The organism is Burkholderia sp. FW306-1C-G01B (assembly GCF_058781685.1).
Map to the genome: position 1 here is coordinate 283,590 of NZ_JBYSWZ010000004.1, position 55,089 is coordinate 338,678.

General features: G+C 68.8%; 52 protein-coding genes (2 of these 52 running past the window's edge). 37 read left to right on the top strand and 15 right to left on the bottom strand.

Going from position 1 to position 55,089, the window contains the following annotated elements; all coding sequences use genetic code 11:
* Positions 1 to 787: the 3' portion of a cellulose biosynthesis protein BcsG gene (gene bcsG / locus AC3WLY_RS10830; protein WP_492309421.1), read on the top strand. Its footprint begins 779 nt before the window's first position; 787 of the gene's 1,566 nt are visible here — the last part of the coding sequence; the start codon falls outside the window, past its left edge; the stop codon is at positions 785 to 787.
* Entirely contained in the window at positions 769 to 966 is a 198-nt protein-coding gene (locus AC3WLY_RS10835; protein WP_492309422.1) for a hypothetical protein, read from the top strand. The genes bcsG and AC3WLY_RS10835 overlap by 19 nt, the downstream gene beginning before the upstream one ends.
* Before the next feature lie 54 nt (positions 967 to 1,020).
* Here AC3WLY_RS10835 and AC3WLY_RS10840 read toward each other — a convergent pair whose 3' ends face one another.
* Genes AC3WLY_RS10840 through AC3WLY_RS10855 form a run of 4 tightly spaced genes read right to left on the bottom strand, consistent with a single transcriptional unit; the run spans position 1,021 to position 4,252 of the window.
* Positions 1,021 to 1,914 carry a pirin family protein gene (locus tag AC3WLY_RS10840; protein ID WP_492309423.1) on the bottom strand — a complete coding sequence of 298 codons (894 nt, stop codon included), beginning with the start codon at positions 1,912 to 1,914 and terminating at the stop codon, positions 1,021 to 1,023.
* A 32-nt stretch (positions 1,915 to 1,946) separates the two neighbouring features.
* On the bottom strand, positions 1,947 to 2,339 hold the full coding sequence (locus tag AC3WLY_RS10845) for an OsmC family protein (protein ID WP_310134714.1): 393 nt from the start codon (positions 2,337 to 2,339) through the stop codon (positions 1,947 to 1,949).
* Between the two features lie 46 nt (positions 2,340 to 2,385).
* Positions 2,386 to 3,966: a cation:proton antiporter gene (locus AC3WLY_RS10850; protein WP_034183343.1), complete on the bottom strand. Its 1,581-nt coding sequence runs from the start codon at positions 3,964 to 3,966 to the stop codon at positions 2,386 to 2,388.
* A 25-nt stretch (positions 3,967 to 3,991) separates the two neighbouring features.
* Positions 3,992 to 4,252, bottom strand: coding sequence for a XapX domain-containing protein (locus AC3WLY_RS10855; RefSeq protein ID WP_492309424.1), 261 nt, complete (start codon positions 4,250 to 4,252; stop codon positions 3,992 to 3,994).
* A 282-nt stretch (positions 4,253 to 4,534) separates the two neighbouring features.
* On the opposite strand from AC3WLY_RS10855, the gene AC3WLY_RS10860 reads away from it, so the two are divergent.
* Positions 4,535 to 5,221: a hydrolase gene (locus AC3WLY_RS10860; protein ID WP_047901195.1), complete on the top strand. Its 687-nt coding sequence runs from the start codon at positions 4,535 to 4,537 to the stop codon at positions 5,219 to 5,221.
* A gap of 22 nt (positions 5,222 to 5,243) precedes the next feature.
* Here the strand turns inward: AC3WLY_RS10860 and AC3WLY_RS10865 are convergent, their stop codons facing one another.
* On the bottom strand, positions 5,244 to 6,167 hold the full coding sequence (locus AC3WLY_RS10865; protein ID WP_175963850.1) for a LysR family transcriptional regulator: 924 nt from the start codon (positions 6,165 to 6,167) through the stop codon (positions 5,244 to 5,246).
* A gap of 103 nt (positions 6,168 to 6,270) precedes the next feature.
* Between AC3WLY_RS10865 and AC3WLY_RS10870 the strand changes: the two genes are divergently transcribed.
* From AC3WLY_RS10870 to AC3WLY_RS10895, 6 genes are all read left to right on the top strand, one after another.
* Complete coding sequence (locus AC3WLY_RS10870; RefSeq protein ID WP_204426193.1) at positions 6,271 to 6,438, top strand: DUF1427 family protein; 168 nt, start codon at positions 6,271 to 6,273, stop codon at positions 6,436 to 6,438.
* 18 nt (positions 6,439 to 6,456) lie between these two features.
* Positions 6,457 to 8,346, top strand: coding sequence for an amidohydrolase (locus AC3WLY_RS10875; RefSeq protein ID WP_492309425.1), 1,890 nt, complete (start codon positions 6,457 to 6,459; stop codon positions 8,344 to 8,346).
* 1 nt (position 8,347) lies between these two features.
* Positions 8,348 to 8,809, top strand: a complete 462-nt coding sequence (locus AC3WLY_RS10880) for a DoxX family protein (protein ID WP_492309426.1) — start codon at positions 8,348 to 8,350, stop codon at positions 8,807 to 8,809.
* A 26-nt stretch (positions 8,810 to 8,835) separates the two neighbouring features.
* On the top strand, positions 8,836 to 9,750 hold the full coding sequence (locus tag AC3WLY_RS10885; protein ID WP_425132366.1) for a VOC family protein: 915 nt from the start codon (positions 8,836 to 8,838) through the stop codon (positions 9,748 to 9,750).
* On the top strand, positions 9,747 to 10,442 hold the full coding sequence (locus AC3WLY_RS10890) for a YoaK family protein (RefSeq protein WP_347066027.1): 696 nt from the start codon (positions 9,747 to 9,749) through the stop codon (positions 10,440 to 10,442). Before AC3WLY_RS10885 ends, AC3WLY_RS10890 begins: the two co-directional genes overlap by 4 nt.
* Positions 10,443 to 10,516: 74 nt before the next feature.
* Positions 10,517 to 11,995: an alginate export family protein gene (locus tag AC3WLY_RS10895; RefSeq protein ID WP_492309427.1), complete on the top strand. Its 1,479-nt coding sequence runs from the start codon at positions 10,517 to 10,519 to the stop codon at positions 11,993 to 11,995.
* Between the two features lie 101 nt (positions 11,996 to 12,096).
* On the opposite strand, the gene AC3WLY_RS10900 is transcribed toward AC3WLY_RS10895, so the two are convergent.
* Positions 12,097 to 13,683 carry an acid phosphatase gene (locus AC3WLY_RS10900; RefSeq protein ID WP_175961644.1) on the bottom strand — a complete coding sequence of 529 codons (1,587 nt, stop codon included), beginning with the start codon at positions 13,681 to 13,683 and terminating at the stop codon, positions 12,097 to 12,099.
* A 222-nt stretch (positions 13,684 to 13,905) separates the two neighbouring features.
* On the opposite strand from AC3WLY_RS10900, the gene AC3WLY_RS10905 reads away from it, so the two are divergent.
* The 3 genes from AC3WLY_RS10905 to AC3WLY_RS10915 all read left to right on the top strand — a co-directional run bounded on the left by AC3WLY_RS10905 (position 13,906) and on the right by AC3WLY_RS10915 (position 16,251).
* Complete coding sequence (locus AC3WLY_RS10905; RefSeq protein WP_492309428.1) at positions 13,906 to 15,246, top strand: cytochrome-c peroxidase; 1,341 nt, start codon at positions 13,906 to 13,908, stop codon at positions 15,244 to 15,246.
* Positions 15,247 to 15,382: 136 nt separating this feature from the next.
* Positions 15,383 to 15,769 carry an RT0821/Lpp0805 family surface protein gene (locus tag AC3WLY_RS10910; RefSeq protein WP_072444405.1) on the top strand — a complete coding sequence of 129 codons (387 nt, stop codon included), beginning with the start codon at positions 15,383 to 15,385 and terminating at the stop codon, positions 15,767 to 15,769.
* 8 nt (positions 15,770 to 15,777) lie between these two features.
* The gene (locus AC3WLY_RS10915) at positions 15,778 to 16,251 is read left to right on the top strand and encodes an NUDIX hydrolase (RefSeq protein ID WP_175961851.1); all 474 of its coding nucleotides are present in this window, start codon (positions 15,778 to 15,780) and stop codon (positions 16,249 to 16,251) included.
* Between the two features lie 137 nt (positions 16,252 to 16,388).
* Here the strand turns inward: AC3WLY_RS10915 and AC3WLY_RS10920 are convergent, their stop codons facing one another.
* A complete protein-coding gene (locus AC3WLY_RS10920; RefSeq protein WP_310134689.1) occupies positions 16,389 to 18,098 on the bottom strand; it encodes a glutamine--tRNA ligase/YqeY domain fusion protein in 1,710 nt (569 codons plus the stop codon).
* A 252-nt stretch (positions 18,099 to 18,350) separates the two neighbouring features.
* On the opposite strand from AC3WLY_RS10920, the gene AC3WLY_RS10925 reads away from it, so the two are divergent.
* Positions 18,351 to 18,560, top strand: coding sequence for an ornithine acetyltransferase (locus AC3WLY_RS10925; RefSeq protein WP_175961641.1), 210 nt, complete (start codon positions 18,351 to 18,353; stop codon positions 18,558 to 18,560).
* 166 nt (positions 18,561 to 18,726) lie between these two features.
* On the top strand, positions 18,727 to 19,275 hold the full coding sequence (locus AC3WLY_RS10930) for an RBBP9/YdeN family alpha/beta hydrolase (RefSeq protein WP_492309429.1): 549 nt from the start codon (positions 18,727 to 18,729) through the stop codon (positions 19,273 to 19,275).
* A gap of 49 nt (positions 19,276 to 19,324) precedes the next feature.
* On the opposite strand, the gene AC3WLY_RS10935 is transcribed toward AC3WLY_RS10930, so the two are convergent.
* A complete protein-coding gene (locus tag AC3WLY_RS10935; protein WP_492309450.1) occupies positions 19,325 to 20,545 on the bottom strand; it encodes a CaiB/BaiF CoA transferase family protein in 1,221 nt (406 codons plus the stop codon).
* Between the two features lie 254 nt (positions 20,546 to 20,799).
* Between AC3WLY_RS10935 and alaS the strand changes: the two genes are divergently transcribed.
* Complete coding sequence (gene alaS / locus AC3WLY_RS10940) at positions 20,800 to 23,424, top strand: alanine--tRNA ligase (protein WP_492309430.1); 2,625 nt, start codon at positions 20,800 to 20,802, stop codon at positions 23,422 to 23,424.
* A 236-nt stretch (positions 23,425 to 23,660) separates the two neighbouring features.
* Here alaS and AC3WLY_RS10945 read toward each other — a convergent pair whose 3' ends face one another.
* The gene (locus AC3WLY_RS10945; RefSeq protein ID WP_492309431.1) at positions 23,661 to 24,575 is read right to left on the bottom strand and encodes a LysR substrate-binding domain-containing protein; all 915 of its coding nucleotides are present in this window, start codon (positions 24,573 to 24,575) and stop codon (positions 23,661 to 23,663) included.
* Between the two features lie 123 nt (positions 24,576 to 24,698).
* On the opposite strand from AC3WLY_RS10945, the gene AC3WLY_RS10950 reads away from it, so the two are divergent.
* The 8 genes from AC3WLY_RS10950 (at position 24,699) to AC3WLY_RS10985 (ending at position 31,725) form a co-directional block, all read left to right on the top strand.
* Positions 24,699 to 25,961, top strand: a complete 1,263-nt coding sequence (locus tag AC3WLY_RS10950) for a YbfB/YjiJ family MFS transporter (protein ID WP_492309432.1) — start codon at positions 24,699 to 24,701, stop codon at positions 25,959 to 25,961.
* A gap of 122 nt (positions 25,962 to 26,083) precedes the next feature.
* Entirely contained in the window at positions 26,084 to 26,620 is a 537-nt protein-coding gene (locus tag AC3WLY_RS10955) for an NUDIX domain-containing protein (protein ID WP_072444388.1), read from the top strand.
* Between the two features lie 139 nt (positions 26,621 to 26,759).
* Complete coding sequence (locus AC3WLY_RS10960; protein WP_175961635.1) at positions 26,760 to 27,197, top strand: acyl-CoA thioesterase; 438 nt, start codon at positions 26,760 to 26,762, stop codon at positions 27,195 to 27,197.
* A gap of 9 nt (positions 27,198 to 27,206) precedes the next feature.
* Positions 27,207 to 28,142, top strand: a complete 936-nt coding sequence (locus tag AC3WLY_RS10965) for a branched-chain amino acid ABC transporter permease (RefSeq protein ID WP_425132357.1) — start codon at positions 27,207 to 27,209, stop codon at positions 28,140 to 28,142.
* Positions 28,135 to 29,364: a branched-chain amino acid ABC transporter permease gene (locus AC3WLY_RS10970; RefSeq protein ID WP_492309433.1), complete on the top strand. Its 1,230-nt coding sequence runs from the start codon at positions 28,135 to 28,137 to the stop codon at positions 29,362 to 29,364. The genes AC3WLY_RS10965 and AC3WLY_RS10970 overlap by 8 nt, the downstream gene beginning before the upstream one ends.
* On the top strand, positions 29,361 to 30,113 hold the full coding sequence (locus tag AC3WLY_RS10975; RefSeq protein ID WP_492309434.1) for an ABC transporter ATP-binding protein: 753 nt from the start codon (positions 29,361 to 29,363) through the stop codon (positions 30,111 to 30,113). The genes AC3WLY_RS10970 and AC3WLY_RS10975 overlap by 4 nt, the downstream gene beginning before the upstream one ends.
* The gene (locus AC3WLY_RS10980) at positions 30,110 to 30,817 is read left to right on the top strand and encodes an ABC transporter ATP-binding protein (protein ID WP_175961631.1); all 708 of its coding nucleotides are present in this window, start codon (positions 30,110 to 30,112) and stop codon (positions 30,815 to 30,817) included. Before AC3WLY_RS10975 ends, AC3WLY_RS10980 begins: the two co-directional genes overlap by 4 nt.
* A gap of 161 nt (positions 30,818 to 30,978) precedes the next feature.
* A complete protein-coding gene (locus AC3WLY_RS10985; protein ID WP_175961630.1) occupies positions 30,979 to 31,725 on the top strand; it encodes an SDR family NAD(P)-dependent oxidoreductase in 747 nt (248 codons plus the stop codon).
* A gap of 61 nt (positions 31,726 to 31,786) precedes the next feature.
* Here the strand turns inward: AC3WLY_RS10985 and AC3WLY_RS10990 are convergent, their stop codons facing one another.
* The 5 genes from AC3WLY_RS10990 to AC3WLY_RS11010 form a co-directional block, all read right to left on the bottom strand.
* Positions 31,787 to 32,266: a heme-degrading domain-containing protein gene (locus tag AC3WLY_RS10990; protein ID WP_492309435.1), complete on the bottom strand. Its 480-nt coding sequence runs from the start codon at positions 32,264 to 32,266 to the stop codon at positions 31,787 to 31,789.
* A 79-nt stretch (positions 32,267 to 32,345) separates the two neighbouring features.
* The gene (gene iolB / locus AC3WLY_RS10995) at positions 32,346 to 33,164 is read right to left on the bottom strand and encodes a 5-deoxy-glucuronate isomerase (RefSeq protein WP_492309436.1); all 819 of its coding nucleotides are present in this window, start codon (positions 33,162 to 33,164) and stop codon (positions 32,346 to 32,348) included.
* A 52-nt stretch (positions 33,165 to 33,216) separates the two neighbouring features.
* Positions 33,217 to 34,146, bottom strand: coding sequence for a myo-inosose-2 dehydratase (gene iolE / locus AC3WLY_RS11000; RefSeq protein ID WP_492309437.1), 930 nt, complete (start codon positions 34,144 to 34,146; stop codon positions 33,217 to 33,219).
* A 61-nt stretch (positions 34,147 to 34,207) separates the two neighbouring features.
* The gene (gene iolD, locus AC3WLY_RS11005; protein WP_492309438.1) at positions 34,208 to 36,091 is read right to left on the bottom strand and encodes a 3D-(3,5/4)-trihydroxycyclohexane-1,2-dione acylhydrolase (decyclizing); all 1,884 of its coding nucleotides are present in this window, start codon (positions 36,089 to 36,091) and stop codon (positions 34,208 to 34,210) included.
* A 47-nt stretch (positions 36,092 to 36,138) separates the two neighbouring features.
* Positions 36,139 to 38,094, bottom strand: coding sequence for a bifunctional 5-dehydro-2-deoxygluconokinase/5-dehydro-2-deoxyphosphogluconate aldolase (locus tag AC3WLY_RS11010; RefSeq protein WP_175961625.1), 1,956 nt, complete (start codon positions 38,092 to 38,094; stop codon positions 36,139 to 36,141).
* 306 nt (positions 38,095 to 38,400) lie between these two features.
* On the opposite strand from AC3WLY_RS11010, the gene AC3WLY_RS11015 reads away from it, so the two are divergent.
* The 8 genes from AC3WLY_RS11015 to AC3WLY_RS11050 all read left to right on the top strand — a co-directional run bounded on the left by AC3WLY_RS11015 (position 38,401) and on the right by AC3WLY_RS11050 (position 47,460).
* Positions 38,401 to 39,327 carry a sugar ABC transporter substrate-binding protein gene (locus tag AC3WLY_RS11015; RefSeq protein ID WP_175961624.1) on the top strand — a complete coding sequence of 309 codons (927 nt, stop codon included), beginning with the start codon at positions 38,401 to 38,403 and terminating at the stop codon, positions 39,325 to 39,327.
* 67 nt (positions 39,328 to 39,394) lie between these two features.
* Positions 39,395 to 40,990 (top strand): sugar ABC transporter ATP-binding protein, encoded by a 1,596-nt coding sequence (locus AC3WLY_RS11020; RefSeq protein WP_492309439.1) that lies wholly within the window; start codon positions 39,395 to 39,397, stop codon positions 40,988 to 40,990.
* 27 nt (positions 40,991 to 41,017) lie between these two features.
* Positions 41,018 to 42,043, top strand: a complete 1,026-nt coding sequence (locus tag AC3WLY_RS11025; RefSeq protein ID WP_310134626.1) for an ABC transporter permease — start codon at positions 41,018 to 41,020, stop codon at positions 42,041 to 42,043.
* A 42-nt stretch (positions 42,044 to 42,085) separates the two neighbouring features.
* A complete protein-coding gene (locus AC3WLY_RS11030; RefSeq protein ID WP_492309440.1) occupies positions 42,086 to 42,997 on the top strand; it encodes a sugar phosphate isomerase/epimerase family protein in 912 nt (303 codons plus the stop codon).
* A 59-nt stretch (positions 42,998 to 43,056) separates the two neighbouring features.
* Positions 43,057 to 44,070 (top strand): bifunctional inositol 2-dehydrogenase/D-chiro-inositol 1-dehydrogenase, encoded by a 1,014-nt coding sequence (gene iolG / locus AC3WLY_RS11035; RefSeq protein WP_492309441.1) that lies wholly within the window; start codon positions 43,057 to 43,059, stop codon positions 44,068 to 44,070.
* Positions 44,071 to 44,138: 68 nt separating this feature from the next.
* Positions 44,139 to 45,065 (top strand): TIM barrel protein, encoded by a 927-nt coding sequence (locus tag AC3WLY_RS11040; RefSeq protein ID WP_492309451.1) that lies wholly within the window; start codon positions 44,139 to 44,141, stop codon positions 45,063 to 45,065.
* A 45-nt stretch (positions 45,066 to 45,110) separates the two neighbouring features.
* Positions 45,111 to 46,283 carry a Gfo/Idh/MocA family protein gene (locus AC3WLY_RS11045; protein WP_492309442.1) on the top strand — a complete coding sequence of 391 codons (1,173 nt, stop codon included), beginning with the start codon at positions 45,111 to 45,113 and terminating at the stop codon, positions 46,281 to 46,283.
* Between the two features lie 292 nt (positions 46,284 to 46,575).
* Positions 46,576 to 47,460 (top strand): MurR/RpiR family transcriptional regulator, encoded by an 885-nt coding sequence (locus AC3WLY_RS11050; protein WP_072444351.1) that lies wholly within the window; start codon positions 46,576 to 46,578, stop codon positions 47,458 to 47,460.
* Positions 47,461 to 47,520: 60 nt separating this feature from the next.
* On the opposite strand, the gene AC3WLY_RS11055 is transcribed toward AC3WLY_RS11050, so the two are convergent.
* Positions 47,521 to 49,041 carry a CoA-acylating methylmalonate-semialdehyde dehydrogenase gene (locus AC3WLY_RS11055; protein WP_175961617.1) on the bottom strand — a complete coding sequence of 507 codons (1,521 nt, stop codon included), beginning with the start codon at positions 49,039 to 49,041 and terminating at the stop codon, positions 47,521 to 47,523.
* 109 nt (positions 49,042 to 49,150) lie between these two features.
* On the opposite strand from AC3WLY_RS11055, the gene AC3WLY_RS11060 reads away from it, so the two are divergent.
* From AC3WLY_RS11060 to AC3WLY_RS11085, 6 genes are all read left to right on the top strand, one after another.
* Complete coding sequence (locus AC3WLY_RS11060; protein WP_175961616.1) at positions 49,151 to 50,086, top strand: LysR family transcriptional regulator; 936 nt, start codon at positions 49,151 to 49,153, stop codon at positions 50,084 to 50,086.
* A 116-nt stretch (positions 50,087 to 50,202) separates the two neighbouring features.
* A complete protein-coding gene (locus AC3WLY_RS11065) occupies positions 50,203 to 50,430 on the top strand; it encodes a sulfurtransferase TusA family protein (protein ID WP_006402122.1) in 228 nt (75 codons plus the stop codon).
* A gap of 230 nt (positions 50,431 to 50,660) precedes the next feature.
* The gene (locus AC3WLY_RS11070) at positions 50,661 to 51,095 is read left to right on the top strand and encodes a peptidase (RefSeq protein ID WP_175961615.1); all 435 of its coding nucleotides are present in this window, start codon (positions 50,661 to 50,663) and stop codon (positions 51,093 to 51,095) included.
* Positions 51,096 to 51,361: 266 nt separating this feature from the next.
* Positions 51,362 to 52,066, top strand: coding sequence for a response regulator transcription factor (locus AC3WLY_RS11075; protein ID WP_034183383.1), 705 nt, complete (start codon positions 51,362 to 51,364; stop codon positions 52,064 to 52,066).
* On the top strand, positions 52,063 to 53,424 hold the full coding sequence (locus tag AC3WLY_RS11080) for a FecR family protein (protein ID WP_175961614.1): 1,362 nt from the start codon (positions 52,063 to 52,065) through the stop codon (positions 53,422 to 53,424). The genes AC3WLY_RS11075 and AC3WLY_RS11080 overlap by 4 nt, the downstream gene beginning before the upstream one ends.
* Before the next feature lie 10 nt (positions 53,425 to 53,434).
* Positions 53,435 to 55,089 carry the 5' portion of a CHASE2 domain-containing protein gene (locus tag AC3WLY_RS11085; RefSeq protein WP_175961613.1) on the top strand. 733 nt of this gene lie beyond the right edge of the window, so 1,655 of the gene's 2,388 nt are visible here — the first part of the coding sequence; the start codon lies at positions 53,435 to 53,437; its stop codon lies off the right edge, out of view.

Consider the following 55,089-nt stretch of genomic DNA (forward strand, 5'->3'; position numbering starts at 1 on the left):
CCTGTACAAGCCCGCGCCGCAGCAGTGCCAGCTGTTCGCGCAACTCGCGGGCGCCGGTTACACGGTGCAGTCGCTGCTGAACCACGACGGCCACTTCGACAACTTCCTGCAGGTGATCCACGACAACATCGGCGCGGCCGACGCGCCGATGGTCTCGAACGCGGCCGCGCCCGTCGCGATGCACGCGTTCGACGGCTCGGCGATCAAGGACGACTACGGAACGCTCGCGAACTGGTATGCGCAGCGCGGGGCGGTGCAGGGGCCTGTCGCGCTGTACTACAACACGATCAGCCTGCACGACGGCAACCGCGTGGTCGGCAGTTCGCTGACGAGCATCGACTCGTATCCGCAGCGTGCGACGAAGTTGATGAGCGACTTCGACCGTCTCGCCGACCTGATCGCGCAATCGGGCCGCCGCGCGGTGATCGTGTTCGTGCCCGAGCACGGCGCCGCGCTGCGCGGCGACAAGAACCAGGTCGCGGGCCTGCGCGAGATCCCGACGCCGCGCATCGTGCACGGGCCGGTCGGCGTGCGGCTCGTCGGCTTTGCCGGCAACCACGGCGCGACCACCGTGATCGAGCAGCCGACCAGCTTCCTCGCGCTCGCGCAGCTGCTGTCGAACCTCGTGTCGAACAGCCCGTTCAAGCCGGGCGCGACGCTCGCGCAATATGCGGCGGACCTGCCGCGCACGCGGATGGTCGGCGAGAACGAGGGCACGGTATCGATGCAGACGGCCGCGGGTTACGCGGTGAAAACTCCGGACGGCGTATGGATCGACGAACAATAATCCTTCCCGGCGACGGCGACGACGATCGCCTGTCGCAGCCGAACGACGTGCTCGGCCTCGCGCGGCATCTGCCCGCGCTCGACCCTGAGCGCTATGTCGACGAGCAGGCGCGCCGCGCGTTCGTCGAGTCGCTCGAGCGTTGGCCGACGCTCGCGAAACTGATGGGATTGAAACGGTAAATGAACGACGGCCGGCATGCTTGCCGGCCGTCGCCAGCTTGCGGGCGAACCTGCCTATTCTGCCGGTCGCGCCTTGCGTTCCGGCTGACGCGTCCATTCGTCTTCCTCGCCCGGCACCTTGCCGAAAGTCTGCGCGGCCCATGCCGCGCGCGCCGCTTCGATCTTCGCGCGCTCGCTCGACACGAAATTCCATTCGATGAAACGCTCGCCCGGCAGGTGTGCGCCGCCGAGCAGCATCACGCGCGCGCCGTTCGCGCTGGCGAGCGCAACGGTCGCGCCCGGTTCGAGCACGGCCATCGTCGCGGGGGCGAGCGGCGTGCCGTCGATGGTGAGGTCGCCGTCGACGAGATACACGCCGCGTTCGTCGTGCTCCGCATCGAGCGCGAGCTGGCCGCCCGCCGCGAATTCCGCATACGCATAGAGCGTCGGCGAGAACACGGCGACCGGCGACGTAAGCCCGAACGCGGTGCCCGCGATCACGCGCACGCTCGCGCCGTCGCGCGCGAACGACGGCAGCGTGTCGGCCGGATGATGGACAAATGCGGGCGCGGTGTCCTCGTGCTCGACCGGCAGCGCGACCCAGGTCTGGATCCCGTGGACCGGCTGCTCGCGCGGGCGGTCCTCGTCGGGCGAACGCTCCGAATGCACGATGCCGCGGCCGGCCGTCATCCAGTTCACGTCGCCCGGCACGATCTTCTGCCGGAAGCCGAGGCTGTCGTGATGCATCAGCGAACCGTCGAACAGGTAGGTGACGGTCGCGAGCCCGATGTGCGGATGCGGCAGCACGTCGATGCCGCGGCCGGCCGGCAGCACGGCCGGGCCCATCTCGTCGAAGAAGATGAACGGGCCGACGAGGCGCGCGGCGCGAGCGGGCAGCACGCGGCGCACGACGAGGTTGCCGATGTCGCTTTCGCGCGGCGTGAGCAGGGTCTTGATCGATGCGGACATGGTGGGGATCTCGAGTTCGGTGCGGTGGGCGATCAGGCGATCGCCGTGTCGATCGTGATCGGATGCGTGAGGATCTTGTGTACCGGGCACGCGTTCGCGATCTGCAGCAGGCGCTCGCGCTGTTCGCCGGACAGGTCGCCTTCGAGCGTGATGCGGCGCACGATCGTGCTGCCCGCGCTGCCCGATTCGTGCGCGAGCTTCACGTGCACTTCGGCGAGCGGCCAGCCCTTGCGCTGCGCATACATCTTCAGCGTGATCGCGGTGCAGGCGCCGAGGCTCGACAGCAGCAGCGCGACGGGCGTCGGCGCCGCATCGCCGCCGCCGAGCGGCGCCGGTTCATCGGCACGCCACTGGTGGGCGCCATCGCTGAAGTGGACGAGATAATCGACCGAGCCGATGCTCGCTTCGACGGACAGTTCGCTCATTGCAGTTCCATGGGGAAAGGGGGAGGGCCGGCGGCCTGGCCGGACGTTACGGTTCGAGCAGCCGCTGCAGCCGCAGTTCCTCGAAATCGAGCTCCGATTCGATCCGGTGCAGCACCGTGTCGTCGACCTTGCCGTCGCGATGCAGGTCGAGCAGCGCCTGGCGCGACACACCGACGAGTTCGAGCTCGACGCGCAGCATCCGTGCTCGCATGTCGGCCGGCTCGGCACCATGCCGATGCGCGCGTTCGTTGAACATGACGCGGTTGCGGTATTCGGCGAGCAGGCGGTCGAGCGAAGGGCGCTCGAGGTTCGACCCGCGCTGCTCCAGCGCGTCGAGTTCGGCGAGCGCCGCGCCGAACGTATGCGCGCGTACCGCATGCTCGGACATTGTATGCCGCGCGACGGGCCGCAGCTTCAGCACGCGGATCAGCGGCGCGAGCGTGCCGCCCTGCACGACGAGCGTCGCGATGATCAGCAGGAACGTGCTGAACAGGATCAGGTCGCGGCCGGGAAAGTTGCTCGGCAGCGCGATCGCGGCCGCGAGGCTCACGACGCCGCGCATGCCCGACCAGCCGAGCACGACAGCCTCGCGCCACGACCACCGCGCGTGGCCCGCACGCGGTGCGCGCAGGCGGTCCGGCAGCCACATCGCGACGAACACCCACACGACGCGCGCACCGATCGCGGCGGCGGTGGCGGGCAGCGCGACGCGCAGGCCGGCCATCAGCACCGCGCCTTCGTGGTTCACGCGCGCGAGGATCGCATGCAGCGCGAGACCGATCAGGATGAACACGAGCGCATCGAGCACGAACACGATCGCTTCCCACGTCGCCTTCGCCTTGATCCGCAGGTCGGCGTCGAACACGCGATGCTGGCGCACGCCGAGCACGAGGCCGCAGGTCACCACCGACAGCACGCCCGAGCCGTCGACGGCTTCCGCGATCCCGTAGCTGCCCCACGCCATTGCGAAAGTCACGACGATGCCGAGCATCGGGTCGCGCAGGCGCGGCAGCACCCAGCACATCGCATGGCCGCACGCGAGGCCGACCGCGATGCCGATCAGCGTCAGCGAGAAGAACAGGCCGGTGGCGCTCGCGGCCGTGATCGACACGGCGAGCGCGGCCGATACGGCCATCTGGTACAGCAGCAGGCCCGACGCATCGTTGACGAGGCTTTCGCCTTCGAGCACCGCGACGAGCCGCGCGGGCAGCGGGTAGCGCTGCAGGATCGCCTTCGCGGCGACCGCGTCGGGCGGCGACACGATCGCGCCGAGCGTGAAGCACGCGGCCCACGGCAGCGCCGGGTTCGCGGCACGCACGGCCACGGCGACTGCGACGGTCGTGAACGCCACCGCACCGAGCGCGAGCGACGCGATCGATGCGAGCTCCTGCCTGAATTCCTTCCATGCGGTGTAGAACCCGCTCGACATCAGCAGCGGCGGCAGCACGGCCGCGAGCAGCAGCGCCGGGTCCATGTCGGGCACGCGCTTGCCGGCGATCGCCACCGCGCAGCCGCCGAGCAGCAGCACGACGGCCGGCGGAATCGAGATGCGTTCGGCGAGCCACGTGAGCGCGCCCGCGCCGCAGATCAACAGCAGCAGGTAGTGGAACAGCTCGACGTTGGTCATGCGCGGCCTGCGGCGACGGCGTGCATCACGACGGCTTGCGGTCGTTCGCGGCGCCACCCGGCAGCGCGCCGAACATGTGCTGGCTGCATTGCGCTTCGCGCCATGCGGTATTCAGCCGGTGTCCGGAAAGCATCCGGCGCGCGACGGGCAGGATCTGTTCGCCGGCCAGCATGCCGAGCAGCCCGGTGAGCGCGATGACGGGCGGCGCCGGCGAATTCACGCCGAGCGCGCCGTAGATGACGCCGGCGAGAATGCCGGCGAGCAGCGACAGGAAATACGGTTTCATGATGAAAACCTCTCGTGATAGGCTGGTCGGGGGCGAAGGGCGCGCCTTCAATGTGCTGGAAGCGTATCGGGTTTACGTGTGGAAAAAAAGGGCGGATTGCCCTTGAGAGACCCCTCTTTCGGAATTCGATCGATTCCGTTTCTTGGATGTTCGAGCTGCGACTTTTCCGATTAAATGGCTGCAACCGGAAGACGCAAATCCGGGGCAACGCACAGTCGGCTCCTCGTACTTTCCGATCGAGGCAAGCCTTAAACGTTTCCTGTCCAAAGGATGATTCGCGCCATGAGCAACCCCAAGCTTGAAGTCCTCACTCCCCAGAACAGCCAGTTGATCTTCATCGACCAGCAGCCGCAGATGGCATTCGGCGTGCAGTCGATCGATCGCCAGACGCTGAAGAACAACGTCGTCGGGCTCGCGAAGGCAGCGAAGGCATTCAACATTCCGACCACGATCACGACGGTGGAATCGGAGAGCTTCTCCGGTTACACCTATCCCGAACTGCTCGACGTGTTTCCGAACCAGAAGACGCTTGAACGCACGTCGATGAACTCGTGGGACGACCAGAAGGTGCGCGACGCGCTGGCCGCGAACGGCCGCAAGAAGGTGATCGTGTCGGGCCTGTGGACCGAAGTCTGCAATACGACGTTCGCGCTCTGCGCGATGCTCGAAGGCGACTACGAGATCTACATGGTGGCCGATGCATCGGGCGGCACGTCGAAGGACGCGCACGACTTCGCGATGCAACGGATGATCCAGGCCGGCGTGGTGCCCGTCACGTGGCAGCAGGTCGCGCTCGAGTGGCAGCGCGACTGGGCACGCCGCGACACCTACAACGCCGTGATGGCGATCGCGAAGGAGCACTCGGGCGCGTACGGGATGGGCGTCGACTACGCGTACACGATGGTCCACAAGGCCGAACAGCGCACCGCGACGCCGCACGAGTCGCTCGCGCCGGTGCCGGCGAAGTAACGGGCTCCGTGCCGCCGCGCGTTCAAACGGGCGGCAGTGCCCACGGCGCGCCTGTCAAATGCTCGACGAGAAAGTCGAGCAGGGCCGTCACACGCGCCGCACGCAGCATGCCGGGCGGCGTGACGAGGTTGACGTTGATGTCGGGGATTTTCCAGTCGTGCATCACTTCCTCGAGCTCGCCGCTTTGCAGCGCATCCCACACCAGGAACGCCGGCTGCAGCGCGAGGCCGTGGCCGGCGATCAGCGCGGGGCAGAGAACGTCGGCGTTGTTGGCGCGAATGCGCCCGCGCACCGGCACGCCGAATTCGTCGCCCGACGCCGTGTGGCGAAAGCGCCAGTATTCGGGTGTCGGTATGTTCGTGTAGGTCAGGCACACGTGCTGGTCGAGTTCGCTCGGATGGGTCGGCCGGCCGCGCCGGTCGAGATACGCGGGCGATGCGACGAGCGGCCGGCGCACGGCGCAGAGGCGGCGCGCGCGCAGCGACGAATCGTTCAGTTCGGCGATCCGGATGGCGACGTCGAAGCCGCCGGACACGATGTCGACGAAGTTGTCGGTGAGCACGAGGTCGACGTCGACGCGCGGGTAGCGCTCGAGAAACGCGGGCAACAGCGGCGCGAGATTGCACAGGCCGTAGGACATCGGCGCGTTCACGCGCAGCAGGCCGTGCGGTTCGAGCGCGTGCGCGGACGCCTCGCCTTCGATCAGCTCGGCGTCGGCGAGCAGCCGGATCGCGCGATCGCGCAGCAGTTCGCCGGTCGGCGTGAGCGACAGCTTGCGCGACGTGCGGTACAGCAGCATCGAGCCCAGGCGTTTTTCGAGGCGCGCGATCGCTTTCGACACTGTCGGTTGCGATATGCCGAGCAGGTCGGCGGCCTTGGCGAACGAACCGGTTTCCGCGACGCGCGCGAAGATGGCCCAGGCTTCGAGATCGGGAAGATGTTGCATGGCTGGAAGGCGTGGCAGGGAAGCGAAGCGGATTCGGCGGCAGCGGATCGCGCCGATGGCGCGCGGCAATGCGGGTCATTCTAATCCAGTCGGGAGGGAGCATATGGAATCGTATGTAGTTTCACTGGGCGCCGGCGTGCTGATCGGCGTCGTATACAGCGTGATCAAGGTGCGCTCGCCGGCACCGCCGCTGATCGCGCTGGTCGGCCTCGCCGGCATGCTGATCGGCGCAGCGGGCATCGCGCCGGTCCGTCACTGGCTCGGCTTCTGACCGCATCGAGGACATTTCATGAGCGCAACCGACACTCAACCCGATCTCATCCTGCACAACGGGCGCATCACGACGCTCGATCGTGCGAACCCCGTCGCCACCGCCGTCGCGATCAAGGACGGCCGCTTCGTCGCGGTCGGCGGCAGTGCGGAGATCGTGCCGCTCGCGGGCCGCGCGACGAAGGTCGTCGATCTCGACGGCCGCGCCGTGCTGCCGGGCCTGATCGACAACCATACGCACGTGATTCGCGGCGGTTTGAACTACAACATGGAGCTGCGCTGGGACGGCGTGCGTTCGCTCGCGGTCGCGATGGAGATGCTCAGGCGGCAGGTCGCGATCACGCCCGCGCCGCAATGGGTGCGCGTGGTCGGCGGCTTCACCGAGCACCAGTTCGCCGAGAAGCGCCTGCCGACGATCGAGGAGCTCAACGCCGCCGCGCCCGATACGCCGGTGTTCATCCTGCACCTGTACGACCGTGCGCTGCTGAACGCGGCCGCGCTGCGCGTGGTCGGCTACACGAAGGACACGCCCGAGCCGCCGGGCGGCACGATCCTGCGCGACGCCGCGGGCAACCCGACCGGGCTGCTGCTCGCGAACCCGAACGCGACGATCCTCTACGCGACGCTCGCGAAGGGGCCGAAGCTGCCGTTCGAATACCAGTACAACTCGACGCGCCACTTCATGCGCGAACTGAACCGTCTCGGCGTGACGGGCGTGATCGACGCGGGCGGCGGTTCGCAGAATTATCCCGACGATTACGAAGTGATCCGCAAGCTGCACGACGCGGGCGAGATGACGATCCGGATCGCGTACAACCTGTTCACGCAGAAGCCGAACGCGGAGAAGGAAGATTTCGTGAACTGGACCAAGAGCGTCAAGTATCACGACGGCACCGACTATTTCCGCAACAACGGCGCCGGCGAGATGCTGGTGTTCTCGGCGGCCGACTTCGAGGATTTCCGCGTCGCGCGCCCGGACCTGCCGGCGCAGATGGAAGACGATCTCGAAGGCGTCGTGCGCGTGCTCGCGCAGAACCGCTGGCCATGGCGCATGCATGCGACCTACGACGAAACGATCGACCGCGCGCTCGACGTGTTCGAAAAGGTGAACCGCGAAATTCCGCTCGACGGGTTGAACTGGTTCTTCGATCATGCGGAAACGATCTCCGAAAAATCGATGGACCGTATTGCAGCGCTGGGCGGCGGCATCGCGGTGCAGCACCGGATGGCGTACCAGGGCGAATACTTCGTCGAGCGCTACGGTGCACAGGCGGCCGAGGCGACGCCGCCCGTCGCGAAGATGCTCGACAAGGGGCTCAAGGTGTCGGCCGGCACCGACGCGACGCGCGTCGCGTCGTACAACCCGTGGGTGTCGCTCGCGTGGCTCGTGACGGGCAAGACGGTCGGCGGGCTGCGCATGTACCCGCAGCGCAACCTGCTCGATCGCGAGACCGCGCTGCGGATGTGGACCGAATACGTGACGTGGTTCTCGAACGAAGAGGGGAAGAAAGGGCGCATCGCGGTCGGGCAGCTTGCCGACCTGATGGTCCCGGATCGCGATTTCTTCACATGTGCGGAGGACGATATCGTGGATACGACCGCATTGTTGACGGTGGTCGGCGGCAAGATCGTATGGGGCGCGGGGCCGTTCGCATCGCACGACGCGCCGATTCCGCCCGCGATGCCGGACTGGTCGCCGGTGCGCGAGTATGGCGGCTACGGCGGCTGGGGCGCGACGCAGCGCAACGGCGCACCGCTGCAGCGTGCGGCGGCCGCCGCGATGTGCGGCTGCGCGAGTGCATGCAACGTGCACGCCCATGCGCATGCGAGCGCGTGGGGCAGTGCATTGCCGACGTCGGACGCGAAGGGCTTCTGGGGCGCGTTCGGTTGTTCGTGCTGGGCGGTCTGACATGGCGGCCCCGATCAACTCCGGCGGCTTCGGCAACCCGGCGTGGGTCCGCGCGCTGCTGGCGCAGCCGTGGGTCCCGCCGCTCGTGCGCCTCGCGCTGGTGTCCGCCTACCTGATCGGCGGCGTCGCGAAGGCGCTGGATTTCGACGGCGCGGTCGCCGAGCAGGCGCATTTCGGCCTGCATCCGGCCGCGCTCTGGGCGGCGCTCGCGATCGCGGTCGAGATCGCCGGCTCGCTGTGCGTGGTGTTGAACCGCTTCACGTGGCTCGGCGCCGGCAGCCTCGGCATGCTGACGCTCGTCGCGATGCTGGTGGCGAACGATTTCTGGAACCGCACGGGCGCCGATCATTTCATGGCGCTCAACAGCTTTTTCGAGCATCTCGGGCTGATCGCCGCACTCGTGCTCGCGACGCTGCTCGCCGATGCGAAGCACACGGCCGGCGACGGCCGTACCACTCGATGACGATGAAACAACAAGGAAATCCTGTGATGAAAACGATTCGTTCCGCCTTGCTCGCGCTTGCGATCGCCGCCGGCCTCGTCGCGGCGCCGGCGTCGTACGCGAAGCCGCCCGTGCCGCCGGCGGCCACGCCGACGCTTGCCGTCGGGCCGCAATACGACACGACACACGTATACGTCGCCCCCGAGGATTTCGATCGCTTCACCGACAGCTTCGTCGCGACGTTCGGCGGCAGCAAGTCGAAGCAGGGCGTGTTCCAGGTCACGCCGACCCCGAGCCAGACGATGTCGCAACTCGTTTTCACGCCGGCGGGCACGATCTCCGTGTTCGGCTTCAAGACGCCCGTGCCCTGGCCGTTCGGCGCGGAGCGCACGGGTTACCTCGTCACCGACATGGACGCGGCGATGAAGGTGGCGCGCGAGCATGGCGCGGAAGTGATCGTCGACACGTTCCCCGATCCGATCGGCCGCGATGCGGTGATCGCGTGGACGGGCGGCGTGAAGATGCAGCTGTACTGGCACACGCAGGCGCCGAACTACGCGGCGCTGCAGACGATCCCCGAGAACCGCGTGTATGTGTCGCCGCAGAGCGTGCGCAAGTTCGTCCATGATTTCGTCAAGTTCTCGAACGGCAAGGTGGTGTCCGACAACCTCAAGGCGCCCGGCATCGAGATCGGCCGGCCGAACGACACCTATCGCCGCATTCGCATCACGTCGGGCTTCGGCAAGATGACCGTGCTCGTGACGGACGGCCAACTGCCTTACCCGTACGGCCGCGAGATGACCGGCTACGAAGTGCCGGATCTGGCCGCGACGCTGAAGCAGGCGCGGGCCGCGGGCGTGAACGTGCTCGTGCCGTCGTATACGGCGGACGGGCGCGATGCGGCGCTCGTGCAGTTCCCCGGCGGCTACGTCGCCGAGATCCACGCGAGCGCGGCGCGATGAAGCACGAAGACACGATCCTTTCCGCGGTGGCCGGCTTCGTCGATACGCTGAGCTTCGTCGCGCTGTTCGGGCTGTTCACCGCGCACGTGACGGGCAACTTCGTGCTGATCGGCGCGGGCGTCGCGGGGTTCGGGCAGGGCGTCCTGCTGAAGCTCAGCGTGTTTCCTGCGTTCGTGTGCGGCGTCGTCGCGAGCAGCCTGATTGCGCGCGCGCTTTCCGCGCGACCCGCATGGCAGGGCGCGCGAGCCCTGCATACGGTGCAGGCGGTACTGCTGCTCGGCTTCTGCGCGGCCGGCGTTTGGGCGACGCCCGTGACGCAATCCGACAGCCTGCCGGTGCTGGTGGCCGGTTTCGTCGGCACGTTCGCGATGGGCGTGCAGAACGCGCATCCGCGCGTGATCGCGCGCGCCGGCGTGCCGAACACGGTGATGACCGGCAACGTCACGCAGGCGATCCTCGATGTCGTCGACCTACTGTCCGCCGGCACGGCCGACAGCGTGCGCGCGACGGCACGCGCGCGCTTCGCGAAGATGCTGCCGGCGATCGTCGCGTTCGCGCTCGGCGCGGTATGCGGCGCGCTGGGTTTTCGCCATATCGGGTTCTGGGCGCTGCTTGTGCCCGCCGGCACGCTCGCGGTGCTGGCGGCATGTACGGGGGTGTCCGCCCGTACCGGCACGCAGGAGCATGCATGATCGTGCAGCGTGGAGGGACGCGTCGCGACCGCGGCGGGCGAGCGGGCCGGACCGATGCACGCGGTCGCGAACGGATGGCCGCGACAAGCGGGCAGCGTGCCGCGACGACCCGAGGCAGCCGCTTCGACCGGGTTGCCCGCGCGTCGGTTGTCGCGGGGCTGCTGCTCGCGGGTGCCGATGCGGCGTTCGCGGACACGGCGACTGCACCGGCGGCGGACAGCGCGCCCGCATCGACGTGCACGGCCAAGCGGCCGACCGTGCTGTTCAACCGCTGGCAGGAAGACTGGTCGGTGCTCGCGAATCCATGCGTGCCGCGCGCGCCGCTCGACGGGTTGAAATACATCCCGCTCGGCAACGATCCGTCATCCTATCTTTCGCTCGGCGTGAACCTGCGCGAGCGTCTGGAAACCAACGACGCGCCGCTGTTCGGGATCGGCTCCGCGCAATCGGACACGTACCTGATCCAGCGCGTCGAAGTGCATGCCGATGCGCATCTCGGCCAACACTGGCAGTTCTTCGTGCAGTTGCAGGACGACCGCGCGTTCGGCAAGAACACGATCTCGCCGGTCGACAAGAACCCGCTCGATCTCGAACAGGCATTCGCGACCTACACGGGTGCGCTCGGCGGCGGCACGTTCAAGTTGCGCGTCGGCCGGCAGGAGATGGCGTTCGACCTGCAGCGTTTCATCGCCGCGCGCGATGGCCCGAACGTGCGGCAGGCGTTCGATGCGGTGTGGGCCGACTACGAATATCAAAAGTGGCGCTTTATCGCGTATGCGACGCAGCCCGTGCAGAACCGCACCGTGTCCGCGTTCGACGACGTGTCGAACCGCAACCTCACGTTCAGCGGCGTGCGCTTCGAGCGGCAGTCAGTCGGGCCCGGCGACCTGTCGGGCTACTGGTCGCGCTACAACCGCAGCAACGCACGCTTTCTCGACGCGAGCGGCGCCGAGCGCCGCGACGTGTGGGACATGCGCTACACGGGCACGCAGGGGCGCTTCGACTGGGATCTCGAAACGATGCTGCAGACGGGGACGGTCGGCGGCAGCTCGATCCGCGCGTGGGCGCTCGGCTCGATCGCAGGCTACCGGCTCGATGCGCCGTGGTCGCCGCGCGTCGCGCTGCAGGTCGACGCGGCGTCGGGCGACCGGCATCCGCACGACGGCCGCATCGGCACCTTCAATCCGCTGTTTCCGAACGGCTATTACTTCACGCTCGCGGGCTTCACCGGTTACTCGAACCTGATCCACGTGAAGCCGTCGGTGACGCTGAAGCCGTCGCCGAACCTGGCGCTGCTCGGCGCGCTCGGTTTCCAGTGGCGCGAGACGACCGGCGACGCGGTCTACCAGCAGGGCAACGCCGTGGTGCCGGGCACGGCCGGCAAGGGCGGGTTGTGGACGGGGATGTATGTGCAGCTGCGTGCGGACTGGACGATCGCCGCGAACCTGATCGGCGCGGTCGAGGCCGTGCATTTCCAGGTCGGCGACGCGATTCGGCAGGCGGGCGGGCACAACGCCGACTATGTCGGCGTCGAGCTCAAGTACGGCTGGTGACGAACGGGCACGACGACGCGTACCCATGAAAAAGGGCGGCCGGGAGGCCGCCCTTCGTTCGTCCGGGCCGGCAGCGCTGCCGGCCAGTCCTCGTGATGCCGTTACAGGTTCGGCGACAGCGTGAGCGCGTTCGTCAGGTCGCCCATCGGCTGCGCGCCGTTGGCCTTCAGCGCGTCGTCGCGCTGTTGCAGGCCCGCGAGGCGCGGCAGCGAGTAGCGGCGCGTGATGAAGCGCAGGATCGAGCCCGTGTCGTACTGCGTGTGGTCGACGAAGCCCTTCTTCGCATACGGCGACACGATCAGCGCCGGAATGCGCGTGCCCGGACCCCAGCGGTCGGCGGTCGGCGGCGCGGCGTGATCCCAGAAGCCGCCGTTTTCGTCGTACGTGACGACCACGACCATGTTCTTCCACTGCGGGCTCGCCTGCAGGTGCGCGATCACGTCGGCGATGTGCTGGTCGCCCGACGTGACGTCCGTGTAGCCCGGGTGCTCGTTCAGGTTGCCCTGCGGCTTGTAGAACGTCACCGCCGGCAGCGTGCCCGCGTCGATCGCCTTGATGAACTCGGCGCCGTTCGCGCCGCCGTCGAGCAGGTGCTGCGCGCGGTTCGCGGTGCCCGGCGCCTGGTTCGCGAAGTAGTTGAACGGCTGGTGGTGCGGCTGGAAGTTCGGCGTCGACAGGTCGGCGCCGTAGATCACGTTCGACGTGCCGTTCTGGCTCGCCTGCAGCGCCTGGCCCCACGCGCCGCCATACCAGGCCCACGACACGTTCGCATTGGTCAGCAGGTCGCCGATGTTGGTGGCCGTCTGCGGCGGCATCGTCGACGCGTTGGCCGGATCGGCGAGCAGCGGGTCGCCGCCCGTGGCCGCCTTGTTGCCGCTCGGCTGATACGGCGGCTGCATCGTGTTGACCGCGAAGAAGTCGGGCGTGATCGCGCCGTCGTTGACGAACTTCGGCGGGCCGCTCAGCGCGGAGGCGGGCGAATTCGCGGCGACCTTCAGCGACTTGCCGTCCGCGTTCAGGACGGCGATCTTGCCGGCCGCGGGGCTCGTGTTCGCGTTCGCGTAGAACGGCGCGCACGCGCAGATCAGGTACTGGTGGTTCAGGAACGAGCCGCCGAACGCGCCCATGAAGAAGTTGTCGGCGAGCACGTACTGCTGCGCGATCTTCCACAGCGGCAGCTTCGACGGGTCCGGCGTGTAGTGGCCCATCGTCAGGCCGCCGGCATCGGTCCACGCGGCGTACATGTCGTTCTTGCCGCCGTTGATCTGCATCTGGTCCTGGTAGAAGCGGTGCACGATGTCGCGCGTCGCGATGCTCATCGGCTGGTTGAAGCCTTTCGGATCGTCGATCGCGAACGGCGCGTTCGGCAGGTTCGCCGTCATCGCCTCGGTGACTGCCGGCGTGATGCCGGTCGCGGTCAGGCCGCCCCAGACCTTCGGCAGCGTCGCCATCGTCGAGCCGTCGCGATCCTTCTGCACCGAGTTCGCGGCCGTCGCGTTCTGCAGGCCGTTCGCGCCCGGGAAGTTGCCGTACAGGTTGTCGAAGCTGCGGTTTTCCGCATAGATCACGACAACGTTCTTGACGGCCGACAGGCCCTGTTGCGTGACGTCGTCGCCGCCGCAGGCGGTCAGGCTGAGCGCGGCCGCGAGGGCGATCGGCGTATAGCGAATCCAGGCGTGCTTCTTCATGCGATGTTCTCTCTTTCGTCGTGGGTCGCGTGTGGGAACCGGGTTGGCGCAGGGGCCGGCGCGACAGGCGCTGGGCGCCGACCGGCTGCGCGCATTATCTGGAACCCGTTTGACAGGCGGGTGTAGGGGCGCTTTCAATTGACTGTCGGCGGAACGTCACGCGACGGACACGGAACTGACATAAGCTCCGGCCGATTGCCCACCGCTACCCATAGAACGACGATGCCCACCACCCCGAAATCCTTTGCGTCCGCGCGATCGTTGATCCATGCCGCGGCGGCCCTGGCGCTGGCTGCCGGGCTCGCGGCGCTCGCCGGTTGCGATGCGCGGCCCGGCGCGAATTCGCCGGCCGCGTCCGTCGTGCCGGCCGCCCAGGCCGCGCCGGCGGTCGCACCGGCCAGCCAGCCGCAGACGCGTGCGCAGGTGTTCGAGGGCGTGAAGCAGATGACGGCGCTCGGCAAGCAACTGTTCTCCGATCCGTCGCTGTCGGGCTCCGGCAAGCTCGCGTGCGCGTCGTGCCACAGCGCCGAACATGCGTTCGGGCCGCCGAACGCGCTGTCGGTGCAGCTCGGCGGCGACGACATGCATCGCATCGGGTTCCGTGCGGCGCCGTCGCTGAAGTACTTGCGCGGCATCCCGCCGTTCAGCGAGCATTTCCACGATTCGCCCGACGAGGGCGACGAAAGCATCGACGCGGGCCCGACCGGCGGGCTGACCTGGGACGGCCGCGTCGACACGCGCGACGCGCAGGCGCGCATTCCGCTGCTGTCGCCGTTCGAGATGAGCAGCTCGCCGGCGCGGGTCGCGCAGGCGGTGCGCGCGGCGCCGTATGCGGACGCGTTCCGCAAGGCATTCGGCGAGCGGGTGCTCGGCGACGATCAGGCCGCCTTCGACGCGGTGTTGCGTGCGCTCGATGCGTTCCAGCAGCAGCCTGCGCTGTTCGATCCGTACACGAGCAAGTACGACGCGTACCTGGCCGGCCGCGCGCAGCTTACGCCCGCCGAGTTGCACGGGCTGCAACTGTTCAACGACGAGAAGAAGGGCAATTGCGCGAGCTGCCACATCAGCCAGCGCACGCTCGAAGGCGGCCCGCCGCAGTTCAGCGATTTCGGGCTGATCGCGATCGCGGTGCCGCGCAACCGCGCGCTGCCTGTGAACCGCGACCCGCGCTTCCACGATCTCGGCGCGTGCGGCCCCGAGCGCACCGACCTGAAGGGCCGCGACGAATTCTGCGGGCTGTTCCGCACGCCGTCGCTGCGCAACGTCGCGCTGCGCAAGACGTTCTTCCACAACGGCGTATATCACTCGCTCGAGGACGTGATGCGCTTCTATGTCGAGCGCGACATTCATCCGGAGAAGTTCTATCCGGTCGTGCACGGCAAGGTGCAGATCTACGACGACCTGCCGAAGCGCTACTGGCCGAACATCAACCGCGAACCGCCGTTCGACCGCAAGCGCGGCGAGCAGCCGGCGCTGAACGCGGCCGAGATCAAGGACGTGATCGCGTTCCTGGGCACGCTGACTGACGGATATCAACCCGGGTCGACGCAGGCGGCCCGCTAGGGCCCGTTATTAGCGGGAACAGGCCCGAAAGCGTCGCACGCGGCACGCATGCTATGCTCGCTCGCTGACGGGCGTGGCGCGTGCCGGTTCGCCGGCATGCACCGCGCCGTTCGATCGAACATCCAAGGAGAACAACATGTCGATGCGTGCATCCCTTTCCGTCGTCACGCGCGTGCTGGCCGGCGCCGCGTGCGTTGCCGCGATGCTGCCCGCCCATGCGCAGAACAACCTGAACTTCCTGAACGACACGCCGCTCAGCTATTTCAGCAAGGCCGACACCGCGTCGCTGTCGAAGGCCGCCGCGAAGGTGCGCGACGAAGGCAAGGACGGCGAGACGACGACGTGGCAGAACAGCGGCAGCCGCACGCAGATCGAAGCGAAGCTCACGCCGACCACGACCGAGACGGACGGCAAGACCTGCCGCGAAATCACCACCGACATCACCGCGAAGGGCCAGACGATGACGCTCAAGCCCGTCTACTGCAAGACGGCCGCGGGCAAGTGGCAGTTGCAGAAGCGCTGAGCACGAGCGTGACGAAGCGGGGCGACACGCCGCGCGCGGTGTCGTGCGGCGTCGTGATCCTCGATGCGGCCGGCCGCGTGTTCCTCGCGCACGCGACGGACACCACGCACTGGGATATCCCGAAGGGGCAGGGCGAGCCCGGCGAGACGCCGGCCGACGCAGCGCTGCGAGAGCTGCTCGAGGAAACCGGCATCGAATTCGCGCCGGCGCGGCTGCTCGATCTCGGCCGCTTCGCGTACCGGCACGACAAGGACCTGCACCTGTTCGCGGTGCAGGTGGCGGACGGCGAGATCGATCCCGCGCTGTGCACGTGCACGTCGCTGTTCCCGAGCCGTCGCGACGGTTCGATGATTCCCGAGATGGATGCGTATCGCTGGACCGCGCCGGGCGATATCGACGCGTATGCGAGCCGCAGCCTCGCGCGGCTGTTTCGCACGAAGCTGTCGCTGGCGGAACTGCATCGGCGGCTGTCGGGCGCGTGAATGAACGCGGTGGCTTCCGCCGCCGCATTGCCTGGCTTCGCTTCGATGCATGCAATAAAAAAACCGGCCCTCGCGCCGGTTTTTTCATGGTCGCGCGACGTCGGCCCGAGGCCGCGCGCCGCACGCGGAGCAGGCCGTCAGGCCGGCTTGCCCCAGCTGTCGCGCAGCCCGACGATCCGGTTGAACACGGGCTTGCCCGGCTTCGAATCGACACGGTCGGCAACGAAGTAGCCGTGCCGCTCGAACTGCAGGCGCGTTTCCGGCGCGATGTCGCTGTTGCCCGGCTCGACGTACGCCTGCACGATCTTCTTCGAATCGGGATTCAGTGCCTCGAGGAAGTTCGCGCCGCCCGCGTCCGGATGCGGCTCCTTGAACAGGCGGTCGTAGATCCGCACTTCGGCCGGCTGCGCATGCTTCGCGCTGACCCAGTGGATGTTGCCCTTGACCTTGTACGTGTTCGCGCCTTCGGTGCCCGACTTGCTGTCCGGGAAGTAGTTGCAGTGCACGGCCGTCACGTTGCCGTCGGCATCCTTGTCGAAGCCCGTGCACTCGATCACGTAGCCGTAGCGCAGGCGCACCTTGTTGCCCGGGAACAGGCGGAAATAGCCCTTCGGCGGGTTCTCGACGAAATCCTCGCGCTCGATCCACAGCTCGCGCGAGATCGGGAATGTGCGCACGCCGCGCTCCGGATGGTGCGGATGCACGGGCGCCGTGCACGCTTCCTCGAGGTCTTCCGGATAGTTGTCGATCACGAGCTTCAGCGGATCGAGCACCGCGACCGTGCGCGCGGCCTTGTCGTCGAGGTCGTCGCGCAGCGCGCCTTCGAAGATGCTCATGTCGATCCACGAATCGATCTTCGTCACGCCGATCCGCTCGCAGAACAGCTGGATGCTCTCCGGCGTGAAGCCGCGGCGGCGCACGCCGACGATCGTCGGCATCCGCGGGTCGTCCCAGCCGTCGACGTGGCCTTCGGTGACGAGCTGCAGCAGCTTGCGCTTGCTGGTGATCGCGTACGTGAGGTTCAGCCGCGAGAATTCGATTTGCTGCGGCAGCGGGCGCGTGAACACGCCGGCTTCCGCGAGTTCGTTCAGCACCCAGTCGTACAGCGGGCGGTGATCCTCGAATTCGAGCGTGCACAGCGAATGCGTGATGCCTTCGAGCGCATCCGAGATGCAGTGCGTGTAGTCGTACATCGGATACACGCACCATGTATCGCCGGTGCGGTAGTGGTGCGCGTAGCGGATCCGGTAGATCACCGGGTCGCGCATGTTCATGTTCGGCGAAGCCATGTCGATCTTCGCGCGCAGCACGTGCTCGCCTTCCTTGAACTCGCCGGCCTTCATGCGGCGGAACAGGTCGAGGTTTTCGTCGGGCGTGCGCTCGCGGAACGGCGACGGCTTGCCGCCTTCCGTCAGCGAGCCGCGGTTCGCGCGCATTTCGTCGGCGCTCTGGCTGTCGACATATGCCTTGCCGCGCTTGATCAGCAGCTCGGCGAATTCGTACAGCTTGTCGTAGTAGTCGCTCGCGAAATACTGGTGGTCGACCGCGTCCTTGCGCCAGTCGAAACCGAGCCAGCGCACGGCGTCGACGATCGAGTCGACGTACTCGACGCTTTCCTTTTCCGGGTTCGTGTCGTCGAAGCGCAGGTGGCACACGCCGCCGTAGTCGCGCGCGACGCTGAAGTTCAGGCAGATGCTCTTCGCGTGGCCGATGTGCAGATAACCGTTCGGCTCGGGCGGGAAGCGCGTTTCGACGCGGCCGCCCCATTTGCCGGTGCGGTTGTCGTCGTCGATGATGTTACGAATGAAGTTGGAAGCCGCGGGGGCGTCGTTGCGTTCGGTGCTCATGCGGTTGGCGTCAGGTTGTGTCGGCGCGTCGCGCCGGTTTAATCCTGTAATTCTACCTGACCGGGGTCCGTCCCGCGCGGCTTGCGGGTGAGGGCCGGTGCATTCGCGATGCGTGCCGCAATATCTCGATAGTGTGTCGGCTGTAACACGACGTAAATCGGATTGCTCGCGCCGTTCGGGTTTTCCTATGATGGCTTCACCGATTCAATGCCGCCATTCGCGTAATTGCGTGGCGGGAGGAAGCCAATAACCATGACGAAGAAGACCACTTTTCTCGTTCGTACCGCGGTGATCGTCGCGGCGCTGTCGCAACTCGGCGCATGCGCGATGACGCATACGCAACGCAATGCCGGTATCGGCGCGGCCGCGGGCGGCGCGCTCGGCTACCTGATCACGGGCGGCCCGGTCGGCACGGTTGCCGGCGCGGCGGCAGGCGGCCTGGTCGGCGCCGGCGTACGCTGATCGGAGCCGGCGCGCCTGAGCGCCGGCCGGTCGTGACATCGTCCTGAACGCGTCACGGCCCTAGCGCACATCCTTCCGTTTTTTTGACAGGCAGCATCAGGGAGAGGAGGGTGTGCGACACTTCGTCGACATCACATTACGACACCATTCGTCGACGAATCCTTTCATGAGCGACCCCCTCGTTTTCGTCCTGCCGGGCTACGCCAATTCGGGCCCGCTTCACTGGCAAAGCCGCTGGGAGCGCGCCGATGCGCGCTTCTCGCGCGTCGCGATGCCCGACTGGGATCGTGCGTTCCGCAACGGCTGGTGTCTCGCGCTCGATCGCGCGGTCGAAGCCGCGCGCGGGTCGGTACTGATCGCCGGCCACAGCCTCGGCACGCTGACCGCTGCGTGGTGGGCGACGCGTTATGCGCGCCCGGCCGCGCTCGCGAAAGTGCGCGGCGCGCTGCTCGTCGCGCTGCCCGATCCCGCCGGGCCGGCGTTTCCGGCCGACGCGCACGGCTTCGGGCCCGTGCCGCACGAGCGGCTGCCGTTTCCGACCTGCGTGGTCGCGAGCAGCGACGATCCGTACGGCTCGCTCGCGTTCGCGCGCGGCTGCGCGCAGGCGTGGGGCAGTGAATTCCGCGACATCGGCCGGCGCGGCCACATCAACGCGGACAGCGGGCTCGGCGACTGGCCGGCCGCGCGCGGCTGGCTGGACGCGCTCGCGCGGTAGACGCCGATCGGGTAGCCGTCGCCGCGCGAGCCGTTGAAGCGGCCGTTCGTCAGATCGCCTGCTTCGCCTTCAACGCCGCAATCCGTGCGTCGTCGTAACCGAGCATGTCGCGCAGCACGTCGTCGGTCTGCGCGCCGAGCAGCGGCGGGGCCGTGCGCGCGTCGGGCGGCGTCGCGCTCATCCGGATCGGGTTGCGCACGAGCTGCACGTCCGCGCCGCACGGGTGCGGCAGCGACACCTGCATCCCGCGCGCGACGACTTGCTCGTTGTCGAACACCTCCTCCAGATCGTTGATCGGCCCGCACGGCACGCCGGCCGCTTCGAGCACGCCGATCCAGTCGGCCTTGCCGCGCGCCTTCACCATCTCCGCGAGGATCGGCACCAGCGTGTCGCGGTGGCGCACGCGCGACGGGTTCGTCGCGAAGCGCTCGTCGTCGGCCAGTTCGGGCCGGCCGCCGGCCTCGACGAACTTGCGGAACTGCCCGTCGTTGCCGACCGCGACGATGATCCACCCGTCGCTCGTCTGGAACGTCTGGTACGGCACGATGTTCGGATGCGCGTTGCCCCAGCGCACCGGCGGCTTGCCGCTCGCGAGGAAGTTGGTGTTCATGTTCGCGAGCAGCGCGACCTGCACGTCGAGCAGCGCCATGTCGATGTACTGGCCTTCGCCCGTGCGGTCGCGGTGCGCGAGCGCGGCGAGCACGGCGATCGTCGAGTAGAGGCCGGTCGCGAGATCGGCGATCGCGACGCCGGCCTTCTGCGGGCCGCCGCCCGGCTCGCCGTCGCGCTCGCCGGTGATGCTCATGAAGCCGCCGATTCCCTGCACGATGAAGTCGTAGCCCGCGCGATGCGCATACGGGCCGGTCTGGCCGAAGCCGGTGACCGAGCAGTAGACGAGATCGGGCTTCACCGCGCGCAGCGATTCGTAGTCGAGCCCGTATTTCTTCAACTGGCCGACCTTGTAGTTCTCGAGCACGACGTCGCATTGCGCGGCGAGTTCGCGCACGATCTGCTGGCCTTCGGGCGTCGCGATGTCGATCGTCACCGAGCGCTTGTTGCGGTTCGCCGCGAGGTAGTACGCGGCCTCGGCGGTATCCGCGCCGTCCGCGTCCTTCAGGTACGGCGGCCCCCAGTGGCGCGTGTCGTCGCCGGCGCCCGGGCGCTCGACCTTGATCACGTCCGCGCCGAAATCGGCGAGGGTCTGCGCGCACCACGGGCCCGCGAGCACGCGGGTGAGGTCCAGCACGCGGATATGGCTCAGGGCACCCATCGTCGAATCGTCTCCTTTCATGGCTGGCCTCCGTTGCTCGGCAAGGCCGATTGGCATGCCGAGCATCTTAAGGCGAATCGGCCATCCGGGTGGCCCGGCCGGGCCGGCCGGATGGCCGGGCCGCTTTGCCGGTGCTTTGCCCGGAAGCCGGCCCCGATCCCGTATAATCGATCGTTTCCGAATCCATGCCGCCGCGCGCCCCGCCTGGGGCGCCGGCGTTTGAAGCCGTCTTTGCCAGACTGTCCCCGCACGCCATGAAAGCTGCCGAAATCCGCGAGAAATTCCTCAAATTCTTCGAATCGAAGGGCCACACGATCGTTCGCTCGTCGAGCCTCGTGCCCGGTAACGACCCCACGCTGATGTTCACGAACTCGGGCATGGTCCAGTTCAAGGACGTCTTCCTCGGCACGGACCAGCGCCCGTATTCGCGCGCCACGACGGCGCAGCGCAGCGTGCGCGCGGGCGGCAAGCACAACGACCTCGAGAACGTCGGCTACACGGCGCGCCACCACACGTTCTTCGAGATGCTCGGCAACTTCTCGTTCGGCGACTACTTCAAGCACGACGCGATCCGCTTCGCGTGGGAGCTGCTGACCACGGTCTACCAGCTGCCGAAGGAAAAGCTGTGGGTCACCGTCTACCAGGAAGACGACGAGGCGTACGACATCTGGGCGAAGGAAGTCGGCGTGCCGGCCGAGCGCATCATCCGGATCGGCGACAACAAGGGCGCGCGCTACGCGTCCGACAACTTCTGGACGATGGGCGATACGGGCCCGTGCGGCCCGTGCACGGAAATCTTCTACGACCACGGCCCGGACGTGTGGGGCGGCCCGCCGGGGTCGGCCGAGGAAGACGGCGACCGCTACATCGAGATCTGGAACCTCGTGTTCATGCAGTTCAACCGCGACGCGCAGGGCAACATGACGCGCCTGCCGAAGCAGTCCGTCGACACCGGCATGGGCCTCGAGCGCCTCGCCGCGGTGCTGCAGCACGTGCACAGCAATTACGAGATCGACCTGTTCCAGAACCTGATCAAGGCCGCCGCGCGCGTGACCGAGATCAGCGACCTGAACAACAACTCGCTGAAGGTGATCGCCGATCACATCCGCGCGTGCTCGTTCCTGATCGTCGACGGCGTGATCCCCGGCAACGAAGGCCGCGGCTACGTGCTGCGCCGGATCGTGCGCCGTGCGATCCGCCACGGCTACAAGCTCGGCCGCAAGGGTTCGTTCTTCCACAAGCTGGTGGCCGACCTCGTCGCCGAGATGGGCGGCGCGTATCCGGAGCTGAAGGAAGCCGAACAGCGCGTGACCGACGTGCTGCGCCAGGAAGAAGAGCGCTTCTTCGAAACGATCGAGCACGGGATGTCGATCCTCGAGGGCGCGCTGGCCGACGTCGAAGCGAAGGGCGGCAAGGTGCTGGACGGCGAACTCGCGTTCAAGCTGCACGATACCTACGGCTTCCCGCTCGACCTCACGGCCGACGTGTGCCGCGAGCGCGGCATGACGGTCGACGAGCCGGCATTCGACGACGCGATGGCGCGCCAGCGCGAGCAGGCGCGCGCGGCCGGCAAGTTCAAGGCCACGCAGGGCCTCGAATACACGGGCGCGAAGACCACCTTCCACGGCTACGAGGAAATCGCGTTCGACGACGCGAAGGTCGTCGCGCTGTACATCGACGGCTCGTCGGTCAGCGAAGTGAAGACCGGCCAGGATGCGGTCGTCGTGCTCGACCACACGCCGTTCTACGCGGAATCGGGCGGCCAGGTCGGCGACCAGGGCGTGCTCGCGAATGCGTCGACGCGCTTCGCGGTGGCCGATACGCTGAAGGTGCAGGCCGACGTGATCGGCCACCACGGCTCGCTCGAGCAGGGCACGCTGAAGGTCGGCGACGTGCTGCGCGCGGAAATCGACGCGCACCGCCGTGCGCGCACGCAGCGCAACCACTCGGCCACCCACCTGATGCACAAGGCGCTGCGCGAGGTACTCGGCGCGCACGTGCAGCAGAAGGGCTCGCTGGTCGACGCCGAAAAAACCCGTTTCGACTTCGCGCACAACGCGCCGATGACCGACGACGAAATCCGTCGCGTCGAGCAGATCGTCAACAACGAAATCCTCGCGAACGCGCCGGGCATCGTGCGCGTGATGCCGTACGACGAAGCGGTGAAGGGCGGCGCGATGGCGCTGTTCGGCGAGAAGTATGGCGATGAAGTGCGCGTGCTCGACCTCGGCTTCTCGCGCGAACTGTGCGGCGGCACGCACGTGCACCGCACCGGCGACATCGGCTTCTTCAAGATCGTCGTCGAAGGCGGCGTCGCGGCCGGCATCCGCCGCGTCGAGGCGATCACCGGCGACAACGCGGTGCGCTTCGTGCAGGATCTCGACGCCCGCATGAACGAAGCGGCGGCCGCGCTGAAGGCGCAGCCGTCGGAGCTCACGCAGCGCATCGCGCAGGTGCAGGACCAGGTGAAGTCGCTCGAGAAGGAACTGGGCGCGCTGAAGTCGAAGCTCGCATCGAGCCAGGGCGACGAGCTCGCGCAGCAGGCCATCGAAATCGGTGGCGTGTACGTGCTGGCCGCGACGCTCGACGGCGCCGACGCGAAGACGCTGCGCGAAACGGTCGACAAGCTGAAGGACAAGCTGAAGAGCGCGGCGATCGTGCTGGCGGCCGTCGAAGGCGGCAAGGTCAGCCTGATCGCGGGCGTCACGCCCGACGCGAGCAAGAAGGTCAAGGCCGGCGAGCTCGTGAACTTCGTCGCGCAGCAGGTTGGCGGCAAGGGCGGCGGCCGTCCGGACATGGCGCAGGCAGGCGGCACCGAGCCGGCGAACCTGCCGGGCGCGCTGGCCGGCGTCAAGGGCTGGGTCGAAGAGCGTCTTTGATCGGCCCGGCCGGCGCAGCGCCCGAGAGGGCGGAGCGCCGGCCGGCACCGCGCGGTTCTGTTGGCGGAATCGCATGAAACGAAACGACCCGATCGGCCATTGGCCGGTCGGGTCGTTTTGCGTTTGCACGGGGTGCAGGTGGCTGATCCGCCGCCATGCCTGACGCACGAGCGGTAGCCAGCCATGCAGACGGGCGGCGCGCGGGTGCGTCGTCGTGCGTCCGTCGGCGGATCGCGTCAGGCCGGCTGCGCCACGCGCGGCTTCTGCGCCGGGTCCGGCTGCCGCGCGGCTTCGCCAAGCGCGTCGCGCAGCGCGGCGAGCGCCGCCGACGCATAACCCTGCCGCCACGCGAGCAGCGTATCGATGCCTTCGAGTTCGGCAATCGTGTGCGCGGCGATGTTGCCGGTTTCGGGCTGCAGGTCGAGCACCGAACGCGGCGCGACCGCGATGCCCGCGCCGGCCGCGACGCACGCGACGATCGCGTGATACGAGCCGAGTTCGAGCACGCGCGCCGGCTTCATCCCATGCGCGGCATACCACTGCTCGGCGTACTTGCGATACGCACAGCCGCGCTCGAACGCGATCAGCGTCGGCAGGATCACGTCGCGCGGCGTGCGCACCGGCGGATGGCCGCGCGGCGTGAGCAGCACCAGATCCTCGCGGAAGACCGGCACCGTCTCGAACGTGTCGGGCAGCGTGTCCGGCGCGGGCGGGCGCGCGAACAGCGCGGCGTCGATCTCGAAGTCGCGCACCTTGCCGATCAGCCAGCCCGTCGTACCCGTCACCAGTTCGAGCGACACGTCGGGCCACGCATGGTGATAGCGCGCGAGCACGGTCGGCAGCCGGCTCGCGGCGGTGCTCTCCATCGTGCCGAGCCGCAGCCGCCCGCGCGGCGTGTCCTCGCGCACCGCGTCGCGCGCCTCGTCGGCGAGCGCCAGCAGCCGCTCCGCATACGGCAGCAGCGTGTGCCCGGCCGGCGTCAGCACGAGCCGGCGGCCGTCGCGCACGAACAGCGCGGCGCCGAGTTCTTCCTCGAGCTGCTTGATGCGCGTCGTGACGTTCGACTGCACGCGATTGAGCTTCGCCGCCGCGCGCGTCACGCCGTTCTCGCGCACGACCGCCCGGAAAATCGCCAGCGCCGCCAGATCCATGATTCTCTCCAAGCGATGGATGGATTCTTAATTATTCATTTTTCGAGATCGTCTGGTCAAGCTACGATGGATGCATTCCGGTTTCCGATCCGGCCGGCGCGTCGTGCTCCGGCCCTTGCCGCCATGTCCCGCTCCGATGTCCCGACCGCCGCCGCCGGCGCGCTTCCGTCCGATCAGGCCGACCGACGCGCCCGCGCGGCCGCGCTGGCCTGCATGGTCGGCCTCGCCGTCGTGCTCGGCGTCGGCCGTTTCGCGTTCACGCCGCTGCTGCCGCTGATGCTCGCGGATGGCTCGATCGGCCTGAAGGCCGGCGGCTGGCTCGCATCGGCGAACTATGCGGGTTACTTCGCAGGCGCGGTCAGTTGCGCGGCGCTGCGCGTCGCGCCCGCGCGGATGGTCCGCTTCGGGCTCGCGGCCACCGTGCTGCTCACCGCCGCGATGGGCATCGGCCACCTGCTGCCCGTGTGGCTCGCGGTGCGCTTCGTCGCGGGTGTCGTCAGCGCGTGGACGTTCGTGTTCGTATCGCAATGGGGGCTGCGGCGCCTGGCCGAACTGCACGCGCCCGAGTGGAGCGGAGTGATCTACGCGGGGCCCGGCGTCGGCATCGTGCTGACGGGGCTGATCGGCAGCGCGCTGGTTGGCCGGCCAGCAGCGTCGGGCTGGCTCGGCTTCGCGGCGCTGTCGGCCGTGCTGTCGGTCGCGATCTGGCGCACCTTTGCGGTCGCGCCGGCGCAAGCCGCGCCGCCGGCCGGCACCACGCCGCACGCGGCCGCCGCGGCCTCGGCGGCCTCGGCGGCCTCCGCGGCGCCGGCCGACGCGCGCCGCCATCGAGCCGATGCGGCGTGGCTCGTCGTGCTGTACGGGACGCCGGGCTTCGGCTACATCATCACCGCGACGTTCCTGCCCGTGATCGCAAGCGCCGTGCTGCCGGCCGGTTCGCCGTGGCCCGACCTGTTCTGGCCGATGTTCGGCGCGGCGCTGATCGTCGGCGCGATCGCCGCCGCGCGGCTGCCCGGGCACTGGGACAACCGGCTGCTGCTGGCGGCCGGCTGCGCGACACAGGCGCTCGGCATCGCGGCCGGGATCGTGTGGCCGAACGCGCTCGGCTTCTCGGTCGGCAGCGCGCTGCTCGGGCTGCCGTTCACCGCGATCACGCTGTTCGCAATGCGCGAGGCGCGGCGCCTGCACGGCGAGCGCGCGGCCGGGCTGATGGGCTATGCGACCGCGTCGTACGGGGGCGGGCAGATTATCGGGCCGCTCGTCGCGGCGCCGCTTGCCGCGCGCTTCGGGTCGTTTTCCCCCGCGCTGTGGGTCGCGGTGGCCGCTCTGCTCGTGGGTGCCGCCGGCTTCGCGGCGATCGCGGCAAAGGGCCGCCTGCGACGCTGACGCCGGCGGGGCCGGATCGTCTGCGGCGCGCGCAAACTCGCTAGAATGGAAGCCTTTCCCGCGCCGAGCGGGTGCGCGGGCGGCCGGCAGGCGGCCGCCGGGCGTCCGCCAGATCCCCATCGATGACCACCGCCGACTACCGCTTTTGCCCGCGCTGCGCGAGCCCGCTGACCGAGCGCGCCGATCCCGAACATGAGGGCGGCCGTGTCCGCCAGGCGTGCCCCGACGACACCTGCGGCTATGTCCACTGGAACAATCCGCTGCCCGTCGTCGCCGCGATCGTCGAGCTCGACGGCAAGATCCTGCTCGCGCGCAATGCGGCCTGGCCCGAAGGGATGTTCGCGCTGATCACCGGTTTCCTCGAGAACGGCGAGACGCCCGAGGACGGCATCGCGCGCGAGGTGTTCGAGGAAACGGCGCTGAAGGCCGAGCACGTGTCGCTCGTCGGCGTCTACGAATTCATCCGCAAGAACGAACTGATCATCGCGTACCACGTGCGCGCGTCGGGCACGGTCGCGCTGTCGCCCGAACTGCTCGAATACCGGCTCGTCGAGCCGCCGCTGCTGCGCCCGTGGCGCGCCGGCACGGGCGTCGCGCTCGCCGACTGGATGCGCGCGCGCGGCCTCGATTTCGAATTCGTCGACCGGCCGGGGCAGTGACGGGCCGGCCCGTCCGCAGGGTTTCATCCGCCGTGCCGCGCGCGACCGCGACGCGGCGCTTCGCCTGTTGCCGGCGCGCCGTGCCACCCGGCCGCCGCGCTTCGTCTTCATCGTCCCCATCGTCCTGACCGCCATCGCCATGTCCGACAAGCCGCAGCCGCGTTCCCGCGACGCCTACCGCCACTTCCTGCCGATCACGACCCGCTGGATGGACAACGACGTCTACGGGCACGTGAACAACGTCGTCTACTACAGCTACTTCGACACCGTCGTGAACGAGTACCTGATCCGCACGGGCGTGCTCGACGTCGAGCACGGGCAGACGATCGGGCTCGTCGTCGAGACGCAGTGCAACTACTTCGCGCCGCTCGTGTTTCCGCAGTCGGTCGACGCGGGGCTGCGCGTCGCGAGGCTCGGCACGTCGAGCGTGCGCTACGAGGTCGGGCTGTTTGCGCAAGGCGACGCATCGCCCGCCGCGCAGGGGCATTTCGTGCACGTGTACGTCGATCGCGGCACGCGTCGCCCGGTGCCGCTGCCCGACGCGCTGCGCGCCGCGCTCGACCCGCTCGCGGCCTGACGGTTCGCGGTGCACGCGGTCGCGCTCCAGGCCTTCAACGGCCTCAGCTACGGTTTGCTGCTGTTCATGCTGTCGGCGGGTCTCACGCTGATCTTCAGCGTGCAGGGCGTGCTGAACTTCGCGCATGCGAGCTTCTACATGCTCGGCGCGTATCTCGGCTACAGCATCGCGGCGCGCGCGGGCTTCTGGCCCGCGCTCGTGCTCGCGCCGCTCGCGGTCGGGCTGCTCGGCGCCGGCTGCGAACGCGCTCTGCTGCGCCGCGTGCAGGCGCGCGGCCATACGAGCGAGCTGCTGCTGACCTTCGGCCTCGCGTACTTGATCGGCGAGGGCGCGAAACTGCTGTGGGGGCTCGCGCCGCTGCCGGCGCCCGTGCCGACGCTGTTCGACGGCGCACCCGTGACCGTATTCGGCCTCGCGCTGCCGCGCTACCGGTTGTTCATGATGGGGATGTCGACGGCGATGCTGGTCGCGCTCGGCGCGCTGCTGCGCGTGTCGCGCATCGGGCTCATCGTGCGCGCGGCGCTCACGCATCGCGCGGCCGTCGAGGCGCTCGGCTACGACGTGCCGCGCGTGATGACGGCGCTGTTCGGCGCGGGCACCGCGCTCGCGGCGCTGGCCGGCGTGATCGGCGCGCCGCTCGCGGTGATCGAACCCGCGCTGGCCGAGACCGTCGGGTCGGTCGTGTTCGCGGTCGTCGTGATCGGCGGGCTCGGTTCGCTCGGCGGCGCGTTCGCCGCGTCGCTCGCGGTCGGTTTCGCGCAGACCTTCGCGGCCGCGAGCGACACGTCGTTGCGCGATCTCGCGCAATGGGCCGGCGTCGCGCTGCCCGACAGCGTGGCCACGGTGTCGATCGCGCAGCTGGCGCCGCTGGTGCCGTACCTGCTGCTCGTCGCGGTGCTGGTCGCACGGCCGCGCGGGCTGTTCGGCGAGCGCGCCGATGCGTAGCCACGCGCTCGCCGGCCTTGCGCGCTGGTCGCTGTTCGCCGCGTGCGTCGCGCTGCCCGCGTGGCTGTGGCCGCACGGCGCAGTGCTCGGCTATCTCGCGCAGACGGCCGCGCTCGTCGTGCTCGCGCTGTCGTACAACCTGCAGCTCGGCACGACCGGGCTGCTGTCGTTCGGGCATGCGGCGTTCGCGGGCCTCGGCGCATTCGCGGCCGCGCACTGGTTCAACCGCTTCGGCGGGCCGCTGCCGTTGCTGCCGCTCGTCGGCGGCATGGCCGGCGCGGGCTTCGGCTTCGTCGCCGGTCTGCTCGCGACGCGCCGTTCAGGCACTGCGTTCGCGATGATCACGCTCGGGCTCGGCGAATGCGTCGCGGCCGCCGCGTGGAGCGTGCCCGCGTGGTTCGGCGGCATCGGCGGCGTGCCGATCGATCGCGCGAGCGGCACGCCGTGGGGCGGCTGGCATTTCGGCGCGCCGGTGCAGGCATACGCGGTGATCGCCGCATGGTGCGTCGTGTCGGCGTGGGCCATGCATGCGCTGACGCGCACGCCGCTCGCGCGGCTCGCGAACGCGGTGCGCGACAACCCGGAACGCGTTGCCGCGCTCGGCACCGATCCGCGCCGCGTGCGGCTCGCGATGGTCACTTGCGCGTCGTTCTTCGCAGGCATCGCCGGCACGCTGACGTTGATCGACGTCGAAATAGCGACGCCCGACAGCGTGTCGATGGCGCGCTCGGCGACCGTGCTGATCGCCGCGGTGATCGGCGGCACCGGCGCGTTCTTCGGGCCGCCGGCCGGCGCGGCCATGCTGACCGCGCTGAGCATCGTCGTCGCGGGCGTGTCGCGTGCGTGGGCGCTGTATCTCGGCGTCTTGTTCGTCGTGATCGTCGTGGCTGCGCCGCGCGGGATCGCGGGCATCGCGCAAGCGCTCGCGCATACGTTGCGCCGCGGCGCGCCGGCGGCCGAGCGGTGGCGCATGCTGTGCGGCGTCGTCGCGTGCGTGTTCTGGGGCGTTGCGATCGTCTGCGCGGCCGAACTCGGTTATGCGTGGCGCTTCGCGCAGGACGACGGCACGGGCTTCGCGTTCGGCGCCTGGGGCATCGACGCCGATACGCCGGCCGGCTGGGCCGTTGCGTGCTCGGCGGCCGGCATCGGCACGCTGCTGTGGGGCTGGCGTGCGCGGCTCGTGCAGGGCACGCGGGTCGGCAAGCGGGAGGACGGGCGATGAACGGCAACGCGATCGCGCTGCATGGCGTCACGCAGCGTTTCGGCGCGCAGACCGTGCTCGACGGCGTCGAGCTGAGCATCGCGGCCGGCGAGCGCCATGCGCTGATCGGGCCGAACGGCGCAGGCAAGTCGACGCTGTTCGGCGTGATCGCGGGCGCGACGCGGCCGACCCGCGGGCGCGTCGTGCTGCACGGCGTCGAGCTGCGCGGGCGCGGGCCGGTCGTCGCGAGCCGCCTCGGCATCGGCCGCAGTTTCCAGCAGACGAGCGCGTTCGCGCGGCTGACCGTGTTCGACAACCTGCGCTGCGCGGCGCTGCATGCGCCGGCCGAGCGGCGGCGCTGGTGGAACCGGCTGCGCGAATCGGCGTCGGTCGATCTCGCGGCCGCGCGCGTGCTGCACGACATCGGTCTCGACGCGCGGCGCGACACGCCGGCCGCCGAGCTGAGCTATGCGGAGCAGCGCGCGCTCGATCTCGGCATCGCGCTCGCGAGCGGCGCGCGCACGCTGCTGCTCGACGAGCCGACGGCCGGCATGAGCCGCGCACAGGCGGCGCGGATGATCGCGCTGATCCGCGCGACGACGCAGGGCCGCACGGTGCTGATGATCGAGCACGACATGGATGCGGTGTTCGGCTTCGCCGAACGCATCACGGTGCTCGTGCGCGGCACGGTGGTCGCGACCGGCGAGCCCGATGCGATCCGCGCCGATCCGGCGGTGCGCGCCGCGTATCTCGGCGAGGGCAGCGTATGACGAGCGCACTGCTCGACATTCGCGACCTGCGCGCGTGGTACGGGATGCAGCCCGTGCTCGACGGCGTCGATCTCGCGCTCGCGCCGGGCGAGACGCTCGCGCTGCTCGGCCGCAACGGCTCGGGGCGCTCGACGCTCGCGAAGGCCGTGATGGGGCTCGTGCGCACGGCCGGCTCGGTGCGCATCGCCGGCGCCGAATGCGCGGGCGCGCGCACGTTCGAGATCGCGCGGCGCGGTGTTGCTTACGTTGCCGAAAGCCGCGATGTATTTCCGCTGCTGACGGTGCGCGACAATCTGAAGCTCGGGCTGCGCGGCACGCGTGGCGCGGCCGAACGCGCGGCGCTCGAACGCCTGTTCGACCGTTTTCCGCTGCTGGCCGCGCGCGCGGACGTGAAGGCAGGCCGGCTGTCGGGCGGCGAGCAGCAGGTGCTCGCGCTGGTGCGTGCGCTCGCCGGCAGCCCGCGCGTGCTGATCGTCGACGAACCGGCCGAAGGGCTCGCGCCGCTCGCGGTCGACGAAGTCGGTGCGTGCCTCGCCGCACTGCAGGCCGACGGCGTCGCGATCGTGCTGATCGAACAGCGATTGCAGCTTGCGCCGAGGTTGACGACGCGCGTCGCGGTAATGGGGCGCGGACGGATCGTCTACGACGGCGCGCTCGACGGCCTGGGCGCAGACATCGCCAACGCGTGGCTGAGCGCCGGCTGACGGCGCCGAACCGATTGTTCGGCTGGCCCCGCCAGACAATTCGCGTCGAGCCGCTTTATCGCCGCCGCGCGGCGCCTTAAATTGCTACTCATGCCGGGCCGCCGCATCGATGCGGCAACCGGCGCCATCCATCGATAGTCATCTGACTGAGGAATGAAATCATGAGCAAGCTGACAGGCAAGGTAGCGATCGTCACGGGCGGTTCGAAGGGCATCGGCGCCGCGATCGCGAGGGCGCTGGCCGCGGAAGGCGCGTCGGTCGTCGTCAATTACGCGAGCAGCAAGGCGGGCGCCGACGCGGTCGTGAGTGCGATCGTCGAAGCCGGCGGCCGCGCGGTCGCGGTCGGCGGCGACGTGTCGAAGGCAGCCGACGCGCAGCGCATCGTCGATACGGCGATCGACACGTACGGCCGTCTCGACGTGCTCGTCAACAATTCCGGCGTGTACGAATTCGCGCCGATCGAAGCGATCACCGAAGAACATTACCGCCGGCAGTTCGATACGAACGTGTTCGGCGTGCTGCTCACGACGCAGGCGGCCGTCAAGCATCTCGGCGAAGGCGCAAGCATCATCAACATCAGCTCGGTGGTGACCAGCATCACGCCGCCCGCCAGCGCCGTCTACAGCGGCACCAAGGGCGCGGTCGACGCGATCACCGGCGTGCTTGCGCTCGAGCTCGGCCCGCGCAAGATCCGCGTGAACGCGATCAACCCGGGCATGATCGTGACCGAGGGCACGCACAGCGCGGGCATCATCGGTTCCGATCTCGAAGCGCAGGTGCTCGGCCAGACGCCGCTCGGCCGCCTCGGCGAGCCGAACGACATCGCGTCGGTCGCCGTGTTCCTCGCGTCGGACGATGCGCGCTGGATGACCGGCGAACACCTCGTCGTGAGCGGCGGGTTGAACTGATCCCGCGATACGGCAAATCGGCACCATCGGCGCACGTGCGCCGATGGTGCCGATTACGTCGTCAAGCGATCATCGCCAGCGCGTTCGCGCCGACGTGCCAGCGCAGGCTTTCGACGACGAGCGCGTGATTGCGCTCGCAGTCGAGCCCCGCGATCGTCATCGCACCGACGAGGCCGGCGCCGGCGACTCGCAACGGCACGCCGCCGCCGTCGAGTGCGTAGTCGTCGTCCGACAGGCCCTGCGACCGCAGCGACCAGCCGGCGCGGCGAAACTGCGTGCCGACCTCGAGCGAACTCAGGCCGAAACGGAGCACCGTGTTCTGCCGGCGGCGGATCGCGTCGCTGTCTTCCGCACGGCTGCCGTCGAGCGCACAGTAGAACAGCGGTGCCGCTTCGCCGACGATGCCGACCGCGATTGGCAACCCGCGGCGCGATGCGATATTGGTCGCGATTTCCCCCAGCCGGCGCGCAACATCGGCATTGAAGTACGGCAGCGCCGTGTGCGGCGCGGCGTGATCGATGCGCAGGAAGGTCGTCACCATGGCGGCTCCGTATCGTCGCAAGTCGTGTTCGCGCGCCGGCGTCGCCTCGTCACGGGCCGCGCGCTTGCCCGTGGTTCGTTCAGCGCTTCAGCGCCGCGTCGAGCATCCACTCGTGCGCGGGGTCGTTCTTGAATGCCCACGCGCGGCTCGGCCCGGCCATCACGTTCAGGTAGTACAGGTTGTAGCCGTGCGGCGCGACGACCGGGTGGTAGCCGCGCGGCACCATCACGACGTCGTGGTTCTCGACCGCGCACGCTTCGTCGAGGCTGCGGTCGTCCGTGTACACGCGCTGGAACGCGAAACCCTGCGGCGGGTCGATCCGGTGGTAGTAGGTTTCTTCGAGCGAGGTCTCGTCGGGTGCCGCGTCGCGGTCGTGCTTGTGCGGCGGATAGCTGCTCGAATGGCTGGCCGGCGTGACGACCTCGACGACCAGCAGCCGGTCGGCCGCCGGGTTGTCGCCCATCAGGATGTCGCACACATAGCGCGTGTTGGTGCCTTGCCCTCGCACCGAGCGGCGCATCCGTTCGCCGTCGAGGCGCCGCACCGGCTTGTCGCCGCTCGCGTATGGCGCGGTGCACAGCGCGATTTCCGCATCGCGCGTCGCGACCAGCGTGACGGTCTTGCCGCCCGGCACGTACAGCGCGTCCGGCGACACGTCCTCGAAGACGCTGTCGCGCTTGCCGAGCGCATCGTAGGTTTCGCCGTCGACGTCCGCGCGCACCGTGCCGGTGAGCACGACGACGCACAGCTCGCGCGCGCCGGTGTCGAGCGTTTCGGTGTCGCCGGCCTTCAGGCGCAGCGCGCGAAAACCGACATGCTTCCAGCCGGCCGACTCGGGCGTGACGTTGCAGATTTCGCGGTCGGCGGATGCCTTGACCAGCAGGGGAGAAATCGTCATGGGGTGGGGCTCCGCAATAGAGTAGGGCTCAAGCGTTCGGGCACTTGCGTGCTCACGCGCTCAACCGGTCGACGATCGCGCGCAGCGACTCGTAGCCCTTTTTCGCATACGCGTAGCTCGGCGCGACGGCCGGATCCTGCTCGGCCTCGACGACGAGCCAGCCTTCGTAACCGGCGTCCTTCAGCGTGCGCAGCGTCGCTTCGTAGTCGAGCGCACCGTCGCCGGGCACCGTGAAGGTGCCGTTGATCACGCCGTTCAGGAAGCTCCAGCCGTCGTTGCGCGCCTGCGTGACGACCTGCGCCCGCACGTCCTTGCAATGCACGTGGACCACGCGCGACACGTGCTTCTTCAGCAGCGTCACCGGGTCGGCCGCACCGCCGAAATATGCGTGGCCGGTGTCGAACAGCAGGAACACCTTCGCCGGATCGGTCAGCGCCATCAGCCGGTCGACGTCGTCGGGCGACTCGACGTACGCGCCCATGTGGTGATGGTAGGCGAGCTTGATCCCGTACGTGTCGAGCAGGTGCGCGCCGAATGCGTCGAGGCGCGCCGCGTAGCGCTGCCATGCCGCGTCGTCGACGAAGCGCGGCCGCTTCGCGATCGGCGTGTCGATGCTGCCCTGGATCGTGCCCGCGCATTCGCCGTAGACGACGACCTTCACGTCGTTGTATTGCAGCTTCGTCATGTGCGCGCGGCAGCGTTCGATTTCCGCGGCGAGCGCATCGGCGTCGGTCATGCCCGGTTCGACTTCCGCGAGGAAGCCCGAATACCAGCCCGATACGCACACGAGCCCGAACTCGGCGAGCTTCGCCTTCAGCTCGGGGCCCGTCTTCGGAAACTTGTTGCCGAGCTCGAAGCCCGCGTAGCCGATTTCGGCGCCTTCCTTCAGCGCCGTTTCAAGCGGCGTCTCGCCGCCGAGCGACGGCAGGTCGTCGTTCATCCACGACAGGGGATTGATACCGATGCGGACGTTCCAGCTCATGAGGTGCTTCCTTGGTTCGAATGTGTTTTTCGCGGGGCGGGTGGGCAGGCAGCGCGCGGCATCAGCGCCGCTGCCGGGTCTTTGCGTCGAGATACGCGCGGTGCGCCTGCTCGACGCCGGCGCGCTCGGATACCTGCGGCACCGCGACTTCCCACCACGCACCGCCGTCGTCGGTCGTGCGCTTGTGCGTGGTGTCGATCACGAGCACCTGGCTCGTCTTCGCCGCGCGAGCGCGCTTCATTTCGCTGCGCAGCTCGCCGACGTCGCGCACGTGCACGGCGTCGGCGCCCATCGCGCGCGCATGCATCGCGAAGTCGATCGTCGAGCGCGCGCCGCCTTCCGGCACGCAGTCGTCGAGCATGTTGTTGAAGCTCGCGCCGCCGCAATTCAGCTGCAGCCGCTCGATGCAGCCGTAGCCGCGGTTGTCGAGGATCACGACAATCAGCTTGCGGCCGAGCATCACGGAAGTGGCGAGTTCGGCGTTGAGCATCATGTACGAGCCGTCGCCGACGATCACGATCACTTCGCGTTCGGGCCGCGCGAGCTTCGCACCGAGGCCGCCCGCGACCTCGTAGCCCATGCACGAATACGCATAGTCCATGTGGTAGTTGCCCGGCACGCCGCTGCGCCACAGCTTGTGCAGCTCGGCCGGCAGCGTACCGGCCGCGCACACGACGAGATCGTCGCGCGCGCTGTCGCGGCCCGCGTCGGCCGCGGAGTCGCGCACCGCGCCGATCACGTCCGCATCGTACGGCAGCGTGTCCTTCGGCACGCGCGTCGTCAGTTCGGTCACGCGTGCGTTCCACGCGGCGGCCTGGTCGCGGTTGGCGGCCGTCCACGCCGCGTCGGCGCGCCAGCCGGCCAGCGCGGCGGACAACTGGCCGAGGCCCGTGCGCGCATCGGCGACCAGCTGCCGGCCGCGTTTCTTGCCCGCGTCGAACGGCTGCACGTTCAGGCTCAGCAGCGTCGCGTCGCCGTAAAGCGCGTGCGAGCCGGTCGTGAAGTCCTGCAGCCGCGTGCCGACCGCGAGCACGACGTCGGCCTGCGCGGCCGCGCGGTTCGCGGCGGGCGAGCCCGTCACGCCGATCGAGCCGAGGTTCAGCGGGTGATCCCACGCGAGGCTGCCCTTGCCGGCCTGCGATTCGGCGACCGGCACGCCGTGCGTGTCGGCGAACGCGCGCAGCGCGTCCCATGCCTGGCTGTACAGCACGCCGCCGCCGGCGACGATCAGCGGCTTCTTCGCGGCCTTCAGCACGTCGAGCGCGTCGGCGAGTTCGAGCGGGTCGGCCGGCGGCCGGCGCATCCGGATCACTGGCGGCGCGAAGAACGCCTCGGGCCAGTCGTACGCGAAGGTCTGCACGTCCTGCGGCAGCGCGAGACACACGGGGCCGCACTGCGCGGGGTCGGTCATCACCTGGATCGCGCGCGGCAGCGCGACGAGCAGTTGCTCGGGCGACGTGATCCGGTCGAAGTAGCGCGTGACGGGGCGGAAGCAGTCGTTCGCGCTGACGTCGCCCTGTTCGAAATCCTCGACCTGCTGCAGCACCGGGTCAGGCAGCCGCGACACGAACACGTCGCCGGGCAGCAGCAGCAGCGGCAGCCGGCCGACGTGCGCGAGCGCGGCCGACGTCAGCATGTTGGTCGCGCCGGGGCCGATGCTCGACGTCGCGGCCATCATCCGCTGGCGGAAATTCGCTTTCGCGAACGCGACGGCCGCGTTGGCCATCCCTTGCTCGTTATGCGCGCGGAACGTCGGCAGCCGGTCTTGCTCGGCGTGCAACGCTTCGCCGAGCCCGGCCACGTTGCCGTGGCCGAAGATGGCGAACACGCCGCCGCAGTACGGCAGGATCTCGGTGCGGCCGTCGGGCTGGACGACTTCGGCGCGCAGGGCGGCCAGGTAGCGCACGAGCGCCTGGCTGACGGTCAGTCTCACGGTAGGGGTCATCGTCGGTCGGTGAAGAAGGATCGAATCGGTCATGACGGGCGCGCGCATCAGGCCGCGGCGGCGCGCGCGGCGCCCCGGCGGCCGAGCCACGCGTCCACGAGTTGCGCGAAGTTGCCGGCGACCTCGTCGATCAGCGCCTGGTCGTCGATCCGGCCGGCGAGCCAGTTCAGCGACGCATCGGCCCACAGCGTGCGCCCGACCATGAAGCCCTTGACGATCGGGTTGGTCGCCGAGCGGAAGCTGTCGACGAGATATTGCAGCGGCTGGTTCAGCCCGAGGATCACCGCGCCTCGGCAATGCGGGTCGCGCTCGGCGATCAGCGTAGCGAGCCGCGCCCAGCCGTCGGCGCTCAGCGGCGACAGCTTCCACCATTCGGGCATCACGCCGAGGTTGTAGAAGCGCGCGACCGCACGCAGCACCGCATCGTCCTCGGTGCCGGCCGGCGTGACCGCGCGCGGCGGAATGACTTCCAGCAGCAGCTCGTTGCCGCTGGCGCGCGTGGCTTCCCACAGCTCGAGCACGCGCTGCTCCTGCGCGACGCGCAGGTCGACGTCGTCGTCGGGGTGATAGTGGACCAGGCACTTCACGACCTGCTCGGTCGGCCAGTGCGTGAGCGACGAGCCGACCGAGCGCGTCTCGTCGAAGCGCAGCGGCCGCGAACCCGGCAGCTCGACCGGGCGGCCGACCCACCAGCCGCGCCCGGTGGCCGACGCGAGCGCGTCGCTGCCGTACGCGCCGCCGTCGATCAGCACGCCGACATGGCCTTCGATATGACGATCGCGCTCGACCTGTTCGGCCGCGCGCACGAGCAGGCGCTTCAGCGTCTTGATCCGCGCCTCGTCCGCGCCGGCCTGCACCGCGAGTTCGTAGAACTGGCTGCGATGGTCGAACGCCATCACGCACAGGTCGTCCCATTCGCGGCGCGGCACCGTGACGCGATGCAGGTGCGCGAGCGTGCGGTCCGCGTCGACCACGGGATTGCGGCTGCCGTCGAACCAGTGCGCGAGTTCGGCCGGCGTCGGCATCGCGGCCGAGCACGCATGGCGCGACACGACGATCGCGCCGCATGCGTTCGCGATGCGCGTCGATTCGGCCCAGTCGCGGCCGCGCAGCAGCCCCGACAGCAGGCCCGACAGGAACGCGTCGCCCGCGCCGAGCACGTTGAGCACCTCGACGCGTTCGCCGAGGAAGGTCGGCGCATCGTCGATGCGCGCCGGGATGTCGCCTTCGATCACGCAGCAGCCGAGCGCGCCGCGCTTGACGACCAGCGTGGCGTTCGTGATCCCGCGCACCGCCTGCAACGAACCGATCAGGTCGTGCGGCACGCCGCCCGCGATCAGGAATTCCTCTTCGGTGCCGACCAGCAGGTCGAATTCGCCGAGCACCTGCTGCAACTGCCGTGTCACCTGCGCGTCGGGCACGTAGCGGTTCTCGCCCGCGCCGCGCGCGGTCAGCCCCCACAGCACGGGCCGGTAGTCGATATCGAGGATCCGCACGACGCCGTGGCGGCGCGCGTAGCCGAGCGCGGTCAGCGACGCCTCGCGCGTGGCCGGCGTCGAAAGGTGCGTGCCGGTGATCGCGAGCGCGCGGCAGCCGGCGATGAAGTCCTCGCGGATCTCGTCGGCGCGCACGGCCATGTCCGCGCAGTTCTCGCGCACGAACAGCAGCGGGAACGTGTCGCGATCCTTCAGCCCGAGCAGCACCAGCGCGGTGAGGCGCTCGCGGTCGGTCTGCAGCTGGCTCGTGTCGCAGCCTTCGCGCTCGAGCGTCTCGCGCACGAAGCGGCCCATCTGCTCGTCGCCGACGCGCGAGATCATCGCGGTCTTCAGCCCGAGCCGGGCCACGCCGAACGCGACGTTGCCCGACGAGCCGCCGAGATACATCTGGAAGCTGCGCGCGTCCTCCAGGCGGCTGCCGTACTGCTGCGCATAGAGATCCACGGCCACGCGGCCGAGGCAGGCGAGATCGATGGGGCGGTCACTCGGAAAGTTCAGCAGGCTCATATCACGTATCACGCTCGCGGCCGGCGTTCGGCGCTGCCGGCAGTTTAGGGGACCGATCTTCCGGCGACGGTCCGCAACGTGCGCTGCACGACGCGAGGCTGCCTGCCGCAAGGAATCGGGCTACGGACGCAGTCTAGACTTTTTGGAAATCCAGTTCCCTAGGTGAAATCACGTAGAAATAAATTTCCAAATTTTCGAGGAAGTGATCTACAGTTTCATCCGGATGCTTCAGTCCGTATCGGACTCGGCCCGGCGGCGCGCAACGCGCCGTCTTCCGCCCCCCGGAGATGAGGAGACAGATTGATCATGAAGACCAAGCTGATGGCCGTCGCGGCCGCCGCGATCCTGGCTGCGCCGCTCGCGCACGCCGAGAAGATCGGCGTGACGATGGCGTCGTTCGACGACACGTTCCTGACGATCCTGCGCAACAGCATCAACGACGCAGCGAAGAAGGACGGTGCGACGGTGCAGATCGAGGACGGCGGCAACGACGTCGGCAAGCAGTTGAGCCAGGTTCAGAACATGATCGCGCAGAAGGTCGACGCGATCATCGTGAACGCGGTCGACACCGACGCGACGCCGAAGATCACGAAGATGGTGACGGCGGCGAAGATCCCGCTCGTCTACGTGAACCGCAAGCCGGTCGATTTCGACAAGCTGCCGGCCGGCGTCGCGGTCGTCGCGTCCGACGAGAAGCAGTCGGGCACGCTGCAGGCGCGCCAGGTGTGCAAGCTGCTCGGCGGCAAGGGCGACCTCCTCGTGCTGATGGGCGAGCTGTCCAACGAATCGGCGCGCGCCCGCACCAAGGACATCGAGGACGTGATCGCGACGAAGGACTGCTCGGGCATGAAGATCGTCGACAAGCGCGAAGGCAAGTGGAGTCGCACGCAGGGCCAGGACATCACGATGAACTGGCTGAGCTCCGGGACGAAGTTCGACGCGATCGTGTCGAACAACGACGAGATGGCGATCGGCGCGATCAACGCGCTGAAGGCCGCGCGCAAGTGGACGCCGAAGACCGTCGTCGCCGGCATCGACGCGACGCCGGACGGCCTCGCATCGATGAAGAGCGGCGAGCTGAAGGTGTCCGTGTACCAGAACGCGATCGGGCAGGGCGCGCAGTCGGTTGCCGCCGCGCTGAAGCTCGCGAAGAAGCAGAACGTCGACCGCTTCGTGAACGTGCCGTTCGAGCTCGTGACGCCCGAGAACATGAACCAGTACGCCAAGCACTGACCGGCTTTTCCGTTGAACTGCGCGGGCCCGGCCTGGCCGGGCCCGCGCGACTTGTCGAGGAACGTCCATGTTTACAGCCAGGATCGCGCGCCCGATGGCCGGCGTCGACGCGCCGGCCGCTTCATCCGGAGGATCGCCCGGCGCATCCGGATCGTCCGGTTCGCCGGCTTCTGCCGCGGCCGACTGCGTGCTCGAGGTGCGCGGCGTCGGCAAGTCCTTTCCCGGCGTCGTCGCGCTCGACGGCGTGCAGTTCCGCGTGCGCCGCGGCACCGTCCATGCGCTGATGGGCGAGAACGGCGCGGGCAAGTCGACGCTGATGAAGATCATCGCGGGCGTCTACACGCCCGATCAGGGCGAGATCCTGATCAACGGCGAACCCGTCGTGCTGAACGGCCCGCTCGATGCGCTCAACCGCGGGATCGCGATGATCCACCAGGAACTCAACCTGATGCCGTACATGACGGTCGCGGAGAACATCTGGATCCGCCGCGAACCGAAGAACCGTTTCGGCCTGATCGATCACGCGGAGTTGCGCCGCCGCACGGCCGCGCTGTTCGAGCGGCTGTCGATCGACATCGATCCGGAAACCGACGTGCGCACGCTGACGGTCGCGAGCCGGCAGATGGTCGAGATCGCGAAGGCCGTGTCGTTCGACTCGGACGTGCTGATCATGGACGAGCCGACGTCGGCGCTGACCGACAAGGAAGTCACGCACCTGTTCCGGATCATTCGCCAGCTGCGCGAGCAGGGCAAGGGCATCGTCTACATCACGCACAAGATGAACGAGCTGTTCGAGATCGCCGACGAGTTCTCGGTGTTCCGCGACGGCAAGTACATCGGCACGCATGCGTCGAGCGACGTCACGCGCGACGACATCATCCGGATGATGGTCGGGCGCGAGATCACGCAGATGTTCCCGAAGGAAGAGGTGCCGATCGGCGACGTCGTGCTGTCGGTGAAGAACCTCGGCGTCGACGGCGTGTTCCGCGACGTGAGCTTCGAGCTGCGCGCGGGCGAGATCCTCGGCGTCGCGGGCCTGGTCGGCTCGGGGCGCTCGAACGTCGCGGAGGCGCTGTTCGGCGTCGTGCCGGCCACGTCGGGCGAGATCCGGATCGACGGCAAGCCGGTGCGGATCGCGACGCCCGCGCAGGCGATGAAGCACGGGATGGCGTTCCTGACCGAGGACCGCAAGGACAGCGGCTGCTTCCTGAATCTCGACCTGCTCGCGAACATGGAAGCGGCGGTGCTCAGCAACCGCTACGTGAAGTTCAATTTCGTGCAGCAGACGCAGTTGAAGCGCGACTGCGAGGAAATGAGCCGGATGCTGCGCGTGAAATCGCCCGGGCTGCACGAGGAGATCCAGAACCTGTCGGGCGGCAACCAGCAGAAGGTGCTGATCGGCCGCTGGCTGCTCACGCAGCCGCGCATCCTGATCCTCGACGAACCGACGCGCGGCATCGACGTCGGCGCGAAGGCCGAGATCCACCGGCTCGTCAGCGCGCTCGCCGGCAAGGGCGTCGCGGTGCTGATGATCTCGTCGGAGATGCCGGAGGTGCTGGGAATGAGCGACCGCGTGATGGTGATGCACGAAGGGCGCATGACCGGCATCGTCGAACGCAAGGATGCCGACCAGGTCCGCATCATGGATCTCGCGTCGCGCTGATCCGAAACAAGATTGGAGACAACTGAAATGGGCAACCTGAATCCGGTCGCGGACGCGCAGACCATGACAATCAAGGCGCGGCACACGAAGTGGCCGCCCGAGCTGAGCATCTTTCTCGTGCTGGTCGGCATCAGCCTGTTCTTCGAGATCGTCGGCTGGATCGTCGTCGGCCAGAGCTTCCTGTTCAACGCCGAGCGGCTCGAGATCATCGTGCTGCAGATGGCCGTGATCGGCATCATCGCGGTCGGCGTGAACCTCGTGATCATCACCAGCGGGATCGACCTGTCGTCGGGGTCGGTCGTGGCGGCTGCCGCCGTCGTGTCGGCGAGCCTCGCGCAGGTGTCCGACTTCCCGCGCGCGGTGTTTCCGCACCTGACCGACCTGCCGATCATCTGGCCGGTGCTGGCCGGCGTGTGCGTCGGGCTGCTGGTCGGCCTGCTGAACGGCTCGCTGATCGCGATGACGGGCATTCCGCCGTTCATCGCGACGCTCGGCACGATGGTCGCCGCACGCGGGTTCGCGAAGTGGTTCACCAACGGGATGCCCGTGTCGATGCTGACCGACCCGTTCGCGGCCATCGGCGCGGGCGCCAATCCGGTGATCATCTTTCTCGTGATCGCCGCGATCTTCCACGTCGTGCTGCGCTACACGCGCTTCGGCAAGTACACCTATGCGATCGGCGCGAACCGTCACGCGGCCGTCGTGTCGGGCATCAACGTCACGCGTCACCTGGTCTTCGTCTATGCGATCGCGGGCCTGCTGAGCGGGATCGCCGGCACCGTGACGGCCGCGCGCGCGATCTCCGGCCAGTCGGGCATGGGCGTGATGTACGAGCTCGATGCGATCGCCGCGGTCGTGATCGGCGGCACGTCGCTGTCGGGCGGCCTCGGCCGCGTGACGGGCACCGTGATCGGCGTGCTGATCCTCGGCGTGATGACGTCGGGCTTCACGTTCATCCGCATCGACGCGTATTACCAGGAGATGGTCAAGGGCGCGATCATCGTCGCGGCCGTGATCGCCGACCAGTATCGCAACAAGAAGAAGCGTCGGTGACCTGCCTGTCCGACCGGAATCCGATATTGCCAAGGAACCCTGATGAAGATCGCACTGGACCCGTACATGATTCGCCACCTGCCGCTCGACCGGCTGCCGCACGCGGTGGCCGAACTCGGCTACGACCAGATCGAGCTGTCGCCGCGCAGCGACTTCCTCGACTGGTGGGTGATGCCGCGCGCGACGCGCGAACGCATGGCCGCGTTTCGCCAGGCGATGCGCGCGAGCGGCGTCGGCCTCGCGTCGCTGCAGCCGATGTACCGCTGGGCGAGCCCGTTCGACGACGAGCGTCAATGGGCCGTGCGCTGCTGGAAGAAGGCGATCGAGGTCGCGGTCGAAATGGAGTGCGCGCTGATGGTGTCCGAGTTCGGGCGCGGCGCGTCGCCGGAGCGCTCGGTCGGCGAGCGGCCGGGCGCGAACCCGAAGGAGCTGTGCGAAGCCGCGTGGTTCCGTTCGATGGACGAGCTGCTGCCGATGCTCGAACGCGAGGGCATCGTGCTGTCGGTCGAGCCGCATCCGGAGGACTGGATCGAGCAGCTGCAGCCGGCGATCGACATCGTAACGAACCTCGGCTCGCCGTCGCTGAAGCTGTCGTATATCGCGCCGCACACGTTCTACTACGGCGACGACATGGCCGCGATGATCGCGCAGGCCGCGCCGATCCTCGCGCATGTGCGCGTGGCCGACACCTTCGACCACCGCAAGAGCAGCCAGCTTCGCTACATCGTGAACCCGCCGGGTTCGAACCAGATCCGCGTGCACCAGCATCTCGACATCGGGCAGGGCGAGATCGACTGGGACGTGTTTTTCCGTGCGCTCGGCGCCGCGGGCTTCGACGGCGTGATGTCGTCGTGCGTGTTCGCATGGGAGGACCGCGCCGAGGCATCGTCGCGCTACATGCGCGACACGATCCAGCGCTACGTCGATCGTCATTTCGATCGCACGGCGCGCTGAACGATTACCGACCGGCGCGGCACGGGCCGCGCCGCTGATGAACGACTGGAGACCCCTAGATGACCTTGCAAATCGGCGTGATCGGCTGCGGCGCGATCGGCCAGGACCATATCCGCAGATTGACCCGCACGCTGTCCGGCGCGCGCGTCGTGGCCGTCAACGACATCGATCCGCAGCAGGCGCGCGATGCGGTGACGAAATACGGGCTCGATGCCGAGATCTACGGCGACGGCCATGAAGTGGTCGCGGCCGCCGACGTGCAGGCCGTGCTCGTCACGTCGTGGGGGCCGACCCACGAAGCGTTCGTGCTCGACGCGATCGCGCACGGCAAGCCCGTGTTCTGCGAAAAACCGCTCGCCGTCACGGCCGACGGCTGCATGCGGATCGTCGAGGCGGAAGTCGCGCACGGCAAGCGGCTCGTGCAGGTCGGCTTCATGCGGCCGTACGACGAAGGCTATCGTGCGCTGAAGCGCGTGATCGACAGCGGCGAGATCGGCGCGCCGCTGATGCTGCATTGCGCGCACCGCAACCAGTCGGTCGGCGAGCGCTATACGACCGACATGGCGATCACCGACACGCTGATCCACGAGCTCGACGTGCTGCGCTGGCTGCTCGGCGAGGATTACGCAAGCGCGCAGGTCGTCTATCCGAAGAAGACGCGTCATGCGTCGGCACATCTCGCCGATCCGCAGATCGTGCTGCTGGAAACCGCGAGCGGCGTGCGCATCGACGTCGAGATCTTCGTGAACTGCCAGTACGGCTATGACATCCAGTGCGAGGTGGTCGGCGAGCAGGGCATCGCGAAGCTGCCCGATCCGCCGGCCGTGGACCTCAAGCGCGCGGCGCGGCAATCGGTCGAAATCATGACCGACTGGAAGGAGCGCTTCATCGCGTCGTACGACGTCGAGCTGCAGGCGTTCATCGACGGCGTGCGGCAGGGTGCGCTGACCGGCCCGTCGGCATGGGACGGCTATGCGGCGGCGGTTGCTGCCGACGCGTGCGTGCGGGCGCAAAAGAGCGGCGCGGTCGAACCGATCGCGATGGCCGAGCGCCCCGCGTTCTACCGCGGCTGAACCGTGGCCGCGTCGCCACGACTCGTGCGGCCGCGCGCCGCTTTCCTGCCGGACTGACCGACATGACGATGAAGATGAAGATGGGTTGCGCACCGTGCTGCTGGGGCGTCGACGACGTGAAGAACCCGCATCTGCCGCCGTGGCGGCACGTGCTCGCCGAGGCCGCGCAGGCCGGCTACTCGGGCATCGAGCTCGGGCCGTACGGCTATATCCCGCTCGAACTCGACGTGGTGAGCGCCGAGCTCGAGCGGCAGCGCCTGAGCATCACCGCCGGCACGATCTTCGACGATCTCGTGTCGTCGGAGAACCTGCCGAACCTGCTGCGCCAGACGCGCGAGATCTGCGCGCTGATCACGCGGCTGCCGAAGCCGCCGACGCAGGACGGGCAGCGCCACGCGGCGCCGTACCTGGTCGTGATGGACTGGGGGCATGAAGAACGCGATTATGCGGCCGGCCACGCCGATCGCGCGCCGCGGCTGTCCGGCGAACGCTGGGCGCGGATGGTCGAGCACATCCGGCAGATCGCGACGATCGCGCGCGACGAGTTCGGCGTGCGCGCGGTGATCCATCCGCATGCGGGCGGCTACATCGAGTTCGCGGACGAAATCGACCGGATCGTCGCCGACCTGCCGGCCGACACGGTCGGCCTCTGTCTCGATACGGGCCACCTGTACTACTCGGGCATGGACCCGGAGGCCTGGCTGCGCCGCCATGCGGCGCGCGTCGACTACGTGCATTTCAAGGACATCGACAAGGCCGTGTACGACGCGGTGCTGGGCGAGCACATCGCGTTCTTCGCCGCATGCGCGCGCGGCGTGATGTGCCCGATCGGCACCGGCGTGCTCGACTACCGGTCGATCCGGCGCGCGCTCGACGACATCGGCTACGCGGGCTACATCACGATCGAGCAGGAGCGCGATCCGCGCAATGCGGGCACGAGCCTGCGCGACGTCGCCGCGAGCCGCGCGTTTCTCGCGTCGGCCGGCTTCGCATGAACATTCGCACTACCGAAACCCTGAACACGGACCAGGAACACCACCATGATTGACGGACAGATTCTGCTTGGACACTCGATTCGCTGGGGCATGGTCGGCGGCGGGCTCGGCAGCCAGATCGGCTACAGCCACCGGTCGGCCGCGCTGCGCGACGGCAGTTTCGAGCTGGTCGCCGGCGCGTTCGACATCGACCCCGAACGCGGCCGACAGTTCGGCGTGAAGCTCGGCGTCGCGGCCGAGCGCTGTTATCCCGACTACGCGACGATGTTCGACGCCGAGGCGCGCCGCCCGGACGGCATTCGCGCGGTGTCGATCGCGACGCCGAACAACACGCACTTCGAGATCTGCCGCGCCGCGCTGAATGCGGGGCTGCACGTGGTCTGCGAGAAGCCGCTGTGCTTCACGACCGACGAGGCCGAGACGCTGCAGCGCCTGTCGGTCGAGAAGAACCGGATCGTCGGCGTCGCATACGGCTATTCGGGTCACCAGATGATCGAACAGGCGCGCGAGATGATCGCGCGCGGCGATCTCGGCGAGATCCGCATCGTGCAGATGCAGTTCGCGCACGGCTTCCACAGCGAAGGTGTCGAGGCCGCGAGCGCGGCCGCGCGCTGGCGCGTCGACCCGAAATTCGCGGGTCCGAGCTACGTGCTCGGCGACATCGGCACGCATCCGCTGTACATCTCCGAGGTGATGGCGCCCGAGCTGAAGATCCGGCGGCTGATGTGTTCGCGGCAGAGCTTCGTGAAGAGCCGCGCGCCGCTCGAGGACAACGCGTTCACGATCATGGAATACGACACGGGCGCGATCGGCTACGTGTGGTCGAGCGCGGTGAACGCGGGTTCGATGCACAGCCAGAAGGTGAGGGTGATCGGTTCGAAGGCGAGCATCGAATGGTGGGACGAGCATCCGAACCAGTTGCGCTACGAAGTGCAGGGGCAGCCCGCGCAGGTGCTCGATCGCGGGATGGGGTACCTGCATCCGAACGCGTTGCGCGAGGATCGCATCGGCGCCGGGCATCCGGAAGGGCTGTTCGAGGCGTGGTCCAATCTCTATCAACGCTTCGCGCTCGCGATGGACGCGGCCGATCGCGGCGACGCCGCGGCGCTGAAGGGCATCCGCTTTCCGGACGTCCACGCGGGCGTCGAGGGCGTCCGATGGGTCGAGAACTGCGTGCGTTCCGCCGACGCGGGCGGCGTATGGGTCGACTATCGCTGAGCAGGGCAGGCCGGATGCGGCGCACTGCGCGCCGCTTCGCGCCGGCCGTCGGCGTCGATAGTCTCGGTAGACGCCCTAATCTTTACGACGCCGCGAGAGCGTTGGACAATCGTTTCCAGTCTTGCCGTGGAGCGTGTGCAGGTGATGATCGAGCGCGTGGGAGCGAAACGCGCGGCGCGGGCCGTGCCGCAAACGTGATTAAATTCGCCCTTCATGCATGTATCCAGGTGAGCCTCGGGCCGCGTCCGTCAGCATTGCGCGCGCAGCGGGGCCGTCAACTTCGCGCTATCCGATGAGTTCATCCGAGAAACCTCCCGCCACCGTCGAGCAGTTCCTGCAGCACCTGACGCAGGAATACGACAGCCTCAGCAATCGCCTGAAGGTCATTGCGCGCCACGTGGAAACGCATCGGGACCAGCTGGGCCTGGAAGGCATCCAGTCGCTCGCGGAAGCGTGCGGCGTCCAGCCGTCGGCCGTCGTGCGCTTCGCGAAGCATTTCGGCTTCTCCGGCTTCTCCGAGATGCAGCGGCTGTTCCGCGAAGGGCTCGCGCAGCAGATCGCGCCGGGGCGCGCATACAACCTGCGGCTGCGCGACGTGATCGAATCGGGCTCGTCGAGCCTGCAGCCCGAGCAGATCGCCGACGAATTCATCAAGGGCAGCATTGCCGGGATGCAGCAGTTGCGGCAGACGCTCGACCCGCAGGCGCTCGCGCAAGCCGTCGAGCTGCTCGCCGACACGCAGGCGATCTGGATCGCCGGCTCGCGGCGCGCATTTCCGATCGCGGTGTATCTCGACTACGCGCTGCAGCACACCGACAAGCGCATCGGGCTGTTCAGCGCGCTCGGCAGCATGCATCTCGGGCAGATCCGGTCGGTGCGCAACGGCGACGTGATGATCGTCGTCTCGTTCATGCCGTATGCGGACGAGACCGTGCAGGTCGCGCAGCAGGCCGTGCAGCGCGGCGCGCGCCTGATCGCGATCACCGACAGCCGGATGAGCCCGCTCGCGCGGGAGGCCGAGGTGACGCTGATGGTGCAGGACAGCGAGACGTTCGGGTTCCGTGCGCTGACGGCCACGATGGGCCTCGCGCAGAGCCTGTTCGTCGCGCTCGCGTACCGGCTCGAACTGTCTTACCTGCCGACCGCCGACGGTGCGCACGGCAAGAAGGCCGGCTGACGCCTTCTGCCGGCGCACCGCCCGCCGATCGGTCAGGCGGGCGGCGCACCGGCCGGCTTCTTACTTCGCGGTCGGCATCGCGAATTCGGCGCCCTTGCCGATGCTCGACGACCAGCGCTGCATCACCGACTTCTGGCGCGTGTAGAAGCGCACGCCTTCCTCGCCGTACGCGTGCATGTCGCCGAACAGGCTCTTCTTCCAGCCGCCGAAGCCGTGCCACGCCATCGGCACCGGAATCGGCACGTTGATGCCGACCATCCCGACCTGGATGCGCCGCGCGAATTCGCGCGCGATGCCGCCGTCGCTCGTGAAGCACGACACGCCGTTGCCGAATTCGTGCGCGTTGATCAGGTCGACCGCTTCGCCGAAATCCTTCACGCGCACGCAGCCGAGCACGGGCCCGAAGATTTCTTCCTTGTAGATCCGCATGTCGGGCGTCACGTGATCGAACAGCGTGCCGCCGGTGAAGAAGCCTGCCTCGCGGCCCGGCACGCGCAGCCCGCGCCCGTCGACCACCAGTTGCGCGCCTTCGCTCACGCCTTGCTCGATATAGCCTTCGATGCGCTTCAGCGCTTCGCCGGTGACGATCGGGCCCATCTCGACTTCCGGTTGCATGCCGTCGCCGATCACCAGCTTGCGTGCGCGCTCGGCGACTGCCGGCACGATCCGGTCGGCCACGTCGCCGACCAGCACCGCGATGCTGATCGCCATGCAGCGCTCGCCGGCCGAGCCGTACGCGGCGCCGATCAGCGCGTCGACCGCCTGCTCGAGGTTCGCATCGGGCATCACGACGAGATGGTTCTTCGCGCCGCCGAGCGCCTGCACGCGCTTGCCCGACTGCACCGCGCGCTGCTGCACGTAGGCCGCGATCGGCGTCGAGCCGACGAAGCTGACGGCCTGCACGTCCGGGTGGTCGAGCAAGGCGTCGACCGCGCCCTTGTCGCCCTGCACGACGTTGAACACGCCGGCCGGCAGCCCGGCCTGCGTGAGCAGGTCGGCGATGAACAGCGCCGCCGACGGATCGCGCTCGCTCGGCTTCAGCACGAACGTGTTGCCCGTCGCGATCGCGACCGGGAACATCCAGCACGGCACCATGCACGGGAAGTTGAACGGCGTGATGCCCGCGACCACGCCGAGCGGCTGGCGCATCGTCCAGTTGTCGATGCCGGTGCTGACCTGGTCGGTGAAGTCGCCCTTCAGCAGCTGCGGCACGCCGCATGCGAATTCGACGATATCGATGCCGCGCGCGACTTCGCCCTGCGCGTCGGAAAACACCTTGCCGTGCTCGGCCGTGATGATTGCCGCGAGCGTGTCGCGGTGCTCGTTCATCAGCTGCAGGAAGCGGTGCAGCACGCGCGCGCGACGGATCGGCGGCGTCTCGGCCCAGGCCGGGAACGCGGCGTTCGCCGAAGCGACGGCCCGCTGCACTTCGCTGTCGTCGGCAAGCGCCACGCGGCGCACCGCGCGGCCGAGCGCCGGGTTGAGGACGTCCTGGAAGCGGCCGCTGCGGCCGGCGACGGGCGCGCCGTCGACATAATGGCCGACGTCGGCGTCGGACGTGTACGCGGGAACCGGATTCATCGTGTCTCCTGGGGATGAGGGGGGAACGGAACCCAGTCTAGGGAAACCGGCAGCGCGGGAGAAGGCCGCGAAACTTGATTCACTGTTCAGAATTCTGAATAATCGACGAATGAATCAGCAAAATGTCCAGGCGCTCTGGCCGCATATCCATTCGCTGACGGTACTGGCCGCGACCGGCAGTTTCACGGCCGCCGCGCAGCGGCTCGGCATCAGCAAGGCCGCGATGAGCCAGCGCATTGCCGATCTCGAGAAGGCGGTCGGCGTGCCGCTCGTGCGCCGCACGACGCGCAGCGTGCGGCTCACCGATGCGGGCCAGACGCTCGTCGACAGCACGCGCGACGCGTTCGAGTCGATCGGGCAGCATTTCGCGCGCGTGAAGGACCTGGCCGGCGAACCGCGCGGCCTGCTGCGCGTGACGGCGCCGGTTGCGCTCGGGCGCCAGCAGGTCGTGCCGCACCTGCCCGATTTCCTGCGGCAGCATCCGGGCGTGCACATCGAGCTCGACCTGTCGGACCGGCTGCATTCGCTGACGCAGGAAGGCTTCGACCTCGCGATTCGCCATACGACCACCGCGCCGCAGACCCACGTCGCGTGGAAGCTGTGCGACACGCGCTCGCTGCTCGTCGCGAGCCGCGACTACCTCGACGCGCGCGGCGCGCCGCGGCACCCGAGCGAACTCGTCGATCACAGCTGCCTGTGTTACCTGCGCGACAACGAACCGGCCGTGTGGAGCTTCGAGCCGGACGGCCGGCGCCGCCAGCGCGTGAGCGTGCCGGTGCGCGGCAGTTTCGCGGCGAACAACAGCGAGGCGATGCGCGAGGCCGCGCTCGGCGGGCTCGGCATCGCGCTGCTGCCCGATTTCAGCGCGCGGCGCGATCTCGACGCCGGCCGGCTCGTCGCGCTGCTCGACGGCTGGCGGCCGTCGGGCGCGTTCGGCGACCACATCTTCGCGATCCGTCCGTACAGCCCGGTCGTGCCGAGCGCGGTGCGCGCGCTCGTGCGGCACCTGCGCGAACGGCTCGCGGGCGGCTTCTCCGGCGCGTGACGGCGGCGCCCGCGGCGCCGCGCCGTGGGCTGCCCGGGCGGGCGGGGCGGCGCTGCGGTAAAATCGCGGCTTCCTCCCGCGCCTCGTGTGGCGCGACATTCGAAGGTCGACAGCCGATGCAGATTCACAAGGAAGTGGACGCGCGCGGGCTCAATTGCCCGTTGCCGATCCTGCGTGCCAAGAAAGCGCTTGCCGATATGGAAAGCGGGCAGATCCTCAAGGTGCTCGCGACCGATCCCGGCTCGCAGCGCGATTTCGCCGCGTTCGCGAAGCAGACGGGCAACGAGATCGTCGAATCGACGACGCAGGACAAGACCTTCGTGTTCCTGATGCGCCGCCGCTGACGGCCTGCCTCGCGCGCCCGGCCGCGGCGTCCGCTCGCGGTGCGCGGGCCGGCCACGCCCGGCGCCGGCCGGAGTCGGGCCTCTGACAATTCTTAAACCTCGCTTCGTGACTGGCTGCGTATACTGACCCGGCCGGTCGTCCGCTCCCAGCGGAGGTGCCGGCCGCGGTACGTCGTATGGCGGGCACGGGGGCCATGCCTGACGCTACCGTCGTACAACGGGGAGAGGACATGTCCTTCAGACCAGGGACCCTTCGAAGTCCGTCCGGAGCGGAATGCATTGCGCCCGAGCGCGCGTCGGAATTGAGCCGTATCGAGCTCGATCCGCAACTGGATCGCCACGCGCGTGCCGCGCTGGAGGCCTACGCGGATTCGGCCGCGGCCGAGATGCCGTGGCTGGCCGAGTGGCTCGACGAGCGGCTGCGCGGTGCCGCGCGGGACGACGGCTCGGGCCTGACCTACTGCGGTGCGACGATCGAACGCGTGTTCGATCTGGCGCAGGCATGGGCGGCGGGCCAGCCGGACTACGCGGCCACCGCGTGGGAGCGCGTGCGCGGACAGTTGCAGCGGATGCTTGCACAACCGGCGCTGTCGCAACCGCTGTTGCTGCGCCTGCCGGCCGACGACTTCGCCGAACCGGTGGCCGGCATCGCGGGCGCCGATTAGGCGTCGGATTGCGCGACGGGAAGGATTATTCGAAGAAAGAACGGTAGTCCGCGCAATTTCTTGGCGAATTTCATACTACTATGATGAAATCGCCGGTTCGTCCGTGCCCCGTTTTTGAGATATTTAGCCGGGGTCGCTGGTTTGCGCAGGTGGCGCGAGCGGCGAACGACGGCTCGCCGGCCGGTATCCGGAAGCCGCGCGCGTTGCGCTGCGGGGTGGGGGCGGGGAGCTGAACTGGACGAATCGATTTCGCTTTGCGGGGTGCTATGAGAATTGCTGTACTGGATGACGATCCGGCCCAGACGGATTTCGTCAGTCAAACGCTGACTGCCGTTGGCCATACGTGCTATGCGTTCAAGGAAGGCAAGGCCCTGAAGAAGCGTCTGCAGCGCGAAACATTCGATCTGCTGGTGCTCGACTGGAACGTGCCCGACATGTCCGGCGAGGAAGTGCTCAAGTGGGTGCGCGCCAACCAGACCGAGCACAGCCTGCCGATCATCTTCATGACGAGCCGCGACGACGAGGCGGGGATCACGCAGATCCTCAACGCCGGCGCCGACGACTACGTGGTCAAGCCCGTGTCGGGCCCGATCCTGCGCGCGCGCATCGGCTCGCTGCTGCGCCGCGCGTATCCGGTCAACGCCGAGGCGACCGTTCGCGAATTCGATCAATTCCGTTTCGACGTGAACCTGAAGCAGGCCTACGTCGGCGACAAGCCGGTGAGCCTGACGCAGAAGGAATTCGAACTCGCGCTGCTGCTGTTCCAGCATCTCGACCGGCCGCTGTCGCGCGCGCACATTCTCGATCTCGTGTGGAAGCAGGCGACCGACATCCCGTCGCGCACGATGGATACGCACATCTCGATGCTGCGCACCAAGCTCGGCCTGCGGCCCGAAAACGGCTATCGCCTTGCGCCGATCTACGGCTACGGCTACCGGCTCGAGCGGGTCGGCCAGGGAGAACCGGAGTGACCGCGGGAATCACGCAGCGTACGGCAAACCTGCGCACGATGGCGCTGCGCACGGCCTGCGCGGTCACGTTTGCAGTCGCCGCGCAGCATGCGGCCGCGCAGCCGCCCGCTGCGGCGGGCAAGACGGTCGTCTACCGCACGCAGGCGGGCGACACGCTGTACGACGTCGCCGCGCGCTACCTGCAGGGCGCGGACGACTGGCAACTGCTCCAGCAGATCAACGGCGTGCCCGCGCCGAAGCACCTGCAGCCCGGCGTCGCGCTGAAGCTGCCGGTCGCGCGCCTGCGCAAGGAAAAGCTGACCGCGCGCGTCGTCGCGGTGCAGGGCGCGGCCGAGCGCGCGTCCGGCGACGCGTACGCGCCGCTGGCGAACGATGCGACGCTCGTCGAGGGCGACCGCGTGCGCACGGGCGCGAACGGCTTCGTGACGATCGAACTCGCCGACGGCACGCACATGAGCCTGCCGCCCGACAGCCAGCTCGACCTGAAGGCGCTGCGCCGCACGGTGCTGACTGGCACGCTCGATCGCCAGTTCGAACTCACGCACGGCTCGGTCGACAGCGAAGTCACTCATCTGAAGAAACGCGACGATCGCTTCCAGATCCGCTCGCCGTCGGTCGTGGCCGGCGTGCGCGGCACGCGCTTTCGCGTGAACTACGACGCGGCCGGCAATGCGTCGACGCGCGTCGAAGTGCTCGACGGCACCGTTGGGGTCGCGGGCGGCCGGCAATCGGCCCGCTCGACGCTCGTGCATGCGAACTTCGGCAGCGTCGCGACGTCGTCCGGCGCGGTCGGCGCGCCTGTCGCGCTGTTGGCCGCGCCGGCGCTCGCGCATCCCGACAAGGTGCAGGACGAACCCGACGTCGCGTTCGACGTCGTGCCGCTGGCGAACGCGCATGCGTACCGCGTGCAGCTCGCGCACGATGCGGGGCTGCTCGACCTGTTCCGCGAAACGCGCACCGATTCGCCGCGCGCGGTCTTCCGCGACGTACCGAACGGGAACTACTTCGTGCGGATCGCCGCGATCGATGCCAACGGCCTCGAGGGGCTGCCGCGCACCTATGCGTTCGAACGCCGCGTGATGGGGCTCGACGCGAGCGCGTCGCCTGGCGCGGATGGCTACGGGTTCCGCTGGTCGCCGAACGGTTCGGGCAAGGACGCGCGCTACCGGTTCGTGCTGTCGCGCTCGAAGGACCTGAGCGCACCGGTCGTCGACCAGGTCGGCCTGCGCGCGCGCCAGATCACCATCGCGCACCTGCCGCCGGGCGATTATTTCTGGGCGGTGACCGTCGAGGAGTTCGAAGGCGGCAAGTTCTACGAGAAGACCAGTCCGGTCAGCGCGTTCACGCTGTCGCGCTGACCCGCGGCGCATGAAACCCGACTCCGTTTCCCCACGGCGGCATCTCGGCCGCCGCTTCCTGATCGAATGGATCGCGATCGGCTGCCTCGGGATCGCGGTCATCCTCGCGTGTGCGCTCGGCCGCCTGTCGTCGAGCGTCGACGGGCTGATCTACGACCGGCTGCTGATGCTGCGCAGCCTGCCGCTGTCCCCCGACGTGGTCGTCGTCGACATCGACAACCAGAGCGTGTCGGCGCTCGGCCGCTGGCCGTGGCCGCGCGACGTGCATGCGCGGCTGCTCGACACGCTGGCGCGCGCGCAGCCGGCCGCCGTCGTCTACGACGTGCTGTTCACCGAGCCGTCGCAGGAGGATCGCGCGTTCGCGGACGCGATGAGCCACGTGCCGACCTTCCTGCCCGTGCTGCTGAGCCCCGAGCAGGCGGACGGCACGCGTACCGTCGAACCGCCGGTGGCCGCGCTCGCGGCGCGCGCGACAGGGCTCGGCCACATCAACCTCGAAGTCGATCCCGACGGTATCGTGCGCAGCGTCGCGCTGTTCGAAAGCGACGGCCGCGTGCGCTGGCCGCAACTGATGGTGCCCGTGTACCGCGCGATCCAGGCTGGCCGGCTGCATCCGGCCGGCGGCGCGCCGGGGGCGAACGCGCACGACCTGTCGCGCGACGCGGCCGGCGAGGGCCGTTATCTGATCCCGTTCAGCCGCAACACGCCCGAGTATCCGACGCTGTCGTTCGACGACGTGCTCGAGGGGCGCGTGAAGCCCGACGCGCTGCGCGGCAAGATCGTCGTCGTCGGCGTGACCGCTTCCGGGCTGTACGACCGTTTCGCGACGCCCGTATCCGGCGATTTCGGCCCGCTCGCCGGCGTGTATATCCACGCCAACGTCCTCGACATGCTGGCGACCGGCAGCGCGATCTCGCCGGCGTCGCGCGCGGGGCTGTTCGCCGCGTCGCTGCTGCCGCTCGCCGCGCTGCTGGGCGGCTTCCTGATGCTGTCGCCGTGGCGCGCGCTGCTGCTGACGCTGAGCCTCGCCGCGCTCGCCGTCGTCGCGAGCATGGCGCTGCTGTTCGAGGCGCGCATCTGGCTGTCGCCGGCGCCGGCGATCTTCGGGCTGATCGCCGTCTACCCGATCTGGAACTGGCGGCGCCTCGAAATGACGATGTCGTACCTGCGCCGCGAACTGCAGCGGCTCGCCGACGAGCCGCACCTGCTGCCCGAGGCGCCGCGCACGCGCAGCGTCGGCGGCGACGTGCTCGAACGGCAGATGGCGCTGATGGCGCAAGCCGCGCAGCGCGTGCAGGACATGAAGCGCTTCGTGTGGGACAGCCTCGACAGCATGCCCGAGCCGATCTTCGTGACCGACCTGGACGGCACCGTGCTGATCGCGAACCATGCGGCGAAGCGCTACGGGTCGCGCCTCGCGCTGCCGCTGCCGGAAGGGCGGCCGCTGCGCGCCGCGCTCGGCGAGCTGACGTTCATGAAGACCGTCGACGGCAACGCCGAACACGATGCGGCGATCCGCGAGCACTGGCCGGCCGCGCTCGACCCGACGCTCGAGGCCGAGCACGACGCGATGGCGCGCGGCATCGAGGTGCGCGACCGCGACGGGCTCGACCATCTGTTACGCTACGCCGCCTGCACGAATGCGCAGGGCCGCGTGACGGGCTG

What these genes read in the sequence shown, in the direction of transcription:
- AC3WLY_RS10835 (WP_492309422.1), top strand. Translation starts at nt 769, where the DNA reads ATGGATCGACGAACAATAATCCTTCCCGGCGACGGCGACGACGATCGC.
- AC3WLY_RS10840 (WP_492309423.1), bottom strand. Translation starts at nt 1,914, where the DNA reads ATGTCCGCATCGATCAAGACCCTGCTCACGCCGCGCGAAAGCGACATC.
- AC3WLY_RS10845 (WP_310134714.1), bottom strand. Translation starts at nt 2,339, where the DNA reads ATGAGCGAACTGTCCGTCGAAGCGAGCATCGGCTCGGTCGATTATCTC.
- AC3WLY_RS10850 (WP_034183343.1), bottom strand. Translation starts at nt 3,966, where the DNA reads ATGACCAACGTCGAGCTGTTCCACTACCTGCTGCTGTTGATCTGCGGC.
- AC3WLY_RS10855 (WP_492309424.1), bottom strand. Translation starts at nt 4,252, where the DNA reads ATGAAACCGTATTTCCTGTCGCTGCTCGCCGGCATTCTCGCCGGCGTC.
- AC3WLY_RS10860 (WP_047901195.1), top strand. Translation starts at nt 4,535, where the DNA reads ATGAGCAACCCCAAGCTTGAAGTCCTCACTCCCCAGAACAGCCAGTTG.
- AC3WLY_RS10865 (WP_175963850.1), bottom strand. Translation starts at nt 6,167, where the DNA reads ATGCAACATCTTCCCGATCTCGAAGCCTGGGCCATCTTCGCGCGCGTC.
- AC3WLY_RS10870 (WP_204426193.1), top strand. Translation starts at nt 6,271, where the DNA reads ATGGAATCGTATGTAGTTTCACTGGGCGCCGGCGTGCTGATCGGCGTC.
- AC3WLY_RS10875 (WP_492309425.1), top strand. Translation starts at nt 6,457, where the DNA reads ATGAGCGCAACCGACACTCAACCCGATCTCATCCTGCACAACGGGCGC.
- AC3WLY_RS10880 (WP_492309426.1), top strand. Translation starts at nt 8,348, where the DNA reads ATGGCGGCCCCGATCAACTCCGGCGGCTTCGGCAACCCGGCGTGGGTC.
- AC3WLY_RS10885 (WP_425132366.1), top strand. Translation starts at nt 8,836, where the DNA reads ATGAAAACGATTCGTTCCGCCTTGCTCGCGCTTGCGATCGCCGCCGGC.
- AC3WLY_RS10890 (WP_347066027.1), top strand. Translation starts at nt 9,747, where the DNA reads ATGAAGCACGAAGACACGATCCTTTCCGCGGTGGCCGGCTTCGTCGAT.
- AC3WLY_RS10895 (WP_492309427.1), top strand. Translation starts at nt 10,517, where the DNA reads ATGGCCGCGACAAGCGGGCAGCGTGCCGCGACGACCCGAGGCAGCCGC.
- AC3WLY_RS10900 (WP_175961644.1), bottom strand. Translation starts at nt 13,683, where the DNA reads ATGAAGAAGCACGCCTGGATTCGCTATACGCCGATCGCCCTCGCGGCC.
- AC3WLY_RS10905 (WP_492309428.1), top strand. Translation starts at nt 13,906, where the DNA reads ATGCCCACCACCCCGAAATCCTTTGCGTCCGCGCGATCGTTGATCCAT.
- AC3WLY_RS10910 (WP_072444405.1), top strand. Translation starts at nt 15,383, where the DNA reads ATGTCGATGCGTGCATCCCTTTCCGTCGTCACGCGCGTGCTGGCCGGC.
- AC3WLY_RS10920 (WP_310134689.1), bottom strand. Translation starts at nt 18,098, where the DNA reads ATGAGCACCGAACGCAACGACGCCCCCGCGGCTTCCAACTTCATTCGT.
- AC3WLY_RS10925 (WP_175961641.1), top strand. Translation starts at nt 18,351, where the DNA reads ATGACGAAGAAGACCACTTTTCTCGTTCGTACCGCGGTGATCGTCGCG.
- AC3WLY_RS10930 (WP_492309429.1), top strand. Translation starts at nt 18,727, where the DNA reads ATGAGCGACCCCCTCGTTTTCGTCCTGCCGGGCTACGCCAATTCGGGC.
- AC3WLY_RS10935 (WP_492309450.1), bottom strand. Translation starts at nt 20,545, where the DNA reads ATGGGTGCCCTGAGCCATATCCGCGTGCTGGACCTCACCCGCGTGCTC.
- alaS (WP_492309430.1), top strand. Translation starts at nt 20,800, where the DNA reads ATGAAAGCTGCCGAAATCCGCGAGAAATTCCTCAAATTCTTCGAATCG.
- AC3WLY_RS10945 (WP_492309431.1), bottom strand. Translation starts at nt 24,575, where the DNA reads ATGGATCTGGCGGCGCTGGCGATTTTCCGGGCGGTCGTGCGCGAGAAC.
- AC3WLY_RS10950 (WP_492309432.1), top strand. Translation starts at nt 24,699, where the DNA reads ATGTCCCGCTCCGATGTCCCGACCGCCGCCGCCGGCGCGCTTCCGTCC.
- AC3WLY_RS10955 (WP_072444388.1), top strand. Translation starts at nt 26,084, where the DNA reads ATGACCACCGCCGACTACCGCTTTTGCCCGCGCTGCGCGAGCCCGCTG.
- AC3WLY_RS10960 (WP_175961635.1), top strand. Translation starts at nt 26,760, where the DNA reads ATGTCCGACAAGCCGCAGCCGCGTTCCCGCGACGCCTACCGCCACTTC.
- AC3WLY_RS10970 (WP_492309433.1), top strand. Translation starts at nt 28,135, where the DNA reads ATGCGTAGCCACGCGCTCGCCGGCCTTGCGCGCTGGTCGCTGTTCGCC.
- AC3WLY_RS10975 (WP_492309434.1), top strand. Translation starts at nt 29,361, where the DNA reads ATGAACGGCAACGCGATCGCGCTGCATGGCGTCACGCAGCGTTTCGGC.
- AC3WLY_RS10980 (WP_175961631.1), top strand. Translation starts at nt 30,110, where the DNA reads ATGACGAGCGCACTGCTCGACATTCGCGACCTGCGCGCGTGGTACGGG.
- AC3WLY_RS10985 (WP_175961630.1), top strand. Translation starts at nt 30,979, where the DNA reads ATGAGCAAGCTGACAGGCAAGGTAGCGATCGTCACGGGCGGTTCGAAG.
- AC3WLY_RS10990 (WP_492309435.1), bottom strand. Translation starts at nt 32,266, where the DNA reads ATGGTGACGACCTTCCTGCGCATCGATCACGCCGCGCCGCACACGGCG.
- iolB (WP_492309436.1), bottom strand. Translation starts at nt 33,164, where the DNA reads ATGACGATTTCTCCCCTGCTGGTCAAGGCATCCGCCGACCGCGAAATC.
- iolE (WP_492309437.1), bottom strand. Translation starts at nt 34,146, where the DNA reads ATGAGCTGGAACGTCCGCATCGGTATCAATCCCCTGTCGTGGATGAAC.
- iolD (WP_492309438.1), bottom strand. Translation starts at nt 36,091, where the DNA reads ATGACCCCTACCGTGAGACTGACCGTCAGCCAGGCGCTCGTGCGCTAC.
- AC3WLY_RS11010 (WP_175961625.1), bottom strand. Translation starts at nt 38,094, where the DNA reads ATGAGCCTGCTGAACTTTCCGAGTGACCGCCCCATCGATCTCGCCTGC.
- AC3WLY_RS11015 (WP_175961624.1), top strand. Translation starts at nt 38,401, where the DNA reads ATGAAGACCAAGCTGATGGCCGTCGCGGCCGCCGCGATCCTGGCTGCG.
- AC3WLY_RS11020 (WP_492309439.1), top strand. Translation starts at nt 39,395, where the DNA reads ATGTTTACAGCCAGGATCGCGCGCCCGATGGCCGGCGTCGACGCGCCG.
- AC3WLY_RS11025 (WP_310134626.1), top strand. Translation starts at nt 41,018, where the DNA reads ATGGGCAACCTGAATCCGGTCGCGGACGCGCAGACCATGACAATCAAG.
- AC3WLY_RS11030 (WP_492309440.1), top strand. Translation starts at nt 42,086, where the DNA reads ATGAAGATCGCACTGGACCCGTACATGATTCGCCACCTGCCGCTCGAC.
- iolG (WP_492309441.1), top strand. Translation starts at nt 43,057, where the DNA reads ATGACCTTGCAAATCGGCGTGATCGGCTGCGGCGCGATCGGCCAGGAC.
- AC3WLY_RS11040 (WP_492309451.1), top strand. Translation starts at nt 44,139, where the DNA reads ATGAAGATGAAGATGGGTTGCGCACCGTGCTGCTGGGGCGTCGACGAC.
- AC3WLY_RS11045 (WP_492309442.1), top strand. Translation starts at nt 45,111, where the DNA reads ATGATTGACGGACAGATTCTGCTTGGACACTCGATTCGCTGGGGCATG.
- AC3WLY_RS11050 (WP_072444351.1), top strand. Translation starts at nt 46,576, where the DNA reads ATGAGTTCATCCGAGAAACCTCCCGCCACCGTCGAGCAGTTCCTGCAG.
- AC3WLY_RS11055 (WP_175961617.1), bottom strand. Translation starts at nt 49,041, where the DNA reads ATGAATCCGGTTCCCGCGTACACGTCCGACGCCGACGTCGGCCATTAT.
- AC3WLY_RS11060 (WP_175961616.1), top strand. Translation starts at nt 49,151, where the DNA reads ATGAATCAGCAAAATGTCCAGGCGCTCTGGCCGCATATCCATTCGCTG.
- AC3WLY_RS11065 (WP_006402122.1), top strand. Translation starts at nt 50,203, where the DNA reads ATGCAGATTCACAAGGAAGTGGACGCGCGCGGGCTCAATTGCCCGTTG.
- AC3WLY_RS11070 (WP_175961615.1), top strand. Translation starts at nt 50,661, where the DNA reads ATGTCCTTCAGACCAGGGACCCTTCGAAGTCCGTCCGGAGCGGAATGC.
- AC3WLY_RS11075 (WP_034183383.1), top strand. Translation starts at nt 51,362, where the DNA reads ATGAGAATTGCTGTACTGGATGACGATCCGGCCCAGACGGATTTCGTC.